The sequence below is a fragment of the Desulfobacterales bacterium genome (assembly GCA_034520365.1).
Taxonomy (GTDB): domain Bacteria; phylum Desulfobacterota; class Desulfobacteria; order Desulfobacterales; family Desulfosalsimonadaceae; genus M55B175.
Genome location: JAXHNP010000006.1, coordinates 1,091,221 through 1,148,891 on the forward strand (window position 1 = coordinate 1,091,221; position 57,671 = coordinate 1,148,891).

The following is a 57,671-nucleotide window of genomic DNA, read 5'->3' on the forward strand; positions in this document are numbered from 1 at the left end:
GCGTCGAATGCGTTGTTTAAGAGGTTCATCCAGACCTGTTTGAGTTTGTCCTTATCCCCGTCAATGTCCGGGATGTTGGGATCAAAATCGGTGAGGATCTGCACCCGGCTCAATCCGAAGGTGTGCTCGACAAGTGAGATGACCTCCTCTATTGACTCGTTAATGTTCACCTCCGTTTTGGTGGTCTGATTCTGCCGGGAAAAGCCCAAAAGATCCGAGACGATATTGCTGCAGATTTTGGTCTGTTTTTCGATAACCTGAATATCAGCCGCCATCTGGCTGTCGGGTTCCACATCTTCTAAGAGCATTTGCGCATACCCTAAAATAATACCTAAGGGCGTATTGATCTCATGGGCCACGCCCCCGGCCAGACGGCCCAGATCCTCCATTTTCTGGGACTGCACCAGCCGTTCCTGGTATTGCTTGATCACCGAGATGTCCCGGGCGGTCAAGAGCAGACCGGAAATCCGGCCCTCAGTATAAACCGGCACCTTCAGGATATGAAACCAGATCTCGGTATCGCCCTGGGAGACGCTGATTTCCTTGGACAGGGGCTTGCCGGTCATTAAAATCTGCATGTCCTCATGATAATTCTGATCCGCCTGGTATTCACTGAAAATATCGAAATCGGTTTTGCCGAGAATGTCCGCCTCGGTGAGTTGAAAGTAGGAGCAAAACGCCTTGTTAGCGGCCTGATAGACCAGACTTTCATCCTGAAGGGCCACCATGTCCGGAGTCACGTCAAGGGTGGTGCGCAGCACCTCCTTCTGCCGGGAAAGTTCTTTTTCCGCCTGCTGCGTCTGCTTAATCCGTTGGTCCAGGGTCATGGCCATATAGTCAAAGGCTTCGGCCAGCTCCTGGATCTCGTCGCCGGCATTTTCCTGATAGACTTTACAGTTCAGGCAGTTGAAATCACCCTCCTCATCCTGATTCAGATGGTAGAACGGGCAGAGCGTGCCGGTGATATACCAGCATCTGCGCCGGGTATCCCCGTAGGCCGGACAGGAAACGGCCTGACAGTTGTTGATTTCCCAGCAGTGGCGCTTTGGCTCGGGCGCCGAGTAGACGCTGAGGTTGCCCTTGACCATTTCATTGGCCGAGTCTGTCAGGGCTTTGATGCGGTTGGTAAAACGCGAGGAAAACCAGGAAGCCACGGCCAGCGCCAGAATGGTTGTGCCGGCCGTAAGCCCGAAAATCCAGAGGGAGAGCCATTTGATCATCTCCTCAAGGCGTTTTCGGTGCATGCCGATACGCACTGTGCCCAGCTGGTCGGCTTTTATCTGAACGGGCGCGGCAAAGTCATAGATCTTGCCCTGGTCGGTCAAAAGGAGCATGCTGGAAAACTGGTTGACGGAGGTTTGCCCTGTATAAACGTCCAGAAGCTGCACCGGAAAGCCCTGTTCAAAAGTGTGCACCAGCACCCGGCCGGCCGGATCGAGAATAAAGGCATACCTGAGATCCGGGTTGGCCTTTTGAACCTCGTCCACCAGATTTTTGAGGCGCAGGAAATCCATGGCCAGCAGCGGCTCCTCCGAGCGGTAGGCCAGGTTGGACGCCAGGACCTTGCCCCGTTCCTTGTTTTCCCGGATAAGCTCTGTGGCGGCGATGTGGGTACCGATGATGCCTAAGACCAGGCCAAGGCAGAGGATCACAGCGGACAGCGCCAGATGGAACTTGGTCTTGATTTTAAGCCGCTGTATGGAGAAGATCCGCTTATTCAACCGATTTTACCTCTACCTCGTCGGTGAGCCGGCGGATGGGATCAAAATCCGCGTCCTCTGCCGGAATAATGCTTTGAAAATGGGCCAACTCTAATATCCTGCGGTGGGCCGGCTGGTTCGGGTCCAGCTCCAGAAGGGCTTGTTTGATCCTTTCCACCACATCCGGATCCAGTTCTTTTCTGGCGGCGTACACCCAGCTCGGATATTGCCGGGTATTGGCCAGAACACGAATCGCATCCAGTTCCACCTGGTCCCGGACCAGATCAAGCGTTCCCTCCCGGATCGAGCCGATGTCTGCTTCCCCCAGATAAACGGCCTGGACCACCTTTTCCTGTTTGCCCCCCGGGCCGGGCGCAAAGGTGATGCCCCGGAAGTCATTTTTGGTAATTCCGTGCGCTAAAAAGTGGTCCAGGGCAAAGAGGTAGCCGGCCGCCGATGTCGGGGCCACAGCCATCCAGCGTTTGTTCCGGCAGTCCCGGAGGTTTTGGATTGCCTTATTGTCGGCCCGGCAGATGATCTGCCCCCGAAAGGTGGGGCTGCCGTTTTTTTCCACGATCCGGGCAAATGCCCGGGCCTGATAGGTGTCGGCAATCCGGGTATAGACCAAAGGGTTAGAGAAGGAGATATCGATTTTGCCTTCCCCCACCATTTTGGCATGCGCTTCAAAACTATCCGGAAATACCTGGCGGATGGGCAGTCCGGTCTTTTCAGCGAGGTATTCCACCAGCTGATGGTGCCTGGAAAAAGAAACCCGGTGGGAGTATTGGGGCAGACAGGCATAGGTCAGGGAGTCAAGCTCCCGCTGAGTTCGGATCTGTTTTCGTTCGCTGAGATCGACTCTGCGGGTGGGTTCGTCCTGGTTGCAGGCGGCAAGCAGGCAGGCGGCAGCCAGAAAGATGCAGAATAATATTTTAATGCGGAATAAAAAGAAGGCTTTCATTTTTAATGGGTATCAACCTGCCGGGTTAAAGTCAAGCGAATGGCCCGACTCGTCACGGCTAATTTGTTCTAACCGCAAAATCCATACCCCCGGTCCTGTTAACGCTAAGGTTGGGATTCGTTTTTTTCGCTATCGGGATCGAAATCGGGATCGAAATCGCTATCGGGATCGAAATCGATGCTGTAGACTTCCTGATCCTCTCGAACTTGGTATCCTCTTCCGCCGAGACGGCTGAGCATCGCGGCCATACGGTCGAGTTCATCCTTGCGGTTCCGGCTTTCCATCTTGTCCAGCGCCTTGCCGACAACCAGCACATCTTGAATCGCCGCGCACTCAAGCGCGGAGCCACGAGCGATTTCGAAATAACGCCTTCGGTCGGCTTCCGCGGTCTTGCCATTACCTTCGGCGATATTGAGCGGTATCGACTGGCTGGCCCGAAGCCATTGATTCCGGGCGGGCCGATGGACTCCGTTCAGGCTGTCGGCCTTCTCGTAAACCCATGCAACGTAGCCTATTGAAAGGCGATAGACGTCCAGTTTTTCACGTCCAAGGGTCATATTTTTTTCGATCCCGATCCCGATAGCGATTTCGATTTGGATACAGAACAAATTAGCCCTGCCCGACTCGTTTACTGTCGGTAATCTTCGGCAGAGATATTATAGCGCCGCATAATCTGCTGAAGGGCCTGCCGCTCCATCCCGCAGATTTTAGCCGCCTGGGTGACGTTTCCGGCCGTCTCTGTTAAAAGCGCCCCGATATAATCGGTATTAAATGTTTGCAGAACATTTTCTTTCGCAGTTTTATATGGGAGGGAGCGGATATCCGGGAGTTCGGCAGCCCCGGCAGCTCCGGCGCCGGCCGGGTTGTTTCCGGCCAGATCATCAGGTTTTACTATATCTGATGTTGAAAACAGGATGCTTTGGATAATCAGGTTTTCCAATTGCCGAACATTTCCCTCCCAGTAGCACGCCTGAAAAAAGCTGATCAGTTCAGGAGACATGGCTTTATCCGGTTTATTCAGCCGGTGGCAGTGCTTATTAAACAGGTGATCGGCAATCAGCGGGATATCTTCGGGCCGTTTGCGCAGCGGCGGCAGTTCAATGGGAAGCACATTTAACCGATAATAAAAATCTTCCCGGAACTGGCCCGCCCGGATTTTTCCCTTAAGATCCTGGTTGGTGGAGGCAATAATCCGGACATCCACCGTTACCGTCCGCGTATCGCCCAGGGGTTTTATCTCCTTTTCCTGCAGCACCCGCAGCAGTTTGGTCTGAATGGACGGGCTGATATCGCCGATTTCATCCAGAAAGATCGAACCGCCGTTGGCCTGCTGGAACAGCCCGATTTTATTCTGGGTGGCATGGGTGAAAGCGCCCTTTTTATAACCGAAGAGCTCGCTTTCCAGAATCTGCTCCGGCACGGTGGGGCAGTTGACCGCCAGAAATTCACTCTGGCCCCGATGGCTTAAGGCGTGCACCGCGCGGCCTGCCAGATCTTTGCCGGTACCGGATTCGCCTGTTATTAAAACGGTTAAATCCGTGGCCGCCACCATCTGGATGGTTTCAAACACCCGCTGCATGGCGGTGCTTTTGCCTACCATGCCGTGAAAGATATGCGGGCCGTTTTCATCCTGTGTTTGTTTAAGGCGGCGGTTTTCCGCAAGCAGCGTGCTCCGTTCAAGGGCTTTTTCCAGGCGGACAAGCAGGGTTTCATGGTCAAACGGCTTGGTGATGAAGTCATAGGCCCCCTGCTTCATGGCATAAACGGCGGTTTCAATGGTGCCGTAGGCGGTCATCATGACCACGGTTAAATCGGGCCATTTGCGCTTGATCAGTTCAAGCAGCTCCAGCCCGTCCATCTCCGGCATTTTGATATCAATCAGGGCCAGATCAAATGATTGCTCAGAGAGAAGCTGAAGTGCGGCTTTGGCCGATGCCGCGGTTGACAGCCGGCAGTTTAGGTCCGGTGCCAGGCTTCGCCTGAGAAGCTCCAGCATATCATGCTCATCATCCACAATCAGAATTCGGGGGGTTGTCATCATCTGGCTCGCTCAATTTAGGTAAAACCGTTTACCGGCAGAATGACCCGGAATTCCGTGCCGCTGCCGGGGGTGGAGTCCACCTCGATATCGCCGCCATGGCTTTTAATAATCCCGTAACTGACTGCCAGGCCAAGGCCCGTGCCTTCGCCGGTGGCCTTGGTGGTGAAAAAGGGATCAAAAATCCGCTTCAGGTCTTTGGGCTCAATCCCATAGCCGGAGTCTTTGACCCGGATTAATACCTGATGAACGTCCGGGTGGTATTCGGTACGGATTGCGATTTGACCCTTTTCTCCCACCGCGTGCTTGGCGTTCATGACCAGGTTGATCAGCACCTGTTTGATTTTTTTCTCATCAATTTGCAGACTGGGAATATCCGACTGAAATTGTTTATGAATTTCAACTTCCGGGGTTTTGGCGCGGTGCTCCAGAAAAATCAGCGCATCCTCGATCACCTCATGGATATCCACCACCGCAGCACTTGGCTTGGAACGTCGGGCGAAATTCAGGAGGTCCTCCACAATGGACTTGCAATTTTTTGCATGCTTTAGAATCGTGCTCAAATCTTCGTGGCGCTGGGTATCAGCGGGCTCACTGCGCAGCAGCAGCTGGGTATAGCCCTGGATAATTCCCAGCGGATTATTAATTTCATGGGCAATGCCGGCCGAGAGCTGCCCGATGGAGGCCAGCCGGTCCGCGTGGGCCATTTGTTTTTCATGCTGGAGCAGCGCATCGGTGCGCTCCTGAACCCGTTTTTCCAGGGTCTCATTAAGATCCAGGACTTTGGCGTGTGCGGTCTGCAGGGCCTGTTTGTCGGTGATAATCTGCTGATAGATCTGCCAGCTGCGGTTAAAAAACAGGGTAACCGCGGCGGCTACGGTCAAAAGCAGGGTGTTGAGGCTTCCGCTGTAGGGCTGGAGCGCCTGCCACATCTGCCCTTGATCCGCCATAAGGAAAAACTGTTTGAGGATGTGTCCCCCGGAGCGGGACAAGGCAAAAATCCCTAAGCAGACGCTAAGCCACAAAAGATAGGTCCATACGATGTTGTCCGGATGGCGCCTGCCCAACCCAAGGGCCTGTCTGATGCAGAGCAGGGAGAAAACGATCATCACCAGGGAGCCGGCCATATCCACCAGTCGGATGGGAGAAGCAAATACAGTCATGGCGTCTTTTTCCCCGGAACCTCTGTTTCCGTCTCCGGCGGGCTTAGCCGGCGAAGCCCCATATAAAGAAAGATTAATCCGGGCACGCACAGCAGATGATCCAGCTTCAGCAAATAGTAGAGGCCGCCCAGCCAGCCCATGCCAGCCGGCGTGTCCAGCTTTATCTGCCAGGGCCCAATCCGTGTGACCTGAACCAGGAGAAACTGTTCGTCAAGAAGATGCACGAGAAATGCATCCAGGGACCATAAAATAAAGAACAGGGCGGCATACTGGATATTGCGCCATCCGGTTTCGCGCACCAGTTTCCGGGATCGCAGCCAATAGATCAGAATGGCCATGGCAAAAATAAAAAACAGGTGGGAGAGCTGGTGGACGAATAACCCTTCTGGCGCGCCGTGCGCCTGTGTGGCCGCGGCCGGGCGGGCCAGGCAGAAGAGCAGCCCGAGGGATGTCGCTGTAAAGAAAACATTGCGTGTTTGTTTCATATATAGTTTCATATATATTGGACTATGGCGGTATGGGATAAAAAGTAATTTTTTAATTTGCAATAGACGTGCCATTTGCAATCAGGCTCATGGGTTTTAGGTATTATTGGGTGTTCGGTTTTAGGTGTTGGGTATTAGGTATTAAGCGTAAAGCTTAAGGTTTCAGTGTTCAGGTGTCAGCACGGGTTTATAGCATTTTTCCTGAAATCTGAAACCTGAGACCTGAAACCTATATCCCCCTTTATGGCAACAATAGCTGCTATAAAAATAATGCGCTTTATTAATTTTTTTCCAAAATTTAATTAAATTAATAAATTGAAAAATCGCATAAAAATTATGGCGGCGCAATAGTTTTATTTCGATTTTTGGGAATAGAATTACAGGTTCCCGGTTTCAGGGCGGGTGTTTTTTTTTAGCTCCAAAAATATTTAACAAAATATCAATCGCTTTTCGTTTCACCTGATTTTTATAACAGTACACCCTGATTCTGGAACAATTGTTGCATTAGATTTCCAGGCAATATGCAGCGGGCCTAATGCGTGGGATGCGCAAGCTTTTTTTTGCGCCACTTGAAAATGCGATTAAGTTAATTGTTATATCCAATGTTTGACACAGAGAATCATCAATTCTTTAGAGGAGGGAGTATGAAACGGATTAATCGGATAAAGCTTTTTCTGGCAGTTTTTTTGTTTTTGTTCTTGTGGCATGTGCCGGTGCTCGCAGCGCAGGGTGTGGATGCGAGAATCAGTCAGCAGACTTATAAAACCGGGGATCAAATCGTTGTGACCGGAAAAATTCCGGCCGGTGAAGACCTCTATCTTTCAATTGCCTCGGAACGTGAGTTCGCCCCTGAGGAGGCCGGGGGGGTCAATGAGCTGAAGACATTCAAAGACGCGGTCCGGGAAAACAGCTTTGAGATGGATACGTCGGTTCCGGTTTTTTATTACATGCTCACCAACCAGCCCGGTAAATTCGGTGACGTTGTGAAAAAACGTTTCGGCGGTCCCTCCTTTATAAAAGGCATCTACAGCACCACCATGTTTAAACTGGCGGAATGGGAGGCCCTGGATTCTCAAATCAAAAATTATTTGGGACCCCTGGACAGTAAAGAAGAGTGGGCCTTTTTCAAATATAACCACGAGACTGACTATGGAATAAACACCGTTACCAAGGAACGTACCCAGGTGGGCAAGGTCACCATTTTTGCCCGAAGCGTGCTGGCGGATGAGGAAAAGAGCGGCAACTACTGGAATGAGGGCACAAACATCAATCTGGACAAGACAACCGGCGAATTTACCGCATCTTTCAAATCATTCCGCCATACCCCGCCGGATACGGAGTTCAATGTATCGGTGAACGGGGCCGCGATCGGCTCATACCAACTGGAGGGTGATGGCTTCTGGCTCTCTCTGGGCGGTCGTTACATGAACCCCATCTGGATTATTATCGGTGCGATTCTGGTGGGCGCCTTTTTCTCTTTGATCGGCGCTGCCGGCGGCATGCTGATGGCTGCCTATCAGGTGATTGTGGTCAATACGATGGGGCCGGTGGGGTTGAATGCAGCTAACGTGTTAAGGCCGTCAAATGTGGCCCTGACGCTGTTTTCACCGCTGGGGTCTTTTTATCGCTACGCGATAAAGGAGCACCGGGTGGCCTGGCCGGTTGGCCTCTCATTTGGTGTCGGCATTCTTATTGGCTCCATCTGGCTGGGTAAATACGTGACCCAGTTTCTGCCGCTGGCCTCATACAAGGAGTGGCTGGCTGTCCTGGTGGTGCTGATGGGGGCCCGTACTGTTTATGAATTGACGCCCCGGGTAATGGAAAAACGAAAAAACATCAAGGCCATGACCCAGAAATTTAACGAAGAGGTGCAGCGGGCCAAGGAAGAGGGCCGGGCGGCAAAAATGGGCCGGATCGAGCCCATATCCAGCGGCGCCAGCATGCTTACCAACTACCGGTTCAAGTTCTGGGGCGAAGAGTTTAGGATCAATCCGCTGCTTTTCGGTGTTATAGGAGTTGGCGTGGGGATCGTCTCCCGGTGCTTCGGCATTGGCGGCGGCTTTCTTTTGACCCCGCTTATGACCATGATCGGGGCGCTTCCCATGTATGTGGCCGTTCCGGTTTCACTGGTGGGCACCTGTTTCTCCAGTATCGGATCATTTATCGGTTACCTGTTAAACGGCTATCTGCCCGATCTCTGGATCGCCCTGGCCATTATTATCGGCGGTTTTGTGGGCGGCTACATCGGCAGCCGGATGCAGAAGCTCTTTACCGAGGTTCAGCTGAAAATTATACTGGCCGTGGTCTTGTTCTTCCTGTTTTTCCGGTTTTTCAAGATCGAAATCTGGATTTAACCTTTAACCCTCCTACCCTGAAACGGCCGGGCCGGGAACTCGGCCCTGGCCCGGCCAACTCATTGGAGGATAGGAAATTTCAAAAATGGATGCTCTCTGGGCATATATCGTAAGCGGCATCAATCAACTACAGGCCGGGCTGTATCAATTGATCAGCCCCTTACACGTTTTAGGGCCGGCATTTACCATTGCCGTGCTGGCGGTTGTCACGGTTCTGATTGCCCGGTTTTTTACAAGACGGTTTAAAACCAGACGATACCGGGAGCTTGAACAGGAATTCAAATACTGGTTCGATATCAAGCAGGAGGCTTTGAAACTAAGGGAAGAAGAGCCGGAGAAGGCCAAGCAGCTGGGCGTTAATATCGATAAGGGCAAGCTTAATGAAGTATATTACAATTACTTTTTCGAAGGGCTGTTAAATAACCTGCTGACCATGTACATCCCGATTTTTTCCATGCTGGCCTTTGTCAATTACACCTATCAGCCGGAGGCGCTGAAAGCCCTTTTCGGTAAAAGCCAGCTGTTCAGCCTGTATTGGATAAACGGGCAAACATATTCCATCGGCGCGGTGTTTTGGTTTGTTTTCTGTGTTTTTGCCGCCTATCTCGCGTTCTTTGTCATCGGGCGGATTTATCGCAGGTATCGGCCGGACCGCAAAGGCCGGGATTCGCTGGCCGGCTGTGAGGCGTAATCTCAGGTAATATGCGTATGTTTTCAGGCGAGATGCTGATTCAATGGCTCGATGCCGCGGTCCCGGACTGGTTTGCCGTTATCTCCGGCGCCTTTACGGGCATTCTGGGGGTATTGGCGATTGGCCTGATGGTAACCCTTTTCGCACCGGCCGCCTTGGCGGAATGGATGCTTGGGATTGTGTTTTTCTGTGGGGCCAGCGCCGGGTATAAATTCCGGGAGAAGCGGAAATCGGAAAATCCCGCGATAAATAAAGTTTTTTGCCTGATGGCCGGCCTGTTGACCGCACTGGCGGCCGTATTGGTCCAGATCAGTGTGGACGGCCGCTATTTTAACACCCGGCCCTCAGTTGTTTTGCTCTTAGGTTTCGGGATTCTGGGGCTTGGGGGCGCGGCGCTCGGCGGCGGTTTGCGTCACCGATACGAAAAATTGCCGCATGCCGGTAAGTAATTCCTAAATTGAGCGATTTTCAAGTTTGCCGCAGATACAAGGAAGATGGAGGCGAGCTATAGTGAACTATGCGAGGCTGCATCTGACGCAGTAGATGCGGTAAAATTGGAAATCCCGGAGGGTTTCAGATCTTTAAATATAAATTGATAGAATCCTTTATGGAATCATGTTTTTAATAATCTGAAACGCTTAATTTAGGTAATTTATAATGACGCCAAGGCAAGGCCTGGCCGATGCCGGTCCGCTTTGGTCATAGGACGCAGGAGAAAGACACCATGCAGGAGCAGGTTTACAGCTTATGTTTCATGTGTTCGGTCCGCTGTCCCATCAAGGTGACAGTCGATAATGGACAGGTTCAGTTTATTCAGGGAAATTCCCATGTTCCGGGGATTGGCGACAGCATCTGTCCGCGGGGGGTTGCCGGCATTTCGCTTGTCAATGATACCCAGCGGGTTCAGTCGCCCATGATCCGCAGCGGGCCCCGGGGCTCCGGCCAGTGGCGCCAGGTCTCGTGGCATGAAGCCTATGATTATATTGCCGACAAGCTCAAACAGATTACGGATGCGTATGGCGGCCGAAGCGTTTTACTTGGCGAGCGCACCCAGTTGAGCACCCATGTCAGCAAAACCTTTCTGCGGGCGATTGGTTCGCCCAACCACTTTACCCATGACGCCCTCTGCAAGGGCTCGCTTAATACCGCCTGCCGGTCGCTTCTGGGGTATACGGACGGCCAGATCGGCATGGATTATGCCAACACTAAGCATTTGGTGCTGTATGGCCGGAATATTTTTGAATCCATCCAGGTAAAGCCGGTCCGGCAGTTCAGTGAGGCGATGGAAAAAGGCGCCCGGCTCACCTATATCGATCCCCGGGTGACTGTGACGGCAACCAAGGCGCACCGGTACTGGATGATCCGGCCGGGCACGGATCTGGCGTTAAATTATGCGCTCATGCATGTGATTATCAATGAATCTCTATATGACGGGGATTACGTAGATAAATGGGTGAGCGGCTTTGATGCCCTGTGCGGTTTTGTCAAGCCCTATACGCCGGACTGGGCGGAAGGCGAGACCGGTATTCCGGCGGCGGAGATTGTGGATTTCGCCCGGGAGCTTGCCAGCCAGAAACCCCATGTCATTTTTCACTGCGGCTATCGCTGCGCCAGCCATGAAAATGAGATTTACTTCCGCCGCTCCATTTTTATCCTGAATGCCCTGATGGGCAGCATTGAAACCCCGGGCGGGATGTTCTTTAAGAAGGGGCCGGCCGAAGCCGGAGGCAAGCCGGTGCGCAAACTAACGGACCAGGATCTGCCGAAGCCTTCGGATATCCGGTTTGATAAGGTGGGCACCCCGGATTTTCCCACCCCGGACCCCAATCACGGGGTGGCGCAAATGATGCCCCAGGCGATTTTGAACGAAGACCCTTATCCGTTAAAGGCGCTGTTTGCCTATCGGTTTGATCCGTTGAGTTCCATTCCGGACACCAACTATACCCGGCAGGCGCTGGATGCGCTTGATCTCATCGTCAGCATTGATATCAATTACAGTGAAATCGCCTGGTATTCGGATGTGATCCTGCCGGAATCCACCTACCTGGAGCGAATGGACAGTCCGCAGCAGGCCAATGGACCGAAGCCCCAGATTTTTCTGCGGCAGCAGGCGGTGAGTCCGCGCTATGACACCCGCCCCGGCCCGGTGATTCTCCAGCAGCTTGCCGAACGCATGGGGCTTGGAGAATATTTTCCATATACCACCATGGAGGAACTGGTGGACTGGCAGCTTGCCCCGACCGGCTTTGAAAGGGCGGATTTTAAGGAAAAAGGGTTTGTGGCGTATACGGATCAAAAGCTTTTATGGGACCGGAAAACGGGCATTAAATTCAAGACGCCGTCCGGAAAGATTGAACTGGTCTCCAGTTTGCTCGAAGAGGCCGGCTATCCGTCATTTCCTGCCTACCAGTCCATGAGCCGTCCGGAGAATGGAGCGGACTTCCGATTGGTGGTGGGGCGCTGCGCCCAGCATACCCATATCTCCACCCAGAATAATCTATATCTGAATGAACTGGTGCCGCATAATTCGCTTTGGATCAATGCAGCCAGGGCTGAAGAACTGGGGATCAAGGATAATGATACGGTGGAGGTCGCATCCGAGAACGCCAGCGGCCGGATTCAGGCCAGGGTGACCGAGATGATTCATCCGGATTGCGTGTTCATGCTCCACGGTTTCGGCCATGAGGTACCCAGGGCGGAGCGGTCGTATCAAAAGGGGGTGTCTGACAGTCTTCTGATGCGAAATGTCACCGATATGATTGGCGGCAGCCCGGCGCTTCATGAAACCATTGTTTCGGTGCGAAATGCCGGAGAAAAGCCTTAAACCTTAAACCTTAAACCTTAAACCTTATACCTTACACCTTATATCTGAAGTTTTTTTTGGGAAGCCGATGATGGAGTGAAAGACAATGAGTAAATTCTTCTTGTTTCAGGATCAGAAAAAATGCATTGGCTGCATGGCCTGTGTAGTGGCATGTAAAAGCCGCCAGGGGCTGCCCCGCGGTCCCCATCCATGCCTGGTGGTAACCGTTGGACCGCAATGGGTGGGTGAACAGCCGCGGACCGCTTTTACCTTTATGCCCTGTTTTCATTGCGAAAATCCCTGGTGTGTGGCCGCCTGTCCAACCGGCGCGATGCACCAGCGGAGCGAAGACGGCATCGTCACCGTGGATCCGGATTTATGCGTGGGCTGTAAGACCTGTATCTCCGCCTGCCCCTGGGGGGCGCCGCAGTGGAATCCGGAAACCGGGAAAGCCGTCAAATGCGACTTGTGCCATGATCGCATAGAAGCAGGGCTCAAGCCTGCCTGTGTCACCGTATGCCCAACCCAGTGCCTTTATTTCGGCACTCCGGATGAAATCCCGGAGGTTCGGCGTGAGCGCTATGCCAAGGCCAGGGCCCAGGAGAACTAGAAATTTTTGTTATGAGGCATATTAATGCGTGAGAAGAGCTGTAAAGTTAGAACCATCCATGACTGGCTCAAGGAGAAGCTCCAATCCAGAGAATTGGCCCATCCCCGCTGCCAGCAAATCGCCTCGGAAGTTTTTGATCTGATCTATGACATCTCCCAGGGCCGGGCCGGTGACGCCCATCTTGCCAGCATCTTTGAGCTGACCGATCATATGATATCTGAAAGTATGCCCCCGGCATGCGGGCGATTGGGAGAGGAGATACGCAGCCGGGTGCAGGCGGACCGCGAGGTGTTTGAAAGCCATATCCAGACCCACACCTGTCCCACCGGCGACTGCCCGATGCTGACACCGGCGCCCTGCCAGATGGCCTGTCCGGCCGGCATTGATATTCCAACCTACATTATGCTGATCGGCCAGGGCCGGTATGCGGAGGCCATCGAGGTGATCCGGAGGGATAACCCGTTCCCCTGGGTTTGCGGACTGGTTTGCACGCATCCCTGCGAATTCATGTGTGTGCGGGGCCGCATGGACAGCCCGATTGCGATTATGGATTTAAAGGGATTTACGGCGGAAAAAGCCATGTCTGCCAGGGAATATACCAATCCTTCGAAAATGCCGGATAACGGGCATAAGGTATGTATCATCGGCGCCGGCCCCGGCGGTTTGACAGCCTCGTATTATCTCGCCCTCAAAGGCTACCAGGTGACAGTGCTTGAGGCGCTGCCGGTGGTCGGCGGGATGATGATGGTGGGTATTCCCCGGTATCGCCTTCCCCGGGAAGTTATTGACCGGGAGGTCAATATGATCGAGGAACTGGGCGTAGAAATTCGGCTCAATACCCGGCTGGGAGAGGACGTTACACGTGAGGATCTGGAAGCCGAAGGGTTTGAGGCTTATCTGATCGCCGTGGGCGCGCACGGGTCCTATAGGCTGATGATTTCCGGGGAGGAGAATTATCCGGAAGTCATATCCGCAGTGGATTTTTTGCGCCGCGTCAGCCTGGGTGACCATCGGCGGCCGGGCAAACGGGTGGCGGTGGTCGGCGGCGGCAATGTAGCCATTGATGCGGCCCGGACCTCGCTTCGGCTTGGATGCGAGGAAGTGACCATCCTTTACCGCCGGACCCATGACCAAATGCCGGCCCATAGCGAAGAGGTGATCGAGGCCGAGGAAGAGGGCATTCAATTCTCCTATTTGACCATTCCCAAGGCGGTCCTCGGCGAGAACGGCCATGTCACCGGCATCCAATGCGTAAGGGCGGAGCTTAGCGAACCGGATGAGTCCGGCCGTCAGCGGCCGGTGCCGGTGGAGGGAAGCGAGCATGAGCTGCCGGTGGATGTTGTGATCCCGGCCATCGGTCAGGAGGTGGACAGCCTTGGTCTCGACGATTTCAATGAAGTGGATTGGACCCGCCGCAATACCCTGCGGGTAAATACCGTGAGTATGCAGACCCATCAGCCCGGCGTTTTTGCTGTGGGCGATGCGGTGACCGGCCCGGCTACAGTGGTGGAGGCGATTGCCGGCGGAAAGAAGGCGGCTTATGCCATTCACCGATATTTTGAAGGCATGCCGCAGCCGGAACTGCCGCCGGTTCCGGTACGCCGCGGCCGGAGCGAGTATTTCACCGTACCCGCCTCCCTTAAAATGGATTTAAAGCGGCCGGAGATGGCCTTGCTCGGAAATGAACGCCGGCGCATCACCTTTCAGCAGGTGCGTCTCGGCATGGCCGATGTTCAAGCCCATAATGAGGCCAAGCGGTGTCTGCGCTGCGATGTGTGCATCCGCTGCGGCCGATGCGTTGAAATCTGCCGGGATAAGATGGGGGTTGAAGCCCTGCAGCTTGGATATATGGATTTTGACAATCCCGGGCCCACGGATTTGAAAATTGCGGCCGAGCGCTGTATTGCATGCGGCGCATGCGCCACCAACTGCCCGACCGGCGCCATGCAGATGACGGACGAAAATAGTGAAAGGGTGCTTTCGCTTTGCGGCACGGTTTTGAACCGGTTGAAGCTGGAATACTGCGAGATATGCGGGGCGGTGCTGGGACCGGCCCGGTATCATGACTATATTATGCGTCGGGTCAAGGAGATCAGCCCCTCACTGGTGGGCAAACGGATCTGTCTGGACTGCGCCCGGCGGGACAGCGGCCAGGTGCATGCGGAGATTGTGCCGCCCAAGGAGCGGCGGTAACTCAGTTTGAAAATGAAAGGATTGATCTATGGTCTTTCGCCAGGGACAGAAAGTGGAGATCTATCAGCGTTCCGATGATGAGAGCTGGGAAGCCTATATGGACGAGTTTATCGGCATGCATGGCATTATTACGGATCCGGATACCAGCAAAAATGATCCGGATGCGCTGATCGAGGTCAGCCTGGATGAAAAAGGCACGCACCGGTTTCCGCAGGATTGTCTGCGGGTCATCGGTCAAAGCGGTTAGCCCGGCCGATCAAGTCATTGGGCCGCTGTTTCGGGCCAATTTTTAAAGGCGGGTGGGTGTATTTTACAGAAGGAGCACGGGGTTTATGCCAAATATCACGATTAACGGGACGCCGGTCGAGGCTCCGGCGGATACGAATGTTTTGGAAGCTATTCGATCGCTTGGAATTGAAGTCCCGGCGCTTTGCTACCATCCCGCGTTGAGTCCGGCCGGCGCCTGCAAGCTGTGCGTGGTTGAAGTGATCATGCCGGAGAAAAAGCCGCGGCTCATGTCTTCGTGTATTCTTAAGCCCAAAGATGGCATGGAGGTGCAAACCGAGACCGAACGGGTACAGAAATCCCGGACCCGGGCATTCAGAAAACTGGCCCGGTACGCGCCGGAATCCAAAAAGCTCCATCAGTTGGCGGAGAAGTTTAATGTGGATTTGGGCGAAGTGCCGGATGACTGTATTCGCTGCCATCTTTGCATTCGGGCCTGCAATGAGATCGTGGGCGTTGGGGCCCTGACCATGGATGAACTCGATGATGTCGTGCCCGTGCCCGGTGATAACTGCATCGGATGCGGTACCTGTGTCAATCTATGTCCCACCGGGGCGATCCGCATGGAGGACAAGGACGACAAGCGGACCATCTACATCCGGGATACGGTCATCGGGCAAAGCGATCTGGTTAAGTGCGAGGCCTGCGGCCGCATGTTTGCCACCCGGAAGTTCCTGTCCCGGGTGGAGGAACGGACAGAGGATCATCCGCATGTCAAGGAGCCGCATCAGTACTGTCCGACATGTGCCAAACTGATGTCCGACCGGATCAAAAGTTCCAGAAAAATCAAACGACTATAACTCGTCTACGGGGAGGTTCGCATGACCGAGATCGCCTGCCGTTCAATGCAGGACGTGGTGGCCTTTGCCATCGACCGCGAGGAAAAGGCCCGGGATTTTTACCGTCAGTGCGCGGAAAAAGCGCAAAAAAAAGGGATCAAGGAATTTTTTCAGGAAATGGCGGATGAAGAAGAGCGCCACCGCAGTCTTTTGGTGGAGCAGGATTTAAGCGGGGAGGGTGAATTTTCATCCCCAGCAGTCGAGGATCTCCGGCTGAGCGATTTTATGGTGGATGTAAAATTTACTCCGACTATCAACTACCAGGCGGCGCTGGCCATGGCCATGAAAAAAGAGGAAAAAGCCCACGCCTTTTACGTGGCCTGGCAGGACCGGTGCAGCAACGAGAAGACGGCCAGGGTATTTGAATTTCTGGCCGGGGAAGAGCTCCGGCACAAGCGGAAAATCGAAGAGATATACGATACGGATATTTTGCAGTGGGATTAAAAACTATTTTTAGGAGAGGCTTTACTCCACTTCATCCAGTCCGAACCAGCGGCTCAGGTTGAGGTTTCTGGTAAACCAGTTGGTCTGGGCCGGGGGGCTGAGGTTGGGTTTTGTGGCCTGGATAAAGGCCGGCAAAACCAGCAGGGCACCGAAAGTCGCGGCGATCATGGTGATGGCCAGAAGGATGCCCAGCAGGTTGATGGGGATGAACTGGGATCGCAGAAACACCAGGAAACCGAAAATCAGGGCAAGCGAGGTGAAAATAATCGCTTTTCCGGCCACCTGCAGTGTCAGTTCAATGGATTCCTCAATCGAATAGCCGCGGCTGCGGTTATGCCGGAATTTGTTCATAAAATGAATGGTATCGTCGATACCGATACCGATGGCCACCGCGGCGATCACCGACGTGGTCATGTCCAGCGCGATGCCTGCCCACCCCATAATGCCGAAATTGATCAGTACGGCTACACCCATGGGGATAAGGGCCAGCAGCCCGGCCGCCATGCGCTGAAACAACAGGATGGAGATCAGGTCGACCACTATCAGGGAAAGCACCAGGGTCTGAATCTGGCCCATGACCAGGTAGTGGGAGACCTGAACCTCTATCACCGGAAAACCGCTGATGTTAAAGCTCGCCCCTGGCGGGATGTGCGTCTCCAGATATCCCCGCATCTTTTCAACGATCCGGCCCACCTCCGTGGTGCCGATCAACTGGCCTTCTTTCCGGCAGAGCCGGGCCAGTAAATTCACCTGCTGGTAGTTAAAATCCACAAACGGCTCAAACGCATCATAGCGGCCGTCTGAATCACTGTCCTCGCCGGCATAGATTTCGATGTAGTCATAGATGTCCAGCTTGTTTTCCGGAATTTTGTAAGCCTCCGGATCATCGTTGTTCATGGCCATGTGCATGGTTTTGATAATATCAGTGAATGAGTCGGTGCGGCCGATATGCAGATCCGCATTTTCCCCGCTTTCCAGCCACTGCCGGAACTCTTCGATAAATTTCAGAAATTCCGGCGATTTCACTCCGTTGGGCTCGCCCGAGTCGATGATAATGTCAAACCCCCAGCCGCCGCCGAATTTTTCCCCGATTTCATCAACGCTTTTACGAACGTCGGAATCTTTCTTAAAATAGCTGACATGCGCGGTATCCACCTCAAGGTGCACGAACCCGCTGATGCAGATGATCAGAACAATCGCAGCGATAACCACGGTCAGCCGGTAATGATGGTTAACCCACCGGACCATCAGACGAATGAATCGATCCACCAGGGTTTTGTGTTGTTTGATCGCGGTGTACTTTCTTTTCATGTAGCGGGGCCGCTGGTGCGGCATGACCGCAAGGCTGGCCGGAATCAGGGCGCTTGCCGAAAATACGGCGAACATGGCGCCGATACCTGAAAATATGCCCCATTCACGGACAGCCGAAAGCTGGCTGGTGCTCAGCGTGGCAAACGCGATGAACGTAGTGATGCCGGTCAGCAGAACCGTCAGGGAAATATGGGTCATGGCGATGAAAAGCCCTTTTTGTTTCCCTTTCTGGCTGATGAAATCAAAATCGTTGTAATACTGATTCAGGATATGAATGGCATAGGAGCTGCCCACGGCAATCATCAGCGTCGGCAGCGACGAGGCCATAACCGTTATTTTAAACCCCAGATATCCCATCAGGCCGAGCACCCAGATCTCCGCCATGGCAAGAGAGAGCATGGGCAGGCAGACCCCGCGGATCGAGCGGAAGTTAAAATAAAAAACGGCCATGACCACCAGCATGACCATTGGCACCAGGGTGGCAAAATCCATGCGGATGAAATTATACGCCCAGACATGGATCACCGGCATGCCGGTGTAAGTGAGCGACAGATCCGAATAGCTATCAAAAATCGATATAAGCTCCCGGGTAGCCGCATCCCGGTGAGGATCCCGGTTTTTAAATTTTATGAGAACCCCGTAATCCGATATCTCGCCGGTCGCCGAATCCCGCGCATACAACATTTCTGCAAATGGCGGGTTCCGCATCAGGCGCTGTTTGAACCGGCGTATCTCCGCCGGCGTTTCCGGGATGATACGTCTGCCCGCCCGGTCGGTTTCAATGAGATTATATACCTCCAGGACATCCATCTCGCCCCGGATGTCCTGGGCGGTCAGCGGAGACATGATCTCATCAACCAGCTCCTGCCGCTTGATTTCATATACCTTTCGGAGTTCTTTTTTTAGGCGGTTTAAATTTCTTTTAGAGAGGGTCTCTTTTGAGCCGAATAAATCGTTTACCTTACGGCGAAGTGTGCGTTGGAATGCCGGATCATCGGCAAATTGGGAAAAAAGGTCACTGGTGCGGATGGATTCCCGGTCAAGCATGCCCATGAACCTGACTAAGCGCGCTTTTTCTTTATTCGGGTGAAAATCCTGAAACGCCTCGATGTCCGTGATCAGGCAATCGAAGCTTTCCAGTGTGGCATGGCTGAAAAGATCATCGGCTGAGACGGCCATGACGATAAACTGACCGTTATCCCCGTATATGTCTTTAATATGGTTGTAGTATTTATATTTGGGGTCATTTTGCGGCATGATCGTTTCGATTGAATTATCGATCTCCAGTCGAAGCAGGCCGGGGGCAAGCAGGAGGGTGAGGGCGGCAAGGATAGAGAAAACGGTAAAGGGCCGTCTGATGCAGAAACCGATGAAGTGATTCATTGGGCCAATGATCCTTGCCGGAATGCTTAATTTATTTGACGGCTTTGCAACAAGTCCAATATTTTTGTTGCGCTGCATCCCCCGGAATTTCACGTACGATTAAGTACGCTGCATTCCTCGGGATTTGCGCGCCGCGATCTTGAACTTTTTTCTTTGCCGTCCCAGAATCGACTTTTTACGAGTCTATCACTTTTGGTCGGACCGACTATGCCAAATTAGGAGAAATATATCAAAACTTTTTAAAATAGGGCTAACTTCCCCGCAATATATTACGGGAAACCCCTGCCCGGGGAAGAAGCATGTAGACAAGGACCGCCTGTATGGATAGGCCCACAAGCACCATGAAAAGCCCTGAGAGGTAGGCGGAGCGGTAGGCTGTGACCTGGTCCACGCCCAAATAGAGCATCAGGTCCACGATGGGCCCGGCCACACAGGTGCCGGCCACACCCCAGGAGAGAAACAGCGTGGCATTGAAAAAACCGAAAAGCCGGCCGCGCCGCTCGGGCGGGATCAAAATCGAGGCCATGGCATAGGAGGCGGCCAGGATGATCACATCCGCAGCGCCCCGGAAAAAGCTTGCCAGAAAAATCAGGGAAAGCCGGTTGGCCAGGGCAAACAGCACGAGGTATATAATCGCCGCCGCCGCACCGAGCAAGATGGCGCGGCCGTTTCCCACCCAGCGGCCGATGCGGCCGGCAAACAGCCCGAAAATAATCAGGGCGACGGTTTCAGTATTAAAAATGTAGGAGAGCATTTTGCTTGAAACCGCAAATCCGGTATCCAGAAAAAGGTATTGGGACTGGATGATCATTACCCCGTTTCTGCCGAAATTGATAAACACCATGGCGATCAGAAAGATCCAGAAAAGCCGGATTGATGCGGCCTGACATTGGGCATCGCAATCCCCTGCCGCGGCCTCCGGCTTCCGAATGCCCCCCTCCGGCAGCGAAAATACCGGAATCATAGAGATCAGCATCACCCCGGCGGCAATAAAAAAGAGGGTCCCCGAATGAAATCCCCAGCCGTCATACATTTTTTCAAGTCCGTCATAGAGCATGCCGCCAATCCAGATGCCGACCAGCCGCCCCAGTCCGCCGATACTGGTCAGATGGCCCAGTACCTGGTTTCGTTTCCGCTCCGGAAATAAATCCGAAATCAGGGCGCTCCAGCCGATGTTGCTCATGGACCAGAAGATTTCAACCACTGTGAGGCCGAGGATAATCACCAAACCGGAGAGCCGGGGTCCGGGGGTAAGAATATGGGCCACCCATACCAGAACCGTGCCCAGGGCGCCGGTGGCCTCTCCCCAGAGGATCAGTGTCCGCCGCAGCTGCCTCGCATCTGAGAACCGGCCCCAGATAAAGGTCTGCGAGAGGATGTTAAATATCATGGGAAGCGTGGCAAACAGGGTGGTGCCGGTGACCGAAAGCCCAAGAAAATAGCGCAGGTAGATGGACAAATAGGCGTAAAACAGGCCGCGCCGAAACATGGCCAGCGCCTGGAATGACCCAATCCCCCAGAGGACCCGGGTGGATGGCAGGGGCGTATGAATTTGGTTCATATCAGTATATCAATTCCTTTATTTTTTGAATCTGGCAGTTAAATTATTACCTGAATTGAGGTATTATAAAAAATAACCGCATTAATGGATTTATCAATTTTTATCGGGCTTGGGCATCTCTATCGTGCGCTGTGCGATTTGCGCTTATTAAAGCGTACTTAAAAATGTTCTTGAGCTCAAAAGGATTGTTATTTAGACTGCCGCCTCAATTTAGGTTTAGGTAGCAATATTTATTATCGGGTATCAACAGAGGATGTGATTGCATGATGCGGGTTAAAAAAATTATTTCAGGGGCGCAGACCGGCGCGGACCGGGCCGCCCTGGATTTTGCCATTGCATATGAAATCCCCTATGGGGGATGGGTGCCGGCCGGCCGGAAGGCAGAGGACGGGATACTGTCAGATCAGTATGCGGTCTGGGAAATGGCGGACGGCGGTTATCAGGAACGCACCGAGAAAAATGTCATGGATTCGGATGGCACACTGATATTTTCTCACGGGCAATTAAACGGCGGCTCCCGGTTGACGCGGGATTATGCGGAAAAGCATCAAAAACCATTCCTTCATATCGATTTCAGCCATATGCTGGCCTTTGATGCGGCCATCGATATCAATGACTGGATTGCCGAGCATGATATCCAGATTCTGAATGTCGCCGGGTCACGGGCGAGCAAGGACCCGGAGATTTATCAGTCGGTTTTTAAAATCCTTGAAACGGTTTTTTATGTAAGCGTTATCTCGGATGCCATGCCGGATTTTGCCAATCGCCCCCATGAGCTGGGCAGCGGGGAAGATAGGGGCCAGATTTTTCCCATCACCGTGAAAGAGGCGCTGGATGCCCTGATAGAACAGCTGTCGCCCAAAATTAAGGCGAAGATTGCCAGCATGCCGGATGACCAGCTATCCGAGGCAGGGATTTCTCTGGGTGGGGGCATACGGCAGCAGTTCGGGCTGAGCGCCGGCAATCAGAAGCTGATCGATGCCTGCCGAACCTATGCCGGTAAACCGAACCTGGATGCGGATGGCGCGGCCATGCTGATTGTGCGGGAATTGTGGCGGCGACTAAGAAAAATGGGGCATTTGCGGGTCATTAAATAGCCGCCGGCAGATAACAAATCTGCCGGCAGGGCGCGATACCCGGCCGGCAGAAAAATAATGCGTGTGTTCAAACAATTCGGGCGATAGAAGGGCGGCTATTTAATCCATTCCCAGTCGGTGATTTGATTATAAACCGATTTTTCCATGTCAACCCGGTCGATCAGTAACTTTTTTTCGCCCTTTTCAATATAGCCGCTCAGCTTGAAGGTTTTTAACTGAAATCCCTCTTCATCCACTGCCGCCACATCGATGAGCACGTTGCCGTCTTCACCCTTATTGGTGACAATGGCCCGAACGGTAATTGTATAATTGGTGCTCCCTTTTTCCACATAAACCGGTGTAATCTCTTCAACCGCGACGTCCGCCGCCGCAGGGGCGACCTGCAGGATGCCCAAGGCGGCAATAATCGCAAATAAAAAAATGGCCCGGCATAGCTTTCGGCTGTTTCTCATGATTCCCCCTTATCCGGCTGCAATCGATTGGCTAATCTATGGCAGCAATGTGAATATTTATGATTGGTTTAATCCATTTCTCTAACCAGATAAGAGGCATTTGTGTCAATAAAAATATGAGTCTCGAATTCGCCTTTTTCCTTAATATTATTAGTGATCCCGGCCAAATTCCGCTTTTCGCTTAAGGCCGGGTCCGGGGCCGGATTGATAAAAAAATGATTCTTTTATGGAAAAAAGGCGGTGGGATAGGCTACTATGAATCTGGCGGCCGTTTTTGGGCCAAAACATTGTTAAGCAGATAGCAGCAGGCAGGCAAACAATTGATTCAAACCAGGTGGAGAAGAGCGGATGGAAGAATTAGGCCCGCCTGAAAAAATAGCCGAGACCATCATCGACTATTCTTTGTTTTTCGGTAGGTGAGATAAATATTGCTGATAAAGATGAGCAGCGCGCCGATCCATCCCGCGGCGGTCAGCGGCGGATCCGCGGCCACCCAGGGGCCCAGTACGGCTGCCATGAGAATTCGCGAAGAAGAGATAATACCGCCTTCAAGGGCGGTGACATAGCGCAATCCCAGTGTAAGCAGATACTGCCCGCCCACGCCGAAAAGCGCGCAGATAAAAAGATACCGGGCCTGTTCGGCGTTTGGCACAAAAATACTGTCGTGAAAAAGCAGATACATGAACAGGGTGCCCAGGCCGAACATATAGAACAGCACGGTTTCCGAGTCATGGTGTTGGCGGCTCATGTTCAGGTAGATGATGGCCGCTGCCGCACAAATGCCCGAGGCCAGCCCCCAGAGGTTGTTGATGTCCGGGTTCAGCCGGGCCGGGGAGAGTATCAGCCAGACGCCGGCAAAGGCCAGCACCACCATAAATATTTCCGTGACATCGCGCTGAAACTTTAAAAACAGCCAGGACAGCACTGCCAGAAATATCGGGTAGGTCATGTTCAAAATGTTGCCTTCCGCCAGGGAGGTCAGGGCCACCGCCTGGTAGAAGCAGAAGACGGCCAGGCAGTTAAACAGGGTCCGGCCGATTAAAAGATCGTATCGCCGGGGTTTAAGCTTCTGCCTCCGGATAAGGAGCAGGCCGCAGATGATGAAAAATCCGAGCAAAAAGCGGGCAAACGCGAAAAATGACGGATCGATCACCACCGCATCCCGGGCCCATCGGATCACGGCCGTGGCCATATAGAAAAAAAATGCGGAGGCGAAAACGCACAGGCAGCCGATGATCTGCCAGGCGCGGCCGGCCTCGGTTTTTGACGGACTGGATTTGGATGTCACTGGATATCCAATGTGTTTCTAATCAAGTTATCTATCGGAGGTGCCCCATGAAACGAATACTTAAGCTTCTTGTGCCAATGCTTTTTTTATCATCCATTCCGGTTCAGGCAAACACTTTAGTTCAGTCGCAAATTTCCGCAGTAACGCTTTACCCGGATCAGGCCCTGGTTCAGCGTGAGGCGAAAATTGGTGTTGAATCCGGCGTCAATACCCTTGCGCTGCCCATTGAAGCCTTCTCCATTGACGCCCCATCTGCCACGGCCAAGGTGTTCGGTAAGGGAAAGATCATCTCCGTCCAGATTCAAACCGTTCCATTGCCTGAGCCGCCCCAGGAAAAAATCCGCGAACTCGAAAACAAAATTGAAAGCTTAAGCAAGGACAAGCAGGCGGTGCTGAATCGCAAAAATGCGGCCGCCCGCCAGGAAACCTTTCTTGATGCGGTGGCTGAATTCTCCCAGACCCAGGTGCCCCGGGAGCTGGAAACCCGGATGCTCGATCCGGAAGCCCTCATTGCGACATTTGAGTTGTTGGGGGATCGGTACCATGAGGTGTATCGGCGCATGTCCGAATTCGATCGGGAAATTGAAGGGATTGATAAGGATATCCGCCTGGTGCGGCGAAAGTTGAATGATCTGAGAAAGCCCGGGGAGGATAAGCAAAAAGTGATTGAAGTGGTTTTTGACTCGGCGGAAAAACAGCAGGTCCGGATTCTGGCCGATTATGTGGCCCATAATGCTTACTGGTCCCCGGTTTACCGGGTTTCCGTGCCCCAGGAGAAAGGCGATATTGACCTGACCATGAATGCCCGGATTGTTCAAAAGACCGGCGGGGACTGGTCAAATGTGGCCCTTTCCATCTCCAATGCGGTCCCGCTGAAAGGGGTGAGCCTGCCATCCCTGTCCACCTGGTGGATTGATCTGCCGCGGGCCAGGCAAGAGGCCCCCCGGGCAAGCGGCCGGCAAACGGTTGGCAAGCTGATGCGGGCGCAGCCCCAGGCTGAAATGGCCGAAAAGGCGGCACCATCAGCAGATGCCGCCGAATATGCCGCCGCCCGGAAAAAGGAGGCCGGCATTGCCTTTGAATATGAGCTCTCACGGCCGGTTTCTGTCCCTTCCCGGCAGAAGGAGACCCTGCTGCCGCTTTATACCAAGGCGCTTTCCGGAAAGTTTTATTACTATTGCGTACCCCGCATCAACGACCGGGCCTATCTGGTCTGCGAGGCCAAGCCGGATCAGGAAATGCTGGCCGGCCCCATGCATGTTTATTTTGGCGGTCATTATATGGGAAAGACCCGGTTCAATCCGGAGTCCCGGGAAAGCCGGTTCATGCTTGCCCTTGGGGCGGACCGGGCGGTTCAGGTGCGCCGGGAAAAAGTGGGCGACCATTTGGATGAGACTTTTCTCGGCAAATTTGAGCGCAGCATGGTGGTGCGCGAACTAAACTACCGGATCACCGTTGAAAATCGAAAGGACGAACCCATCCGGATGCATCTGCTGGATCAGGTGCCGGTGGCCAAGACAGATAAAATTAAAGTGGAAGACATGGCCTTTGATCCAGAGCCCGATAAAAAAGACTACCAGGATCAGTCCGGCGTCATGATGTGGCAGGTGACGGTTAAGCCCCGGGCTTCAGAAACCATTGATATGGGCTTTACCGTGGCCTATCCCAAGGATCAGCCGCCCATGGGGCTTTAATTAAACGGTTTTTTTCGGGAAATATTCGCTGAATACTGACTTACAGGTCAATGCCATTAACTTAAGAGCGAAAATCGGCTCGGTTGTCATTTCGAGCGGCAGCGAGAAATCTTGTCATTGCATGATTTTTTATAAGATTTCTCGTCACTGCCGTTCCTCGAAATGACAGGGGCGGAATGTTAAGGTTAATGAAATTGACTTACAAATCGTTCAGGTGCGTGAGATAATGTTCCGCCTGATCGAGAATCCGGTTTTTCCCGGTTTTGGTCATTTTATCAAGCAGCCGGTAGGCCATGCCGATTCTGGGGTTTTGGCCGAGTTTGTCCCGGTGGCGCTCATAGAAATGCCAATAGAGCGAATTAAACGGGCAGGCGCGCTCCCCGGTTTTTTCCTTGGCCGCATAATCGCAGTTTTTGCAGTAATTACTCATTTTATTGATATAGTTGGCGGAGCCGGCATAGGGCTTGGTCCCGACGATACCGCCGTCTGCAAACTGGCTCATGCCGCGCGTATTGGTAATTTCCACCCATTCGACGGCATCGATGTAGATGCCCAGATACCACTCATCCACCGCATCCGGGTGAACGCCGGCCAAAAGGGCGAAACTCCCGGTGACCATGAGCCGTTGAATATGATGGGCATAGGCGTTTGTTAAGGAATTGGTGATCGCATCCCGCATGCAGGCCATGCCGGTCTCACCGGTCCAGTAAAAATCCGGCAACGGCCGGTCGTGGCCGAAATAGTTCAGGGTTTTATAAGCCGGCATTCGGGCCCAGTAAACGCCGCGCATGTATTCGCGCCAGCCGATAATCTGGCGGATAAACCCTTCGATTTGGGGCAGGGTGATCGCCGCCGGGTGGTGCGCCCAGTAGGCGAGGCTTTGATTGACCACCTCTAACGGTGAGAGCATTTTGGTGTTTAACGCAAAGGACAGCCGGGAATGAAAAAGATAGGGATGCCGGGTATCCATGGCGTCCTGAAAGGTGCCGAAATAAGGCAGCCCGTTTTCAAGAAAATCATCCAGCATCTTAAGACTCTCGTCCCGGGTGGCCGGCCAGGGGAAATGCTTGGCATCCACCGCTCCGATGCTCGGGATGGCCTGGGATGTTAAAAGCTGATAAAGGCTGCTCACATCGCGGTCAAAGGTTTTGGCGGCAGGAACCGGCGTTTTCCCGTCATATTTCTTCCGGTTTTCCACGTCAAAGTTCCAGCGGCCGCCCACCGGCTTTTTATCGGTCTCCATGAGGATACCCAGCTTTTTTCGCATCTCCCGGTAAAGCGATTCCATCCGGTAGGTTTTTCTGCCGGCAAAAAAGTTCCCCACAAACAGGCGCGGGGTGAGGAAGTGCTCGGTATCAGCAATTGCCGCGGGTACGGACAGTTTCCGGCAAAGTGCGCGCAGGGCCTCGTCCAGCCGGTATTCATCCGGCTGCATATATTCGAAGCGCTCGAATTGTTGGGCAGCAATTAGGTGCTCGATATTTTGGCAGATATTCTGCCGATTCTCCGGGTCATCAAGGGGGTAATAGATGACCCGATGCCCCTTGTTTTCCAGTTCGTCCCGAAAGGCCCGCATGGCGCTGAAGAAGGCAAGGATTTTCTGTACATGATGCGTGGCATAGGTGGCTTCTTCGCGAACCTCCATCAGGCAGAAGGTGATGGCGGGATCCGGATGCCGGAACCAGGAGTGCTGATAGTTTAGCTGATCGCCCAGGATCAGCCGCAGGATTTTGGACATGTCGCTTAGTTTTTCATCACTCCCGGCTTTTTCCCAGGTCTGCTATGGATTGTTTAATGATGGCGGCCGAGTTGTGGAGCGCCTCTTTTTCGCTATCCGGCAGTTTGCTGTCAATAATGCGCTCGACCCCGTTCTGGGCGACGATCGCGGGCACGCTCAGGCAGACGTCGTGGAGGCCATATTCGCCCTCCAGATAGGTGGAAACCGTATGCACGCTTTTCTGGTTCCGCATGATAGACTCTACAATTCTGACCAATGCCAGGCCCACGGCAAAGTAGGTGGCGCCTTTATAGTCGATAATATGATAGGCGGAATCCCGGACGGTTTGTTCGATATGGGTGCGCCCGCCCATCCAGTCCTGGCATTTTCGGCAGATCGGGCAGTACTCGTCTATCTGGATGCCGCCGATATGGGTCATGGACCACGCGGCGAATTCGCTGTCCCCGTGTTCGCCCAGCATATAGGCATGCACGTTATGGGTGCTGATGTCGCAGTGCCGGCTTAACAGATAACGCAGCCGGGAGCTGTCAAGCACCGTACCGGAACCGATCACCCGGCCGCGGGCCAGGCCGGAGCGCTTTAAAGCGATCTGGGTCAGCACATCCACCGGGTTGCTGACCATTATCAGAACGGCATGTGAATGGCGGCTGGTAATATCGTCAACAATGGACTCAATAATGCCCGCATTCTTCTGGACCAGGCTCAGCCGGTTTTCGCCGGGCTCCTGCTTGGCCCCGGCGGTAATGACGATCACCCGGGCATCGGCATAGTCCTCTTCTGTACCTCTCCGGATATTAACGATGGGAAAATAGGGCTGCCCATGGGCCAGATCCAGGGCCTGGCCGTCCGCCAGATCCTGATTCTGATCGACCAGCACAATTTCGCCGGCAATGCCGTTTTGGGCCAGTGCATAGGCGAAGGTCGCCCCCACGGCCCCGGCGCCGACAATAACAACTTTACGTTCAATCTGTTTCGCCTGATGGCTCATGACCGCCTCCTCACCAATATGACAGACCTAAATTGAGCGTTCCAAATTTTTAAATTAAAAATAGCCGGGCTGCCTATATCTGTCAAATTTTCGGGTGCCGGAGAAAGCCCGGCTAAGCCGCAGGCAGCCGCCCGCAGCCAATATTTCGCCCAAATGCGGGGGTGCTGTCTGCACGGCTAATTTGTTCTAACCGCAAAACCCATAACCACGGTCCTGTTAACGGACAATTAGTCGGCACGGTGGCCGACTCTACGACGCATGTGGCCGTAGGGCAGGCCACCGTGCCTGCCTAAGAAAAGACAGAACAAATTTGCCCGGGTGCTGTTTGGCGCCTGTTTGACTTTTCCTGTAGGTTCAATATAATCTATAAAAAAGTTATTGGGCTTAAATGGCTTATTCCAGAGATGAGGCATTTTCCATGAACTCCCATTCATATCCTTACCTATTGGCTCGCCGACCGTTTTTTCTGGCGGCCGCGGCCCTGGTTCTCTTGACAATCATTGGCGGGTGCGCCCATCACCGCGACTTTAATGCCGATTATGCCGGGCCGACGCCGCTTCCGGAATCGATTCGGAAAACCTATGCATATACCCCGTATGCCGGGCCCTATGAGACGCAATCCATTAAAGCCAATCCCCGCTATGAAATCCAAAAGATTTCGTTTGAAACCGCGCAGGGCCCGTTCAATCAGCCGCACCGGATCACAATGGAGTACTATAAGCCCAATCACGGCGAAAAAACGCCGGTGATTGTGGTGCTTCCTATTTTGGGGGGCAGATACAGCATTACCCGGACGTTTGCCGTCCATTTTGCGGAAGCAGGCTATGGCACCCTGCTGGTGTACCGGCAGAAATCGTATAAAAAAAATCTGGGTATTAAAAATGTGGACCAGACGCTAAAGCAGATCGTGATTGATCATAAGCTGGTGCTTGATTGGGTGGAGAAACAGCCTGAACTGGATGCGGAGCGCATCGGGCTCTTTGGCGTCAGCATGGGCTCGATCAAGGCGTCGCTATTAACCGCCTTAGATGAGCGGGTGGGTGCGGCTGTGCTTGGCCTGGTGGCCGGGGATATCCCCTATATTCTCACCTATTCCAGCGAGCCGGGCGTTAAGCGGAAGCGAAACGCCTACATGAAAGAACACCAAATCACCCGGGAGGAACTCTACCAGGAGCTGAAGGCCCGGGTGGAATGCGACCCCATGATTTACGCGGAGTTCATGGATGCGGCAAATATTATGATGATCCTCGGCCGGTTTGATACGGCCATGCCCTACCAAAAGGGCCGTCTGTTATGGCAAAAGATCGGGAAGCCGGAGCTCATTACCATCCTGTCCGGCCATATCACCGCCTACCCCATGATCCCCTATATCAAGGAGATGGCCACCGCATTTTATGAAAAGCGGTTTGGCGGAATCAATCAAGGGCGCTGCCGAAATTAAAATAAAACCATTTCTGGTTGCAGGCCCGGCCTTCCTTGCCCTTTTGACTGGCGGCCGCATAAGACACCCAGGTTTCAAGGGTCTGGGGCTTAAAGATCACGTTCTGCATATTGCCCTTAAGCGCGGCCGGCTTGGCTATATCCTTTAGCCGATCGACATCGATACGGCCGTAATGGGCGGTCAGCTGGTCATACAGGACTTCAGGCTTGGCGCCCCCATAGACCACATCATCAATGGCCGGATAGATGTCCTCTGGGTTGCGTTCGTCCACCAGGCGCATATTTTCCTTAAATATTAAAACCCGGGAGGGGTCAGTGACAAAAAGGCTCGCCTTGCCCGCACCGGTCGTGGCCTTGGCATCGCTTATCATATACACATAGGAGCAGGTGCGCCGGGCGGATTGGATCATATCCGTGGCTTCAGCCAGGGTGTCTGCCTCGCGCATCAGTTTGCGAAAAAGAAACACAAACGGGATTCCGTCCAGCCGCTCGTTTTCAGGATCACCATAGCCCATCTCGCCAAAGGCCATATGCTTTTCATTGATTCCGGAGACACAGCCGATAAAACCGGCAAAAGAAAACGTGGCCGAGGCATTGCCCTGATCCGGCTGATGCACCAGGATAACCGGATGCTTGTGGGCACCGAGCTGCCGGATCCAGTCCAGCACGCGCATCTGGTAAAGTTCGCCGTCTGCGGTGGCCTTACCGAATGCGGCGATATTGCTGCAGAAGGTGGATTCAAACTTTTTGGACAAACGCTCCTTGGGGCCGAATTCAGATACCTCCGGAATGCAGTGCAGCCAGTGAATCACGCGCAGGGGCAGGTTTGCGCCATGGGCCAGGCCCCGCATCTCTTCCTTTTCTTCGAGCGGAATATAGGGGGATATCAAATCATAGACTTCGTCCATAATGTCTTCCTGCGCATAGTACTTCGCCAGGCCGACGATGTGTTTGACATTGGCGCGCACCCCCGCATAGTTCAAGCGGCCGTGCTGAAAGCCCATTTCATAGGGGGTGCCGGACAGGTAAAGCACTTTGATGTGATTAAGCGCCGGATCATCGCTCTCAACCATCCGGGCCTTGGAAAGAATCCGGTCGGCATCTGCCGGCGAGTCAATCACCATGGAGCGCTGGTCAAGGGGCAGGGTGTTGTCAGGCACGTGCATGCAGGCGGCTGTGAGACTTAAAGCAAGTAAAAGTACCGGCAAAAAAGACAGGGTTCGTTTCATCGGCGGAGCCCTCATATTTATGTTTGCGCCATACTGAGCTTGCGCTTTTTCTGCCATCAACAATATTTTATGGAACTGTTAAAATTTAGCACGGCGCGCGTCGCGTTTGCAAAATAAATAAAGACGGCTTCGCAAAAAGTCCAATATCTTTGTTGCGCTGCATCCCTCGGAATTTCACGTACGAGTCAGTACGCTGCATTCCTCGGGATTTGCGCGCCGCGATCTTGAACTTTTTTCTTTGCCGTCCCAGAATCGACTTTTTACGAGTCCATCAAATAAAGGCTCAAACTGCGGCATATGTTTTAAACACATGTCCTATCAATTCTGCCAGTCTTCGGGTATGCCGGCTGATGTCATCGGCATTGCGCCCGGGATAGCGGGCATAGGTGATCATGATGCCGTTTAAGGCGGAAAATAGGGCATGGGCGATCATCCGGGAATCGGACCTGTGGTCTGCGGCCTTCACAGCGGCTTCAATGCGGTCCATCAGGGCCCGCATCTTTTGGTTTAATTTTTCGGTGCCCGTTTCGGACAGATTACCCCCTAGCATGAAGTGTCCCATCATCTGGTAGAAGGCCATGTTCTCCTGCAAAAAATCAATATACAGGCGGCACAAGTCATTTAAAGGGTGCCCGGCGCCGGCCGCCGGCCGATCAATCCGGGCCAGCAGGTCGTCTGCGCTTTTTAAAAACACATCCAGAAACAGCTCGGTCAAATTTTCATAGTAATTGTAGATCGTACCGATGCTGATTTCGGCGGCCCGGGCGATTTCGCGCACCGTGACGCTTCTGAAGTCCTTTTCGGCAAAAAGTTCCCGGGCCGCATCCAGAATCAGGCGCCGTCTGGCATCCCGTTCCTGCTGCTTTAATGCGGCAAGTTTGTTCTCCGTCAATACCAGATCCCTTCAAATCAGTGTCAGGATGAGCGATAACTCTCAAACACGGCCTGCATGTCCTCATCCGTGTAGCAGCGTTCGGATTCATCCGGCTTTCCGGCGTCCTGCTCCATCAGTCGGCGGTCATAAACATCATTTAAGATTTCATTATAGTATTCATGCTGGATCAACAGGTTCATGATCTCGCTCGTTCCGGTCCAGATCATGGCCAGGCGGATGTCTCTCAAGGCCCGTTCAATGGGATAGACATCCGTGTAGCCGATACCGCCCATAATCTGCATGGCGGCATTGACGATATCCCAGGCGTTTTCCGTGGCGCACCGCTTGGCCTCGCTCACAAGCCGGCGGGCGTTGGGCGCGTTTTCATCCACCGCCCGCGCAGCCATATAGGTCAAGGCCCGCGCCGCATCGAGCTGGGTGATGGAATCCGCCACTTTGAAGCTGACCCCCTGGTATTTTCGGATCTCTTTGCCAAACGCCCGGCGTTTGTTGGAATACCGGACCGCCAGATCAAGCGCCCCCCAGGCGCCTAAGGAAGCGCCAGCCGAGGTCAGGCGCTCCGGAATCATCATTTGATTAAAGCACAGGGCGCCGCCGTGGAGCTCACCCACCAGATTTTCTTTGGGCACCTTGACATCCCGGAAAACCAGCCGGCCGGTGCCGCCGCCCCGGCAGCCGAGCAGACCGTACATGTATTCGGTTTCAACGCCCGGCCCCCGTTCAACCAGAAGCAGGCTCAATCGGTGATACTTATGGGCATTGGGATCAAAATTGGTGCGGCAGTATACCAGGAAGAAGTCCGCCCCCTCGGCCCCCACCACAAAGCGCTTCATGCCGTTTAAGATGAAGTGGTCGCCTTTCAGCTCCGCCTTGGTCATGGCACCGAAAAAGTCCGATCCGCCGCGGGGTTCGGTCAGGGCTTCGGCGGATACGAGTTTTCCTTCCAGGTAGGGTTTTAAGAATTTTTCCTTTTGTTCTTCGGTGCCGAACATGTTCAACGCTTCGCCCACAATGGACGGCATGACAAACGCACAGCCCAGAGCCATGCCCAGGCAGCCGATTTCTTCCGCGGCCGCCATTTCAGCCACCCAGCTCATGCCCCGGCCGCCGTATTTTTCCGGAAACCGAATGCCGAAAAGTTTTCGGGCCGCCAGTTTTTCGACGAATTCGCGGGGGTAGGTGATTTCATCCTTATCCATTTTCCGGAGGAAATCGCTGGTGATTTCCTCCCGGACGAACTCCCGGGTTTCCTTTTTTACCGCCTGCTGCTCAGGCGTTAACATGAAATCATACATAGGGCCCTCCGATTGCTTGAATTAAATTGTTTATGAGTATTGATCATTTTATTGAACATTGATCAAGCATGCAAGTAAAAAAATGCACGGTAAATTTATTCTATCTATTTTTCAGGCGGGCACGGTGGCCCGCACTATCGCGACAATGCCGACATTTTGTAGGGTCGGCCACCGTGCCGACCTTACATGCGAGAAACCCCATGGTTATGGGATTTCTCGCCAGAACAAATTCACCGTGAAAAAGAATGCGGGGTGGATTTATTTGTTGCTGTCTTTGAGAAAAATTGGGGAAAAGTGTGGGATTGAGAGTTTGGTATAATCCTTTACAAAATCACGTTTTAAAAGTTGGAAACGCTCAATTTAGGTGTCAAAGTCATGGTATTTGCCCCTGATGCCCGTCAGCATCCGGAGCAGCCGGCACATGCAGCCCCGTTGTCAAGGCTTGATGAAACAGTAAACCCGGGGGTTACCGGATTATCCGAGTAATCAACAAAAATAGGCTTTGCCTGCTCGTATACTGCTTTATCAATGATGAAATCAATGTTGTCATGGTCAAGCCGAACATCGGCATCTGTGGCTTTATCAAAAAACAGGTCAATGGACGTCCCCGCACAGCCGCCGGAAACCGGCATCAGGCGAATAGCACCTTCCGGCTGTCGGTCATTTAATATCTGATCTATCTTTTTTTTGGCTTTTGGGCTTATTTCGAACATAGAATCACCTCCTTTAGCTGCCACAAAGTGATAGTATAAGATAAATCACTGAGTCCCATTGTCAATAGTCTGCGTCTATCCATTACACAGCTATCTGCCCGGTTTTCATGGCGCTTTAATTGAGTTTGCCGGCGGTATCCTGAAATTTTCCTGACCAGGGCTAATTTGTTCTGTATCCAAATCGAAATCGCTATCGGGATCGGGATCGAAAAAAATATGACCCTTGGACGTGAAAAACTGGACGTCTATCGCCTTTCAATAGGCTACGTTGCATGGGTTTACGAGAAGGCCGACAGCCTGAACGGAGTCCATCGACCCGCCCGGGATCAATGGCTTCGGGCCAGCCAGTCGATACCGCTCAATATCGCCGAAGGTAATGGCAAGACCGCGGAAGCCGACCGAAGGCGTTATTTCGAAATCGCTCGTGGCTCCGCGCTTGAGTGCGCGGCGATTCAAGATGTGCTGGTTGTCGGCAAGGCGCTGGACAAGATGGAAAGCCGGAACCGCAAGGATGAACTCGACCGTATGGCCGCGATGCTCAGCCGTCTCGGCGGAAGAGGATACCAAGTTCGGGAGGATCAGGAAGTCTACAGCATCGATTTCGATCCCGATAGCGATTTCGATCCCGATTTCGATCCCGATAGCGAAGAAAACGAATCCCAACCTTAGCGTTAACAGGACCGGGGGTATGGATTTTGCGGTTAGAACAAATTAGCCGTGTTTTCCTGACGGCAACCGGTTGCATCTTTTGGCTGACTGTCGTATGCAGGAAGGGAGATATCTGCTGCTTTGTTCAATCGATCAGTGTGGAGGATTTTTTTATGCCCGGTGGAAAACCTCGTAAGGAGAAGCCGGCCAATCGCGCCAGAGAGCCCGAAACTGGACTGAAGCCCGGTGATAGCGATACCAGGCCGGCACCCAATGACCATCCCGCGCCTGCCTGCGCTGCGGATGCGCCGCCGGTTCATGAATTTTCGTCCGAACATATTAAATCGACCATTTTAGACGGCATCGCAGACATCGTCGCCTTCTATTCGTCGCCTGACATGACGCCGGCATGGATGAACCAGGCGCTTATCAGCGCATCCGGCTATGACAGAGCCGAACTCCTCTCAATGACCTGTCATGAATGCTGGTTTCAAAGGCAGACCCCCTGTCCGGACTGTCCGGTTCTGAAAACCTTTGAAACCCTAACCCCCCATGAAATGCATCAGGAAGCCCCTGACGGACGATGCTGGTACCTCCGGAGTTTTCCAATGCTCAGTGAATCCGGCGGATTGCAGGGCGTGATTGAGGTGGTCCGGGAGATCACCGACCGGAAGCTGGCGGAAAAGGCGCTTCAGGAGAGCGAAGCCAAGTATCGGGGCATTCTGGCCAATATCGAGGACGGCTATTATGAAGTGGATCTCTACGGCAACCTGACATTTTTCAATGATTCCCTGTGTGACATTCTGGGCTACCCCCGTTCCGAACTCATGGGCATGAACTACCGTACTTTTATGCTGGAAGAAGATGCGGACCGCGTGTTTAAAACCTTCAATCAGGTATTTGCCACAGGCAATGGGGCCAAAGGGTTCGAATGGCGGGTAAAACGCAAAGACGGCAAGAATATCTATCTTGATACATCCGTATCTATAATTTGCGATGTTGAAGGCAATATTATAAACTTCGGAGGGATTACCCGGGATGTCACCGAGCGCCGATATGCCGAGGATGCCCTGCGCGAAAGCGAGGCGAAATATCGCTCCCTTTTTGAAAGTCTGCCGATCGGCCTGTTTCAGACCACCATGGACGGCCGGATTATCGATGCCAACCCGGCCTGCTTGGTAATTTTCCGGTGTCCCAGCCGGGAAGACCTAATGGCCCAGGACGCCCGGAAGGCGTATTTAAAGCCGGCCGATGGAGAAAATTTTCGGCGCCAGCTGATGCGAAACGGCTATGTGCGGGATTACGAATCCCGGCTCTGGTGCTGGGACGGCGCGATCGTCTGGGTAAACATTACCGCCCATGTCATATATGATGATTGGGGCAATTTTTCCCATATCGAGGGGTCACTGCAGGATATTACGGAGCGTAAAAAAGCCGAGGCCGCCCTTCAGAAATCCCATGAGGAGCTGCGGAATTTTTCAAAGCATCTGGAAGCCGCCCGGGAGCAGGAGCGCACTATCATTGCAAGGGAGGTCCATGATGACCTGGGCCAGTTATTAACAGCCATCAAGTTCGATCTGGCCTGGATGAAACGCCATGCCCCGGAAGGGGATACGGACACGCTGCTGGAAAAAGTGGATATGACCATCGGGCTGGTCAATGAATCCCTTCAGTCTGTGAAACATATTTCCGCCCGGCTGCGGCCGGATGTGCTGAATGACCTGGGCCTTGAGGCGGCAATGGATTGGTATCTTTCGGAGTTTCGCGATCGAACCGGCATTAAATGCGATTCCCGCATCCAGCAGCAGACCTTTTCCGGAGACGGCATCTGCGATGAATTGTGCACCTCCATGTTCCGGATTTTTCAGGAGGCTTTGACCAATATCGCCCGTCACGCCAAGGCCACGGAAGTATTTGTAAAGCTTGACCAGTCAGATGGCTGGATCGATTTTCAAATTATTGATAACGGCGTCGGTGTAGATACGGAGGCGCTTAATGACAGTGGGTCCTATGGGCTTTTGGGGATCCGGGAGCGGGTCAATGCCTTTGGCGGCCATATGGAGCTGGCCGCAGGAGCCGAAAAAGGGACTGCCTTAAAGATTAAACTGCCGGTTGTCAAAAAAGATGAGACGGCAACGCAAGGGAATCGGGCGTGAGTGGATACAGCGGTAAATGCGGCTCCCTGAATTAAGTTTATGGGTCGGTGTCGGTAAAAGGATGACAAGTATAAAAGAATGGGGATGACATAAATTTCAGACGCAGCAGGATAGTCTCCAGCTTGTATATAAGGTATAGAAAATATAGTCCATGTCTGTCCGTTTTCCATGATTTCAGGGATAACCCCAAAATCCGGGGTGAACAGGCAGGCTGCTAATTGAACATTTATACGCAGGAATGTTGTTATGGTTAAAATCTTTATCGCCGATGATCATGCGGTGGTACGTCAGGGGTTAAAGCAGATTATTTCAGAAGTCTCTGATATGCAGGTCCTCGGAGAGTCAGATAACGGATTCGAGGTGATCGACCATCTAAAGGCCGGCAATTATGATATGGTGATACTCGACATCACCATGCCGGGCCCAAATATCATTGATCTGGTGAAACAAATCCGCCAGATTAAACCCCAGATGCCCATTCTGGTGTTAAGTATTCATCCCGAAGAGCAGTATGCCGTGCGGGTGCTGCGGTGCGGGGCATCCGGTTACCTGACCAAGGAAAGCGCGCCGGAGGAGCTGGTCAACGCGATCCGAAAATTATCCAAGGGCGGCAAATATGTCAGCGCAACCCTGGCGGAAAAACTGCTTTTCACCCTGGGCACGGACCAGGAAAAACTGCCGCATGATAATTTATCAGACCGTGAGTATCAGTCCCTCTGCATGATTGCCGCCGGCAAAACGGTTAAGGATATCGCCCGGGATTTGAATCTGAGTGAAAAAACCATCAGTACCTACCGCTCCCGGGTGCTCCAGAAAATGGGCATGAAAAACAATGCCGAGATCACGCATTATGCGTTTAAATACGGGCTGGTGAATTAAAACGCTTTCTTTCATTTTTTTTCATTTTTTTCCTCCACTGGGCGATCCTTACGGGGTCGCCCAAACTTTTTTATGGCGTTGCAAAAATGCGTCTGTAATGGCGCCATTCATTTCCAAAATGCCATCCTATCAACTAAACCTTTACTTTAAAAATATATATTCAAATTACCGTAATAATATAATTTTAATTATATTATGGCATGATCCGCATGATTTCAATGGCATTGCGATAAATTACGATTATGATATCTATTAAGAACGGAAAGCAGTCTGGATTGCAGGTTTAAAAACCGCCTTTTCCGAATATGAATGATTGTATGTGCAGAGTCAATGCCATTAACGTAAGAGCAGAAATAGGCTCGGTGGTCATTTCGAGCGGCAGCGAGAAATCTTATAATTGCATGATTTTTTTAGATTTCTCGTCACTGTCGTTCCTCGAAATGACAGAGGCGGAATGCTAAAGTTAATGACATTGTGTGCAGAGTCTCATACGGAGGCAGATGATGCAGATTGGTGAAGGCGATATGGTGGTTTGTCATTTCAAGGATAAAGGGCCCAAGCTGATCCGGGTTAAGGAAGACGGCGAGATGAATACAAAGCACGGGAAACTCTCCTATTCCAGAATGATCGGCCGGCCTTACGGCGCCGCCATTACGACCAGTACCGGCCATCCCGTGTATCTTCTGAAGCCAACTGCAGAGGATTTGGCCATGGGGGTGCGCCGGATTTCAAATATTAACTATCCAAAGGATATTTCCCGGATCCTGTATCGAATCGGCATCAAGCCCGGGGCGCGGGTAATTGAAATCGGGGCGGGTTCCGGTGCCATGGCCATCAGCCTGGCTTATGCGGTGGGCCCTGAGGGCTGTATCTATACTTACGATATCCGGGAGGATATGCTGAAATGCACCGGCAAGAATCTGCACCGGGTGGGACTGGCCGATCGGGTGGCGCTTAAACTGAGGGATAAAAAAGAGCCGCTGTCTGAAACAGGCGTGGATGCACTTTTAATGGATATCCCAACGCCCTGGGAGGAACTTGACGCCGCATGGGCGGCGCTTTGTTCCGGCGGGTATCTGGCCTGCACGGTGCCGACCTATGATCAGCTGGGTGAACTTGCCATATGCCTCTCTAAAAATGGCTTTCTGCCCCTGGAAGCCATGGAAATCATGTGCCGGCCGCTTCGGGCGGAAAGAGGGCGGACCCGGCCGGAGTTTAAAATGATTACCCATACCCAGATGATTCAGTTTGCCGTCAAAATTCTGCCGACAGAAGCAGGCGTATCGGCAGCGGCAGATGATGCGGATATGGGTATAAATGAAGATGAAAATGACGGATTTTATTAAAGAGGATAACTATGAACCAGCTCGTTCTTTTACGACACGGGGAAAGCGTCTGGAACAAGGAAAACCGGTTTACCGGATGGACGGATGTGGATTTGACTGATGCCGGCATTGAAGAGGCCAGGTCTGCCGGCCGGATTTTAAGAGAAAAGGGGTTTGTTTTTGACGTTGCGTTTACCTCGGTTTTAAAGCGCGCCATCCGGACCCTGTGGATTGTGATGGATGAAATGGATCGGATGTGGATTCCGGTGCACAACTCCTGGCGGCTCAATGAACGGATGTACGGGTTCCTTCAGGGGCTGAACAAGGCGGAAACAGCCGAACAATACGGAGAGGAGCAGGTCCAAATCTGGCGCCGGAGCTATGATATTGCGCCCGGGGCGATTGAAAAGGGCGATCCCCGTGATCCGGCACTGGATCCCAGGTATGCGGATCTTGACGACAAACAGATCCCCCGCACCGAGAGTTTAAAGGACACCATCGAGCGGTTTCTGCCCTATTGGCATAACAGCATTGCCCCGGCCATAAAATCGGGCCGCCGGGTAATCATTGCCGCGCACGGCAATAGCCTGAGAGGCCTGGTCATGCATCTGGACAATATCTCGGAGGAGGAAATCGTTAAGCTGAATATCCCCACCGGCATTCCGCTGGTCTATGAGCTGGATGAGTCCTTAAATGCCACGAATCATTATTACCTGGGCGATCCGGAGGCAGTGGCCCGGGCCGAGGCCGTGGTAGCCGGTCAGGGGAAAAGTAAAGCGTGATGGCTTCGCAAAAAGCCCAATATTTTTGTTGCGCTGCAACCCCCGGAATTTCACGTACGATTAAGTAACCTGCATTCCTCGGGATTTGCGCGCCGCGATTTTGAACATTTTGCTTTCCCATTTCAAAATTGACTTTTTGCGAGCTGTCAAATTTAACAGGGAGTTTTGCCATGAAAGCCACCTATCAGGTCCTCTCACCCGGCGATGTCCGCGCCTGCAGCGAAAATGACGAATTCGCATCCGACCTGCTTTACGGATTGTCCCAGCCGGTTAAAAGCGTCCCCAGCAAATACCTCTATGATGAAACCGGCAGCCGGCTTTTCTGCCGGATTATGGAGCTGCCGGAATATTATCCCACGCGCTGCGAAACCGAAATCCTGCTGCGATACAGCCCGGCGATTATCCAGGCGGTTTCCGCCGCGCGGCTGAATCTGGTCGAGCTGGGCGCGGGCGACGGCAGTAAAACCCGCATCCTGATCAATGAGCTGCGCAGTCAAAAAATCGATTTCCGCTATGTACCGATTGATATATCCGAAAGTGCGGTCAGCGGGCTTTGTTCGAATCTCTCCCGGGAGTGTCCGGAGATTTCCGTAAACGGCCTGGTATCTGATTATTTTGTGGGCGTGGACTGGCTCTCCCATCAGAATGCGGCCAGGAATCTCATTCTGTTTCTGGGCTCAAACATCGGTAACTTTTCGCCATCTTATCAGATCCAGTTTCTCTCAAGCCTCTGGAACGCACTGAATCATGGTGATTATGTGCTGATCGGGATGGACCTGAAAAAGGATGCGGCCATTATTAACCAAGCGTATAATGATGCGCAAGGGGTGACCGCCGCCTTTAACCTGAACTTGTTAAGCCGGATCAATCGGGAGCTCGGTGGAGATTTTGGTGCGGATCAGTTTACCTATTACAGTGCATGGGATGCATTTGACGGAGCGGTCAAAAGCTGCCTGCTGAGCAAAAAATCCCAATCCATATACATTGATGCGTTATGCCGCAATTTTTCCTTTGACGCCTGGGAACCTTTTCATACGGAATCCTCCTATAAATTCACCCTTCCAGATATGCAGGCAAAGGCCCGGCACGTCGGTTTTGAGGTTATTGAAAACTACTCGGATGCGCGGCACTATTTTGTGGACTCGCTTTGGCGGGTGATCAAGCAGTAACGTCAACATTTATATTTTATGCCATTTTGGGAACTTGTCGGATTCCTGTTGGATTGCGGGCGGTTTTTTGGTATTTATTTCAATAGGCGTTTCCTGAAAGCGAATCGCCTTTTATTTAGATCTCGCCTGGATAGGAAACCCATCAAAAAAGGAACGAATTAGCCGTGTACCCCTATATCATATCGGTTTTTATATTGATTAAGCGGATTTTCAGACTTACTGACTTGACCTAACCCGCTAATTGCCAGGCAAGCCTTTTCAGGCTGGAGAGCGCACCGTTATGAAACTGAGTCATTTCCTGGACCAAGACCTGGTTTTCACCGGTTTGAAGGCCGATGACAAATCCGGGCTACTGGCGTTACTTGCCGACCGAGTGGCGGAGCGCTACCCGGACGTCAACCCGAAGGAATTGCAGCGGAAATTGACGGAGCGCGAAGAGGCCGGCAGCACGGGTATCGGCTTTGGCGTGGCGGTGCCCCATGCCACTGTTGACGGCCTGCCGAATACCGTCTGCCTGCTTGCCCTCACGGCCAAAGGCATTGATTTTGAAGCCATTGATCATCGCCCGGTCCGCATGGTTTTTCTGCTGGTCAGCCCGCCCGGGGAAACCGGCCTGCATATCAAGCTGCTGGCTCGCATCGCCCGCCTGATTAAAAGCGGGGAAATTCTAAAGGCAGCCTCCCAATCCATGGGCTCCAAGGAGATTTACGACCTTATCGCGCGAGAGGATGCCCGGCATGTCGAATAGCCCTGAAGAAAAAATGCAGCTGCTGGTGATCGTGGTCAAGGATCACCACCAGGTGGAGGATATCCTCACCGGTTTTCTGGAACTCGGTTTGAGAGGGGCCACTGTGGTTGACGTACGGGGCATGGGACAGATTATATCCTCTGAAATTCCCATATTTACGGGATTTAAATCGCTTTTTCCCGGCTGGGGGGCGGATACGTATATGATCATGTCCGTGGTGGACTCAGATTCTCGTGAAAAAGCCTTTCATCTGGCCCGCGAAGTGTGCGACAATTTTGAATCCCCGGGCTCCGGGATCATGTTTACTTTACCGGTATTTCACGTGGAAGGTTTGGCAGAGGAGATACGATAGGTGACCAAGACCATTATCGGTTTAGTGATTCTGGTCTCTATCGCCCTGGTGGGGTATCGCAAAACCTTTGTCCGCCTGCCGCTGCCCTCAGGCGCCAGATTCTTTTTTCTCACCGGCACGGAATTTATTTTCATCGGACTGGCCCTTGGGGACCAATTCATGGGCCTCCTGGATCATGCCACCATTGCTCGGCTGGGCCCTTTGTTCAGTTTGGGCCTGGGGTATTTCGGCCTGGTTTTTGGGCTTCAGTTTGAAAAGGAGAAGGTAAGCCGCTTTCCGCGCGCGTTTTTCTCTGCTGCCTTGATACAGGCGACAGTTACGTTTTTACTGGTATTTGTCCCGTTTATTTGGCTTCTGCATCAAATGCGTTTCGATATGCCGGCTGTTGCCCTGGCGATGGCGATAGGCGCAGTGGCCTGCTGCACCTCCCCCACCATAATTGCCCTGATCGTAAATGAAGGCGGACACCGTACCAATTCGAATGTGGATTTGATCCGTTATATTGCCGGATTTGATCCGCTCCTCGGATTTACTTTTTTTGGTTTGGCCGCATGCGCCCTGTACGCCGCGCCCTCGCCCCTTGGTATTGATTTTTTGCCGTTTCTGCAATGGATCGGGGTATCGATTGTTTTCGGCATCAGTATGGGATTTCTCCTGCATCTGCTGATCCAGGTCCATTGCGCGGAAGATGAACTCTGGGTATTTATTATCGGCATTATTACCTTTACCGGCGGGGTGGCCATCTTTTTCAGCCTTTCCCCCCTGTTTGTAAACATGATTGCGGGCGTGACCGCGGCCAATCTGCCGGGTTCGAAAGACCGGGTGTTTATGGCCGTCGCCCGTCAGGAAAAGCCTTTTTATATCGTATTTCTCATCCTGGCGGGCGCCGTCTGGCAGCCGGCAGCAGGTATAAGCATCGCCCTGGCGGCCGCCTATCTGTTTTTCCGCACCTGCGGCAAAATACTGGGCGGATATGCGGCGGCCCGCTTCATTGCAAAGGATGTCAAGGCCCCGCCATGGTTCGGGCTGGTTTTTTTGTCGCAAAGCGGGGTTGCTATTGCCATGGCCATGGACCTCTATCTGGCGGGCAGCAGCCCCCTTATGAATCAGGTTGTGGGCATGCTCGTCATTGCTGTGATCATCAATGAGCTGATCAGTCCGGAAATCACCCGAAAGCTGTTGACGCGAACCTGGGGGGAGGTGGGGTGAGGCGGCTTGCCGGATTGTTGCTTATTGTTATTTTCATGGCGCTTGTCATTACCGGCGCCGGAGCCTGGGATCGGCCGGAAGGCGCGCGTCTTTCCCTTTCCTTCGGTTTTTTACTGCTTGCGGCCTATCTGCTGGGTGATATCCTGTCCCGGTTGAATCTGCCGAAAATTACCGGATATATCATTGCCGGCGTGCTTGCCGGGCCGTATGTGGCCAATTTTATTCCCTCGGATACGGTGACTGAATTAAAGCTTCTGGATAATCTGGCCCTGGCGGTGATCGCCCTTTCAGCCGGTGGAGAGCTGGATCTGGCTGAATTGAAAAAGCGGCGCCGCAGCATCTGTTTGGGTGTGCTGTTTCAGGTGGCCGGCGTTTTTGCCGGGATTTTCGGCTTGATTCTTTTGGGCCGAAAACTGATTCCGTTTCTCACCGACGCCCCCCTGCCGGTTCTTTTCTCAGCGGCTGCCGTGATCAGTGTCCTGTCAATCGCCCGCTCGCCATCTTCGGCAATGGCCATTATCAGTGAATGCAGGGCAAAAGGGCCGTTCACGGAAAGCATCCTAGGCGTTACCCTGATTATTGATGTGCTGGTGATAGCGCTGTTTGCGGCAACGGTTTCTATAGCTGTGGCCGTGGTCCAGGCGGATGCCAGCCTGGATATGATTTTTTTATTAACCGTGGGGATGGCGGTGGCAGGCTCCGTTTTGGCCGGCCTGGTGATGGGCTGGATGATTGATTTTTTTATGCGGCGGGTGGGTGCTGAAATTCCGGTATTTATTCTGGCTGTCGCATTCCTGGTGACTTTTTTTTCTGATCAATTTGTCCAGCTGCTGGATCGGTTCTATAAGATCCATTTCCACCTGGAACCCATGCTGATTTGCATGACCGCGGGATTTTTTATTCGCAATTTTACCCAGAACGGCTTTTTTTTTATCCAACGGCTCGATCGGCTCTCCCTTCCGGTCTATATTCTGTTTTTTTCCCTGATCGGTGCCGGCTTGAACCTGTCCATACTCCGACAGACCTGGATGCTGGCGGTACTCCTGGCGATGGGGCGGGGGTTTTTTATATGGACAAGCGCCTGGTTGTCCGGCCGGCTGAGCGGTGATCCGCCGGTATTTGCAAAAATGGCCGGATTGTCCTATATTGCCCAGGCTGGCGTAAGCCTTGGGCTTTGCGGTATTCTGGCCAGAAATTTTCCGGGCTGGGGGGCCGCCGCCGCGGCAACGGTTGTGGCCGCGATTTCAATCAACCAGGTCTTCGGACCGATCACTTTTAAATATGCGCTGGACCGGGTCGGGGAATCCAGGCGCCCACGGTCCTAAATATTTTTGAATGAATATCAGATAATGCAGCGGGTGGACTGATGAATATTCTTTTGGGGACAGGCATGATATTTCGAAAGATTCGACGAAATCCAATAATCTTTTTGTTTCTGATGGTTTTTATAGTGAGCGGCTGCGGAGAAGCGATATCTCCCCAGCCCTATGAGGCCCCGCCGGATGCGGTTTCAGGGTCCGGCCGGCCCGTCGTATTTTTAACAGCCTCCCAGATCGCCGAGGCCATCCGCACCGGCCGCCTGACAGCCGTTGAGGTGGTGGAGGCCCATTTGAAGCATATCCATCAGTTTAATCCCGAAATTAACGCGATCGTCACCATTGATGAGCACGCGGTCCGCCGCCGGGCCCGACAAGCGGATGCCGCCTTAAAACAGGGCGAATACTGGGGCCCGCTGCATGGCGTGCCTGTAACGGTGAAAGACCATTTTGCCGTAAAAGATTTGCGAAACACGAACGGGATGATTTCCACAGCCGAATATCTGCCGGATTTCGATGCCACCGTGGTATCCCGATTAAAAGATGCTGGCGCCATTATCCTGGGAAAAACCAATATGCCGCCCATGGCAATGGATATGCAGACCAGTAACGATATATTCGGCCGGACGAATAATCCCTGGGATCTAAACCGGACGCCCGGGGGCAGTACCGGCGGCGGGGCGGCCGCAGTTGCCGCCGGGATGTCGCCGCTTAATATCGGCAGTGATCTCGGCGGCTCCATCCGTCAGCCCTCCCACTTCTGCGGCATCTACGGGTTTAAGCCCACGGAAAATACCGTGTCCAATCACGGAAGCTTTGTGCCGCTTATGGAGCCGGATTTTAAAAGCGTTCGACATATGGCCTCCAATGGCCCGCTGGCCCGATCCATTGCGGATTTGAAACTGGCCTATCAATTGATTGCAGGTCCGGACGGAAAGGACGGGATGGTTGTTCAGCCGGATGAAAGCCCGGTAATCAAAGAATCGCTGGCAGACCTGCGTATCGCCTGGACCGATCAGTTTGGGGATGTGCAGGTCTCAAAGGATACCGCGCAGGTGCTTCAGCAATTTGTCGACAAATTGTCCGGCAAAGCGGGTGAAATCCGGCATCTCAGACTCTCCGGCATTGATTTCAACTCGGTCTGGGCGACCTGGGGCAAAATGGTCGATCTTGAAGTCGGGGTGCTTCAACCGGCCATGACAAGATTTCTGGTTTTTCTGGCCGGCGGGACGTACCGGGCCAAAACCCCACTGCTCCAGATGGAATATCCGGCGGGTTATGATGATTATATAGAAACCCTGAGCGCAAGAGACGAGGTGGTTGCAAAGTTCGACAGGGTGCTGCTGGACTGGGACGTGCTGGTCTGCCCGGTGGCCCCGATTCCGGCATTTTCCCATCATTTGCCGGATGATCAGAAATTCGGATACAATATTTATAATAAACCGCTTCTGGTTGACGGCCGGGCCATTAATTACTGGATGGGGTGTGCCGCCTATACCGCCCCATTTAATCTGACCGGCCATCCGGTGGTGGTAATCCCCGCGGGATTCTCCTCGGATGGCATTCCCATCGGACTGCAGCTGGTGGGTGCCCGGGGAAAGGACAGGGCACTGCTTGAAATGGCGGAAATGATCAATCAGGCGGCCGGCGCCTATCGACCGCCTGAGTTGTAGCGAGGGGACGCCCTTTATATTTTTACATTTAATAAGCGCGGCAGGTCCAGGCTAACGGCCCCCCTTTATTGACTTTTAAGCAAAAAGTATTTAATAATACATATCGCCATAAATAAAGACAGGAAGAGGGCCATGAAGAAAGCCAATATCGTTGAATTGAAAAACAATTTCAGCAAAATACTGATGTATGTCGAAAAGGGGGAAAGGATTCAGGTTTGCAAGCGCAATATCCCCATCGCCTATATCGTTCCCTTTGAGGAGAAAAAGCACGAAAACAGGACCCAACTGGGCATCGGAAAAGGGACCGCCAAAATTATAGACGATCCCACGGAACCGATGATTCCAGAGGAAAACTGGGATATGCTGAAAGAATGATAGAAAGTTTTCACCGAGACCCCGCCGACAGAATCATCACAGCAACTGCACGCCTCAAAAATTGCATATTGTTGACCGCCGACCGCAAAATCCTGGATTATCCGCATGTCAACGCCCTATGGTAAACTAGACGCCGGAATTGCCGCGGAAAATAATGCGATTTTTGATAAAAGTCGGTAGATTGAACTGACTTTTGACGGTTTGTTACGCCATCTAAGCCACATAAAAAGTTATGTTGAATCCGCAGCAGACCCTTTTGGGAAATACCTTTCATTATATCGACTTCAGCAAAGCGGAAAGAGAAATGGGCTATTCCCATAACCGGCGCGATCTTGAAAATGCGATTGATAAGACGATAGAAGGATTGATTTTTAGTTGACTTCAAAAAGCATTATATTTATTATGTTATAAAACATAATGATGGAAAACATAATGTTTTATAACAGAGAAAATGAACTCGCTCTGCTGGAGCGGGAGCACGCCCGCAAACGTGCCTCTTTCACGGTGATTTACGGCCGCCGCCGGGTCGGCAAGACATCGCTGTTGAATCATTTCATGCGGAATAAATCCGCCATATACTATTATGCCACGGAAACCACAGCCAGGCAGCAAATCGAGTCTTTTTCCCGCCAAATCGGAGAATATTTCAACAAGGAATATCTTCGGCATACGAGTTTTTCCGGATTGGAAGATCTATTGGCATTTACGGCCGATCATCTGCCTGAAAAAGCCCCGAAACTTATTCTTGCCATAGATGAATACCCGGTATTGTCAACGGCAGTTCCGGGATGCTCCTCAATATGGCAGAAAATCTGGGATCTCCACTTGAGCCGTAAAAACATCCATCTCATTCTCTGCGGCTCCTCCATGTCCATGATGCATTCGGAAATATTGGATTACACCGCCCCCTTATATGGCCGTCGGACGGCCAATATCCATCTCCAACCCATGCGGTTTCGGGATATTTCTTATTTTTTTCCCCATATGTCGGCAATGGAGCAGATGAACGTCTATGCGGCACTCGGGACGGTGCCCAAATATCTTGAAATGTATGATGCGGAAACGGACTTCTGGAAAAATATCCGGGATAATGTACTTCACAAGGATGCCTATCTTTATCATGAAGCGCGGTTTTTGTTGAAAGATGAGCTTGCCGAGCCCGCCACATTTTTTTCGATACTTCAGGCGGTGGCCGGCGGCCATACCCGGATTGGTGATCTGGGATCGCGCCTTGGGGTTTCCCCGTCCCATCTTTCGCGGTATATGAAAAAGCTTTGTGAACTCGATATTATTGCCAGAGAGGTGCCGGTCACTGAAAAGAATCCATTGAAATCCAAACTCGGCCGGTACCGGTTTCGCGACCGGTATCTGCGATTCTGGTTCGAGTATGTTTTCAGAAACAGCTCACTGCTGGAAACCGGCCACATGGATACGGTGCTGCAGGAAATTAAGAAAAGCTTTACAGAACGCTTCGTTGCCCATGCTTTTGAGGATTATGTTTTGGAGCGGATTCAAGAGGCGCCGGAGCGGTTTCTGGGGTTTGTGCCCACAAAGATCGGCAGGTGGTGGACCAATAAACAGGAAATTGACCTGGTGGCCATTGGAGACAAGAAGGTGGCCTGTATTGAATGTAAATGGCGGGAGCAGCCGGTGGGGTATGATGTTTATGCGGATCTCAAGGCCAAATCCGCTGATGTGGGGTATGCGGCGGAACCCCTATATGTGCTTTTTTCCAAAAACGGCTTCCGGCAGAGCCTTCAAGAGGCTGATGACGCGCGCTGTTTTACTTTTGAGGAAACTTTGCCCTGAAAAGGGTGACGCAAAAAATACACACCTGCGGAAATATAATTATTTTTCAGGGGTAAAGTGATGAAATTTAGAATCGGTGATTGGGTCAGGGTCAAGGATGGAATAGAAGATCCGGATTTCGGTAATGATATTTCGGGATGGCAGGGACAGATATTTGATATAGCGGATGATACGGTTTGTATCGAATGGGATGGAGAAACGCTTTTGCAGTGTCCGGAAGAAGTAATCGTCAAAAGTGAGCAGGAGGGACTTGACTGGACGCGGATGGATCTTGAAGCCAGTGAAGTGATACCGGCTGCGCCGCGGAATAAAGTCCAGGATAAAAATTTGATTATACAAGAAATCACCAATAGACATCGTTGGGATTATTTGGGCGAATCAGCTGAAATTATCAGGAATGTTTTGCAAAACGTTGATGCCGATGATGAAAATAAAGCCTTCGATGCCTGGGCAAAATATTGCCGTAAACATTTAGTTTCGTTCAAAAGTGTTGGCATGACTTTTCGGTAAAGGATTTATTGGGTCATTCAAGATATCAAATAAAGGATCATTGGCACAGCTAGAGCAGGGTGCGCCATGTGCGAGAATGGGCCCGCCAAGTAGCTCGTCGGAGCACATGGGGCACCCTGCGGCGCCTTGACAAGCGACTTGCTTGTTTGAAAAAGCTTTAAAAAAATCACGGTCTCCTTCATATAGGTTTATATTCCCCAATAAAAACCTAATCGAAGAGAGACCGTGATGAGACAACAAATTCATATTACACTTTCTTTTCAGCTTTCAACAGGAAAAGTGAATTTAAACGAAATTGTTTATCAGTTGCAGAAACTTCAAAACCCTTTAATGCTGCGTATTTTGAAACAGATTTTAACCAGCTACGATGATCTGATTTCAGATCGGTTAACTCACCATGGCGGGATATTTCCGCCAAGCAAAGCCCGCAAGGGCCTGGGACGCCATGTTCGAAAAAATGATCCCAAGGATCGTTTTTGTCACGGCCGTAAAATACGAAGGCGCGGATACCGGAATCGACCCAAAGAAATTGCCACGGTCTTTGGCAAGCTGGAGCTGCCGGTCCGGGTAGCCGAGTGCCGCACCTGCGGTGCCCGATATTCACCATTGTTAAGTGCCCTGAAGATGACACCTTATAAACGCAAAGAGGCCAATTTTGAACACGAGGTCATTGAAGCCGTGATCGATACCAACTATCGGCGATTAATAGAGGGTAGATCGATCGATATTTCCCTTGGCGGCATTCATAATCTCGTCGTCGGCAGTGATATTGATCAGATGACTGACGTCCCTGTGGATATGGATGATCTCTCAGCCATCATGGCCGACGGTACCGGCTATAAACAGCAAAAAGGCAAAAAAGGCGAACTTCGGGCTGTCATCGGCGTGATGACCACCGGCAAGGTCGAGCCATTGGGGACTTTTGCCAATACCCCGTGGGCTGATATCGAAGGCATTATCAAAGAACGATTCAAGGAGACCCAATCCTCAGGAGTCCCGTTTATCTATGATGGCGAACCGGGCCTGGATGATTTCTTATCCGAGGTGGCCGAGCCGCAACGGTGTACCTGGCATGGTCCCCGCGGCCTGTATCACTCTCTATGGCAAGATGGACTTGGAAAGAAAGCCAGTCAACCCCATACTGACAATCTCAAACACCTCATCGGCATTGAACTGCCAGAAACCGATTATGAGGTGCTCGATGAGGGCGACAAGCAACAGGTTGAAGAAAAATATCAATCCAGCAAAGCCGAGATTATGGCCTTGATCGCCACCCTGAGAGAAAAAGGCTATCACCACGGAGTTTCGTATTTAGAAAATCTTTCCCATAGAATTTTTACCAACATCGAATTATGGTTGAAGACCGGCGTCATCGCGCCCAAAACCACTTCCCTGCTGGAGCGTATTTTTCGTGAAATTGGCCGTCGCATCAAACGCATCGCTTGGGGATGGTCTGATGAAACGGTTTCCAAGCTATCAAAAATGATCGTCTTGAAAAAATACTCCAAAGAAAAATGGGAACAATACTGGAAACAAAAATTAGGCATTGAGGGTAACTTCACCATCGAGATTGATCACATTGAAAGTTGCCCGTGCCAACACTTTTGAACGTTACCAAACATTTATCCTTCCCTTTTGAGGCTGAGGTGGAGCCCCTATCCAAAGGTCCATTCAATGCTGGCGATAGGATCCGAGTGCATGCAGTAGAGGGCGCTTACGATTTGTACGGGGTGATTGTGAAAGTCAGATTGGGTCGAAAGGTTTTCCATCTACCATTGGGTGAAGTCAGGGTGATGGATAAACAATCGGATAATTATAAAATTGTTGACAGTTATCGAGATTGGTTTGCGAATCATTGATAACCGGATTGAAGGAATGTTAAATGCGTATCCAAACCCATCTGAAACTGCCTGAAAAAGAGTTTGACCCGGCATACCGCGCCGTGATCGATGCATATAATGCCTTCCCCCTGCTGCATCAAACCATCGTGCAGATACTTGCGATCATCTACGAAGGGGTGGTCAGAACCCATGTGGTAAAGGCAGGCCACCGTGCCTGCCTAAAAAAAGACAGAACAAATTTACCGCGCAGCAGCCCAAACGATTGTTTACTTTGCAATGGAGCGTGGTATAAATGTGCCGCGAACACTGAATAGAAGAAAGTCCGCTTCATCGAGCAAGACTTTCACCGGCTGATGTTTGAGGAGGTTGCATCATGAACCGAAACAGCACACCCGTGAACCAGAACCACCGTTATCCCGGCGCCCGCTGGTGGTGCTTTGACTTTCATACCCATACGCCGGTTTCTTCGGACACGCCGTGGGCGAAACAAGGGCTTGACCTGACGCCCGAGCAGTGGCTGCAAAAGTTCATGGCCGCCGGGATCGACTGTGTCGCAGTCACGGACCACAATAGTGGCGCCTGGATTGATCGATTAAAAGAGGCTTACGACCGGATGCAGGCCGATCAACCGGAAGGCTTTCGTGAGCTTTACCTGTTTCCCGGGGTTGAGCTGTCTGTGAACGGCGGTTTTCACCTGCTGGCCATCTTCGATCCAAGCGCTACAACCGGCGACATCGACACCTTTTTGGGACAAGTCGATTACCAGGGAACAAAAGGCGATAGCGATGGTGTCACCCGGAAATCTCCTGTTGAAGTAATTGAGGCAGTTAAGGCGGCGGGCGGTCTGATGATCCCCGCCCATGTGGATCATCAACAAAAGGGGCTTCTCCGTCTTGACAATAGTGCGGACAGTGGGGCTGCACGAGCTGTACTTGACGTCAATACCCTGCGGCAAATCTTCAATTGTGATCATGTGTACGCCATGGAGGTGGTTGATCCTTCGGTGCCCAGGCCGGGGATTTATAACGAGTACCGCCTGTCCTGGACGGAAGTGGTCGGATCGGATTGCCACAGTTTCCAGGGCCAGGCATTACCAGGATCGCGTTACACCTGGATTAAAATGGCGGAACCGTCGCTGGAAGGTCTTAGACTTGCGCTCATGGATGGCGAAAGATTTTCCGTCAGGCGCAGCGATGATTCCGAGCCTTTCGATCCGAACGCGCTGCCGGAAAACTATCTCGAATCTGTTGAAATCCATGAGGCCCGCTACATGGGTCAAGGTCATCCGGAAGCTCTTTACTTCAGCCCCTGGTTTAACGCTCTGGTCGGCGGCCGGGGGACAGGCAAGTCAACGGTCGTGCATGCCCTGCGCCTGGCGCTGAGACGCGAAAATGAGCTCAAGGCCCTGGAAGAAGGCAGCGAGCCGCGCCGTACCTTTGAACGATTTATCCGCGAGGCGCGCTCCCGTGATGACGACGGCGCGCTCACACAGCGTACCCATATCGCGCTGACTTTTGTGCGTGATGGCGCACGCTATCGGATTCACTGGCCACAGGAAGGTTCCGGCGCCGTTGTAGAGGAGGCGGAAAATGATGACTGGCGCGAGTCGGAAAATCAGGCGGTGATTCCGGAGCGCTTTGCCGTGCGGCTGTTTAGCCAGGGCCAGATTGCGGCGCTGGCCGGCGGCAGCCAGCAGGCCTTACTCGATTTGATTGACGAGGCAGCCGGGATCGACGACGAAAAAAAAGCGTTTCAAGAGGCCCGGCAGACGTATTTGTCGCTTTACGCCCGGGCGCGTGAGCTGGCAGGCCGGCTGCAAGGACGCGATGCATTAAAGGTCCGCCTGGAAGATGTGCAACGCAAGCTGAAGAAATTTGAAGAAGCGCATCACGCTGATGTGCTCAAGGCATATCAGCACTGTTCCCGGCAGGAACGGGAAATCGCCCGTCAGTTTGATTCGGTTGACACGATGGTGAGTCGGATTCGCGAATTGTCAGAGGACCTGACACCGGAGGATGTCCCTGATCAGCTTTTTGATGCGGAAACCGAAACCGATGCAGAGGCCCTGGCCGTCCTGTCCCGCCTGCACCAGGCGATTGAATCGGCCGCGCAGGCATTGAAGGGTGCTGCGGGAGACCTGGCAAATTCCGCCAACCGGGAACGCCGGGACCTGCCGAATACCGACTGGCAACAGGCAGTGCGCAAGGCACGCACCGATTACGAAAAACTGGTCCAGGAGCTGAAAGACCAGGGTGTCGGGGATCCCAGTGAATATGGTCAACTGGTTCAGGAGCGGCAACGGCTGGAAAAACAGTGGAAGGAACTTGATTCGCTGGAGGCGCAGCGCCGCCAGGTCCTGGAGCAGGCGCAAACGCAGCACCAAACCGTGCTGGAGGCCCGACGTGTGATAAGCGAAAGACGGGAAGCCTTCCTTGACGAAACGCTGGCCGGAAACGAGTACGTTCAAATCCGCCTGAACCCCTATCGCCAGGATGGCCATGCTTTGGAACAAGATATTCGGGAATTTCTGGGCGCGGAGCATCCCAAATTCGAGAACGATATCCTGGTTGAAAAAGACGGGCGGCCGACCGGGGGCGTTGTCGCTGAATTGCTCAAACCGTTGCCTGCCGATAGCGTGCAGGCCAGCCGGCAAATGGAACAAAGAGTGGCAGACATCAAACAGCGCCTGGCAGCGGGCTGTCAGGGCCAGGGTGATTTCGGCGGGCACTTTAACAATTTTCTTGAGCGGCAAACGGGGAATCATCCGGAGTTTATGGACCATTTGATGATATGGTTTCCGGACGATGGCCTGGAAGTGAAATACAGCCGGAAGGGAGACGGACGGGATTTCAAAGCCATTGAGCAGGCTTCCGCCGGCCAGCGGGCGGCCGCCATGCTGGCTTTCCTCCTGGCCCACGGTTCGGATCCGATTGTGCTTGATCAACCCGAGGATGACCTGGACAACCATCTGATCTACAATCTTGTGGTTCGCCAGCTGCGCGAAAACAAATTGCGCCGTCAGATTATCACCGTGACCCATAACCCCAACATTGTGGTCAATGGAGACGCTGAAATGCTTCACGCCCTGGATTTCAGCGGGGGGCAATGCCGTGTGACCGTAAAAGGTTCGCTGCAGGACAAAGCCATGCGTGATGAAGTCTGCCATGTAATGGAAGGCGGCCGGGATGCATTTGACCGGCGCTATCGTCGGCTGGGACAGGAGGTATAACAGATGTTCGACAGCATAGCCAAACTCATGGAAAAAATTCACCTGGGCGAAGATTCCTTTCTTGAACTGAAAGAAGTCCGTATTTCAGGAAAACGGGTTGCCGCTCCGCACCGCGATTCGCTGGCTGACGAGCTGGCGGCGTTTGCCAACGCCAAAGGCGGGGTCTGTGTGCTGGGGGTAGACGATACCAGCCGCGAGATCCTGGGTATTGCCCTGGATAAGCTGGATCTGGTGACGGATTTTGTACGGCAGACCTGCCTGGACTCGGTAACGCCGCCGTTGAATCCCGTTATCGAAAGGCTGTCACTGCCCGCGGTAACCGGCGATGAGCTGGCTGTACTGAAGGTGGAGGTCGGTCGTAGCCTCTGGGTGCATCGCAGCCCCGGGGGCTATATGCATCGGGTGGGGGATGAGAAGCGTGAAATGACGCCGGATTTTCTCGCACGATTGTTTCAGCAACGCAGCCAGGCAAGAATCATCCGTTTTGACGAGCAGCCTGTACCCGATGCTGCACTCGATGATTTAGAGACTTCCCTTTGGCAACGGTTTGCAACACCGCGTACCCGTGATGACCGGGACGGTCTGCTGCGAAAACTGGGGATAGCAGCCCTGGATGGCGATAACCTGCGCCCGTCAGTGGCGGGTGTGCTTATGGCCGGCAAAGACCCTCGCCGATGGCTGCCAAACGCCTATATCCAAGCGGTTGCGTATCGCGGCACAGGGATTCGGCCTGCCGGAGACCAGCCCTATCAACTCGATGCCGCCGATATTACCGGCCCGCTGGATCAGCAGGTAATGGCCGCTTGCAGTTTTGTCAAAAGGAACATGAGAACTGCCGCACGCAAACAAGCCGGGAGGGAGGATGTTCCCCAGTTTGATTTGACGGCGGTGTTCGAAGCAATGGTCAACGCGGTCGCCCACCGGGACTATTCCATGCAGGATGCAAAAATACGGCTTCGATTGTTCGAGGATCGGCTGGAGATATATTCGCCCGGGACTATTCCCAACACCATGACCGTGGACAGCTTGGCCTACCGGCAGGCTGCCCGCAACGAGACGATTACAAGTCTGCTGGCAAAGTGCGGCGTCCCGGATGAAGAAGGCTTGCAGACCGGACGGTTGGCCATGATGGATAAACGCGGGGAGGGCGTTTCGATCATCCTTGAGAACAGTGAGTCCCTTTCCGGCCGTATCCCCGAGTATCGCCTGATCGATGACAGCGAGCTGTTGCTGATTATTTATGCCGCGCCGGTTGCCGCCGATAAAGAGTCGGAGGCGTAACCATGGCGGCAAAGAAAAAATACAAAAAGCCCCAGGAGCCGTTACATTGCTTTTCTGGACCTGAATGCGCTCTACTTTGAATTGCAGCGCTATAAGGCTGAACGCGCCTGGCATAACCTGGATCTTCAACGTGGGAAATTCGCCGAACTGTTGGCGGATCAAAGCTGGTACCGGCTGCTGATCCCGGAGGCTGAACTGACGTTCGATTCTTTTGAAAAGGTTCACCTTTAAATGCGTATCCAAACCCATCTGAAACTGCCTGAAAAAGAATTTGACCCGGCATACCGCGCCGTGACCGATGCATATAATGCCCTCCCCCTGCTGCATCAAACCATCGTGCAGATACTTGCAGTCATTTACGAAGGGGTGGCCAGAACCCATGTGGTAAACGCCCTGAAGAAACTGGACATAAAAGATATCGATACCGATGATTTTACGGTCAAAAGCGTAACCCCCATATTTGACGAACTGGTGGACGCCGGCCTGATCCGGAAAGAGTATAGCAAATATCAATGCAGTGCTTTTCTGGCGGAACCGCTGTGCCGGCAAATGGTCGATGCGAGCGGGCCAGGCGGGTTTTTTGATGAAATCGCCGGGGCGGTGCAAAAGGTTCTGTCCGTGAAAAGGCAGGGGGAACACTATGCGTTTTCGAGTCCAGGGCAAATGATCCGGGAATTCCGGATCGGTCTGTATACGGGCAGTGAGGAAAAAGTCTATGACATTCTGGCGGGTTTTCAGCAAAGCCGTTTTTCCTATTATCGATATCCGCATCCGGTCCGGGTGATTTTCAAAAACTCTTCGGACCTGGACTGGTTTTCCGGCAAACTCCCCCATGGGCTGCAAGCCGATATCGCCGGAATGCTTGTGAATGACCGATTGTATAATAAAGATTTTATCGATTCCCATCTGTTTTCATTTTTAAAAGATAGCTTGCCCTCAGTTGACGGAAAGACGGCAGCCAAAGCGGGGCAAGACGATCAAATCGATGTGGGGCGGATTCTACTGGTCGAACAACTGATCCTGCGGGGACAGCTCCAGGAGGCAAAGAATCGGATTGATGGTATCGACACGGCGGAAGTGGTCGCCTTCCGGGGGGCTTTGGCGTTTTTGAGCGGGCGGAATGCGGCGGCGCTTTCCCATTATGAAGAAGCGTTTATGCGTTTGAAAAAAAGCACCCGGAAACGCAAGATTTATTTCGAAACGCTCTCCGGGATTTTTTATGTTCTGGCCTTGTTGAAAAGCGGCACCCCCCAGCACATGATGCAGGGACAGAACTATACCGCCATTGCCGCGGATCGATCAACCTACCGGTTTGCCCCCGCCTATCATAAACTCAATCAGCTCATTGCGGCGCGGGATGGGAATACGGATGCCCTGGAAGCCATCAAGGAATGGGAATGGGTTCCCAAAGAAGAAGCGGTAACCCGTTTCCTTCAGGTGCTTGTGGTCTACTGGACGGATCGGAAACGGGCGGGAAAATTTAAAAAGCGGCTCCTGGAACTGCAGCGGGAGACGGAGCAGTATGGATACGACTGGCTTGCCGCGGAATTGGCGGTCCTTGTCTCCCATTTGACAAAAACCGATAAAAAATACCTTCAAAAACCGGAATCATTTTTCGATAGCAGCGGCATCAATTGCATCGTCAATTTGTTCCAGCCGGAAGATCCATGGAAAAGGGCGCTGAATGCATTGATGCAGCTGCAGAAAAAAGCCTCTGATGGGGTGGAAGCCGGAAAATCCTCACGCCTGGCTTGGTTTTTTAATTACAGCGAAAAGGGCAAATGGTGGACCCTTACCCCGAAAGAGCAGGTAAAGCAGGCCAAAGGGGGGTGGAGCAAAGGGCGTAAGATCGCCCTGAAGCGTTTGTATTGCGAAATCAACAGCTTTGATTTCCTGACGGCGCAGGACAAACGGATCTGCGGTCAAATCCAGGAATCCCGGCACCTGGTTCGGGGATATCCGGAGGTCCACTATTCTATTGGAGCCGGCGCCCTGCAGGCCCTGGTCGGCCACCCCTTGGTATTTTCGGAAGACGCCCCCGACGTCCGGGTGGAATTCGTTGAGGGCAAACCGGAATTGACGGTGCGTCAACAGTCCAATGGAAAATTTTTGATCGCCTTTACCCATGATATAAGCGGTGGTAATGACGTTCAAGTCATCCGGGAGACGCCCAACCGGTTCCAAGTGATTCCCGTCAACGAAGATATCGGCCGGATCGCAAAAATTATCGGAAAAGGGGTGGAAGTGCCCCCTGCCGGGAAAAAGGAACTGCTCAAAGCAATTGATCATGTGGCTCCTGTTGTGACCGTGCATTCCGAGATCGAAGGCGTCGGACGGAAAGCCGAAGAAACCCCCGCGGACCCCACCCCGAACATTTATCTGCGCCCCTTTGGCCCCGGGCTTAAACTGGAGATGCGGGTGCAGCCGTTTAAAGCGGACGGCCCTTGTTTTCGGCCCGGAGAAAGCGGCGAAACAGTAATTGCGGAGATCGGAGATAAAACGCTTCGCACCAAACGGGATCTGAAGCAGGAGATCGCACTTGCCGATGACGCCATGGCCGCCTGCCCCGATCTGCCCTCTCGCGGGGAATCCGAGGATGGCCGCTGGGACTGGGTGTTAAAGCAATCCGAAGATTGCCTGGAAGTACTGCTGGCTGTAAAGACCATCGAATCTTCGGTTATCGTAAAATGGCCCGAAGGGGAACGGTTTCGCATCCGTC

General features: G+C 52.7%; 47 protein-coding genes (2 of these 47 only partly in view). 31 read left to right on the plus strand and 16 right to left on the minus strand.

Annotation, left to right across the window (positions count from 1 at the left end; translation table 11 throughout):
• The 6 genes from U5L07_12850 to U5L07_12875 form a co-directional block, all read right to left on the minus strand.
• On the minus strand, window positions 1–1,721 hold the 5' portion of the coding sequence (locus tag U5L07_12850) for an ATP-binding protein (GenBank protein MDZ7832635.1). It extends 376 nt beyond the left edge of the window; only the first 1,721 of its 2,097 coding nucleotides appear in the window; the start codon lies at window positions 1,719–1,721; the stop codon falls past the left edge of the window.
• On the minus strand, window positions 1,714–2,661 hold the full coding sequence (locus U5L07_12855) for a phosphate/phosphite/phosphonate ABC transporter substrate-binding protein (protein ID MDZ7832636.1): 948 nt from the start codon (window positions 2,659–2,661) through the stop codon (window positions 1,714–1,716). Before U5L07_12855 ends, U5L07_12850 begins: the two co-directional genes overlap by 8 nt.
• 104 nt (window positions 2,662–2,765) lie before the next feature.
• Window positions 2,766–3,269, minus strand: a complete 504-nt coding sequence (locus U5L07_12860; protein MDZ7832637.1) for a four helix bundle protein — start codon at window positions 3,267–3,269, stop codon at window positions 2,766–2,768.
• Between the two features lie 20 nt (window positions 3,270–3,289).
• Window positions 3,290–4,699, minus strand: a complete 1,410-nt coding sequence (locus U5L07_12865) for a sigma-54 dependent transcriptional regulator (protein ID MDZ7832638.1) — start codon at window positions 4,697–4,699, stop codon at window positions 3,290–3,292.
• Between the two features lie 17 nt (window positions 4,700–4,716).
• The gene (locus tag U5L07_12870; GenBank protein MDZ7832639.1) at window positions 4,717–5,862 is read right to left on the minus strand and encodes an ATP-binding protein; all 1,146 of its coding nucleotides are present in this window, start codon (window positions 5,860–5,862) and stop codon (window positions 4,717–4,719) included.
• Entirely contained in the window at window positions 5,859–6,347 is a 489-nt protein-coding gene (locus tag U5L07_12875) for a hypothetical protein (protein MDZ7832640.1), read from the minus strand. The genes U5L07_12870 and U5L07_12875 overlap by 4 nt, the downstream gene beginning before the upstream one ends.
• Before the next feature lie 644 nt (window positions 6,348–6,991).
• On the opposite strand from U5L07_12875, the gene U5L07_12880 reads away from it, so the two are divergent.
• The 9 genes from U5L07_12880 to U5L07_12920 all read left to right on the plus strand — a co-directional run bounded on the left by U5L07_12880 (window position 6,992) and on the right by U5L07_12920 (window position 16,566).
• Window positions 6,992–8,701 (plus strand): sulfite exporter TauE/SafE family protein, encoded by a 1,710-nt coding sequence (locus tag U5L07_12880; protein ID MDZ7832641.1) that lies wholly within the window; start codon window positions 6,992–6,994, stop codon window positions 8,699–8,701.
• Between the two features lie 85 nt (window positions 8,702–8,786).
• On the plus strand, window positions 8,787–9,392 hold the full coding sequence (locus U5L07_12885; GenBank protein MDZ7832642.1) for a hypothetical protein: 606 nt from the start codon (window positions 8,787–8,789) through the stop codon (window positions 9,390–9,392).
• An 11-nt stretch (window positions 9,393–9,403) separates the two neighbouring features.
• Complete coding sequence (locus U5L07_12890; GenBank protein ID MDZ7832643.1) at window positions 9,404–9,841, plus strand: hypothetical protein; 438 nt, start codon at window positions 9,404–9,406, stop codon at window positions 9,839–9,841.
• Window positions 9,842–10,116: 275 nt separating this feature from the next.
• Entirely contained in the window at window positions 10,117–12,216 is a 2,100-nt protein-coding gene (locus U5L07_12895; GenBank protein MDZ7832644.1) for a molybdopterin-dependent oxidoreductase, read from the plus strand.
• Window positions 12,217–12,301: 85 nt separating this feature from the next.
• Window positions 12,302–12,805, plus strand: a complete 504-nt coding sequence (locus U5L07_12900; protein MDZ7832645.1) for a 4Fe-4S dicluster domain-containing protein — start codon at window positions 12,302–12,304, stop codon at window positions 12,803–12,805.
• 24 nt (window positions 12,806–12,829) lie between these two features.
• Window positions 12,830–14,998, plus strand: coding sequence for an NAD(P)-binding protein (locus U5L07_12905; GenBank protein ID MDZ7832646.1), 2,169 nt, complete (start codon window positions 12,830–12,832; stop codon window positions 14,996–14,998).
• A 28-nt stretch (window positions 14,999–15,026) separates the two neighbouring features.
• Entirely contained in the window at window positions 15,027–15,245 is a 219-nt protein-coding gene (locus U5L07_12910) for a hypothetical protein (protein MDZ7832647.1), read from the plus strand.
• An 85-nt stretch (window positions 15,246–15,330) separates the two neighbouring features.
• Window positions 15,331–16,083 carry a 2Fe-2S iron-sulfur cluster-binding protein gene (locus U5L07_12915; protein MDZ7832648.1) on the plus strand — a complete coding sequence of 251 codons (753 nt, stop codon included), beginning with the start codon at window positions 15,331–15,333 and terminating at the stop codon, window positions 16,081–16,083.
• Window positions 16,084–16,104: 21 nt separating this feature from the next.
• On the plus strand, window positions 16,105–16,566 hold the full coding sequence (locus U5L07_12920) for a ferritin family protein (protein MDZ7832649.1): 462 nt from the start codon (window positions 16,105–16,107) through the stop codon (window positions 16,564–16,566).
• Window positions 16,567–16,587: 21 nt separating this feature from the next.
• Here the strand turns inward: U5L07_12920 and U5L07_12925 are convergent, their stop codons facing one another.
• Together U5L07_12925 and U5L07_12930 are read right to left on the minus strand one after the other, a co-directional pair.
• The gene (locus U5L07_12925) at window positions 16,588–19,260 is read right to left on the minus strand and encodes an MMPL family transporter (GenBank protein ID MDZ7832650.1); all 2,673 of its coding nucleotides are present in this window, start codon (window positions 19,258–19,260) and stop codon (window positions 16,588–16,590) included.
• 250 nt (window positions 19,261–19,510) lie between these two features.
• On the minus strand, window positions 19,511–20,821 hold the full coding sequence (locus U5L07_12930) for an MFS transporter (GenBank protein ID MDZ7832651.1): 1,311 nt from the start codon (window positions 20,819–20,821) through the stop codon (window positions 19,511–19,513).
• A 263-nt stretch (window positions 20,822–21,084) separates the two neighbouring features.
• On the opposite strand from U5L07_12930, the gene U5L07_12935 reads away from it, so the two are divergent.
• The gene (locus tag U5L07_12935; protein ID MDZ7832652.1) at window positions 21,085–21,918 is read left to right on the plus strand and encodes a putative molybdenum carrier protein; all 834 of its coding nucleotides are present in this window, start codon (window positions 21,085–21,087) and stop codon (window positions 21,916–21,918) included.
• 95 nt (window positions 21,919–22,013) lie between these two features.
• On the opposite strand, the gene U5L07_12940 is transcribed toward U5L07_12935, so the two are convergent.
• Window positions 22,014–22,370, minus strand: coding sequence for a hypothetical protein (locus tag U5L07_12940; protein MDZ7832653.1), 357 nt, complete (start codon window positions 22,368–22,370; stop codon window positions 22,014–22,016).
• 388 nt (window positions 22,371–22,758) lie between these two features.
• Complete coding sequence (locus U5L07_12945; protein MDZ7832654.1) at window positions 22,759–23,658, minus strand: DMT family transporter; 900 nt, start codon at window positions 23,656–23,658, stop codon at window positions 22,759–22,761.
• 47 nt (window positions 23,659–23,705) lie between these two features.
• Here U5L07_12945 and U5L07_12950 point away from each other — a divergent pair, with 47 nt between their 5' ends.
• Entirely contained in the window at window positions 23,706–25,352 is a 1,647-nt protein-coding gene (locus U5L07_12950) for a DUF4139 domain-containing protein (protein MDZ7832655.1), read from the plus strand.
• 199 nt (window positions 25,353–25,551) lie between these two features.
• On the opposite strand, the gene U5L07_12955 is transcribed toward U5L07_12950, so the two are convergent.
• Complete coding sequence (locus tag U5L07_12955) at window positions 25,552–27,090, minus strand: cryptochrome/photolyase family protein (GenBank protein MDZ7832656.1); 1,539 nt, start codon at window positions 27,088–27,090, stop codon at window positions 25,552–25,554.
• A gap of 16 nt (window positions 27,091–27,106) precedes the next feature.
• A complete protein-coding gene (locus U5L07_12960; GenBank protein ID MDZ7832657.1) occupies window positions 27,107–28,078 on the minus strand; it encodes an L-lactate dehydrogenase in 972 nt (323 codons plus the stop codon).
• 418 nt (window positions 28,079–28,496) lie between these two features.
• On the opposite strand from U5L07_12960, the gene U5L07_12965 reads away from it, so the two are divergent.
• Window positions 28,497–29,519 carry a dienelactone hydrolase family protein gene (locus U5L07_12965; GenBank protein ID MDZ7832658.1) on the plus strand — a complete coding sequence of 341 codons (1,023 nt, stop codon included), beginning with the start codon at window positions 28,497–28,499 and terminating at the stop codon, window positions 29,517–29,519.
• Here U5L07_12965 and U5L07_12970 read toward each other — a convergent pair.
• The 4 genes from U5L07_12970 to U5L07_12985 form a co-directional block, all read right to left on the minus strand.
• Window positions 29,494–30,747: a C45 family peptidase gene (locus U5L07_12970; protein ID MDZ7832659.1), complete on the minus strand. Its 1,254-nt coding sequence runs from the start codon at window positions 30,745–30,747 to the stop codon at window positions 29,494–29,496. The genes U5L07_12965 and U5L07_12970 overlap by 26 nt on opposite strands.
• A gap of 283 nt (window positions 30,748–31,030) precedes the next feature.
• The gene (locus U5L07_12975) at window positions 31,031–31,639 is read right to left on the minus strand and encodes a TetR/AcrR family transcriptional regulator (protein MDZ7832660.1); all 609 of its coding nucleotides are present in this window, start codon (window positions 31,637–31,639) and stop codon (window positions 31,031–31,033) included.
• 23 nt (window positions 31,640–31,662) lie between these two features.
• Window positions 31,663–32,937 carry an acyl-CoA dehydrogenase family protein gene (locus tag U5L07_12980; GenBank protein MDZ7832661.1) on the minus strand — a complete coding sequence of 425 codons (1,275 nt, stop codon included), beginning with the start codon at window positions 32,935–32,937 and terminating at the stop codon, window positions 31,663–31,665.
• A 398-nt stretch (window positions 32,938–33,335) separates the two neighbouring features.
• Window positions 33,336–33,650 carry a hypothetical protein gene (locus U5L07_12985; protein MDZ7832662.1) on the minus strand — a complete coding sequence of 105 codons (315 nt, stop codon included), beginning with the start codon at window positions 33,648–33,650 and terminating at the stop codon, window positions 33,336–33,338.
• A gap of 165 nt (window positions 33,651–33,815) precedes the next feature.
• Between U5L07_12985 and U5L07_12990 the strand changes: the two genes are divergently transcribed.
• The 19 genes from U5L07_12990 to U5L07_13080 all read left to right on the plus strand — a co-directional run.
• The gene (locus U5L07_12990) at window positions 33,816–34,319 is read left to right on the plus strand and encodes a four helix bundle protein (GenBank protein MDZ7832663.1); all 504 of its coding nucleotides are present in this window, start codon (window positions 33,816–33,818) and stop codon (window positions 34,317–34,319) included.
• A gap of 152 nt (window positions 34,320–34,471) precedes the next feature.
• Window positions 34,472–36,454, plus strand: coding sequence for a PAS domain S-box protein (locus U5L07_12995; protein MDZ7832664.1), 1,983 nt, complete (start codon window positions 34,472–34,474; stop codon window positions 36,452–36,454).
• Window positions 36,455–36,700: 246 nt separating this feature from the next.
• Complete coding sequence (locus tag U5L07_13000) at window positions 36,701–37,333, plus strand: response regulator transcription factor (protein MDZ7832665.1); 633 nt, start codon at window positions 36,701–36,703, stop codon at window positions 37,331–37,333.
• A gap of 503 nt (window positions 37,334–37,836) precedes the next feature.
• Entirely contained in the window at window positions 37,837–38,679 is an 843-nt protein-coding gene (locus U5L07_13005; GenBank protein ID MDZ7832666.1) for a tRNA (adenine-N1)-methyltransferase, read from the plus strand.
• 11 nt (window positions 38,680–38,690) lie between these two features.
• Window positions 38,691–39,440, plus strand: a complete 750-nt coding sequence (gene gpmA, locus U5L07_13010) for a 2,3-diphosphoglycerate-dependent phosphoglycerate mutase (GenBank protein ID MDZ7832667.1) — start codon at window positions 38,691–38,693, stop codon at window positions 39,438–39,440.
• A 170-nt stretch (window positions 39,441–39,610) separates the two neighbouring features.
• Window positions 39,611–40,609 (plus strand): L-histidine N(alpha)-methyltransferase, encoded by a 999-nt coding sequence (gene egtD, locus U5L07_13015; GenBank protein MDZ7832668.1) that lies wholly within the window; start codon window positions 39,611–39,613, stop codon window positions 40,607–40,609.
• 280 nt (window positions 40,610–40,889) lie between these two features.
• A complete protein-coding gene (locus U5L07_13020; GenBank protein ID MDZ7832669.1) occupies window positions 40,890–41,357 on the plus strand; it encodes a PTS sugar transporter subunit IIA in 468 nt (155 codons plus the stop codon).
• On the plus strand, window positions 41,347–41,709 hold the full coding sequence (locus tag U5L07_13025) for a hypothetical protein (protein MDZ7832670.1): 363 nt from the start codon (window positions 41,347–41,349) through the stop codon (window positions 41,707–41,709). Before U5L07_13020 ends, U5L07_13025 begins: the two co-directional genes overlap by 11 nt.
• On the plus strand, window positions 41,710–42,918 hold the full coding sequence (locus U5L07_13030) for a hypothetical protein (GenBank protein ID MDZ7832671.1): 1,209 nt from the start codon (window positions 41,710–41,712) through the stop codon (window positions 42,916–42,918).
• A gap of 14 nt (window positions 42,919–42,932) precedes the next feature.
• Window positions 42,933–44,243 (plus strand): cation:proton antiporter, encoded by a 1,311-nt coding sequence (locus U5L07_13035; protein MDZ7832672.1) that lies wholly within the window; start codon window positions 42,933–42,935, stop codon window positions 44,241–44,243.
• A gap of 65 nt (window positions 44,244–44,308) precedes the next feature.
• Window positions 44,309–45,907, plus strand: a complete 1,599-nt coding sequence (locus U5L07_13040; GenBank protein MDZ7832673.1) for an amidase — start codon at window positions 44,309–44,311, stop codon at window positions 45,905–45,907.
• Between the two features lie 132 nt (window positions 45,908–46,039).
• On the plus strand, window positions 46,040–46,282 hold the full coding sequence (locus tag U5L07_13045; GenBank protein MDZ7832674.1) for a type II toxin-antitoxin system prevent-host-death family antitoxin: 243 nt from the start codon (window positions 46,040–46,042) through the stop codon (window positions 46,280–46,282).
• A 432-nt stretch (window positions 46,283–46,714) separates the two neighbouring features.
• A complete protein-coding gene (locus U5L07_13050; protein ID MDZ7832675.1) occupies window positions 46,715–48,091 on the plus strand; it encodes an ATP-binding protein in 1,377 nt (458 codons plus the stop codon).
• A 60-nt stretch (window positions 48,092–48,151) separates the two neighbouring features.
• The gene (locus U5L07_13055) at window positions 48,152–48,601 is read left to right on the plus strand and encodes a hypothetical protein (GenBank protein MDZ7832676.1); all 450 of its coding nucleotides are present in this window, start codon (window positions 48,152–48,154) and stop codon (window positions 48,599–48,601) included.
• Window positions 48,602–48,829: 228 nt separating this feature from the next.
• The gene (locus U5L07_13060; GenBank protein ID MDZ7832677.1) at window positions 48,830–50,209 is read left to right on the plus strand and encodes a hypothetical protein; all 1,380 of its coding nucleotides are present in this window, start codon (window positions 48,830–48,832) and stop codon (window positions 50,207–50,209) included.
• 274 nt (window positions 50,210–50,483) lie between these two features.
• Window positions 50,484–50,756 carry a hypothetical protein gene (locus tag U5L07_13065; GenBank protein MDZ7832678.1) on the plus strand — a complete coding sequence of 91 codons (273 nt, stop codon included), beginning with the start codon at window positions 50,484–50,486 and terminating at the stop codon, window positions 50,754–50,756.
• 59 nt (window positions 50,757–50,815) lie between these two features.
• Complete coding sequence (locus U5L07_13070) at window positions 50,816–53,671, plus strand: hypothetical protein (GenBank protein MDZ7832679.1); 2,856 nt, start codon at window positions 50,816–50,818, stop codon at window positions 53,669–53,671.
• 3 nt (window positions 53,672–53,674) lie between these two features.
• Entirely contained in the window at window positions 53,675–54,952 is a 1,278-nt protein-coding gene (locus tag U5L07_13075; protein ID MDZ7832680.1) for an ATP-binding protein, read from the plus strand.
• A 231-nt stretch (window positions 54,953–55,183) separates the two neighbouring features.
• A protein-coding gene (locus tag U5L07_13080; protein MDZ7832681.1) for a DEAD/DEAH box helicase crosses the window boundary here: on the plus strand, window positions 55,184–57,671 show its 5' portion. Its footprint extends 1,778 nt past the window's final position; the window shows 2,488 of its 4,266 coding nt (coding positions 1–2,488); it begins with the start codon at window positions 55,184–55,186; its stop codon lies off the right edge, out of view.

Coding starts and splice junctions, on each gene's coding strand:
- U5L07_13025 (MDZ7832670.1), top strand. CDS start 41,347: ATGTCGAATAGCCCTGAAGAAAAAATGCAGCTGCTGGTGATCGTGGTC.
- U5L07_12880 (MDZ7832641.1), top strand. CDS start 6,992: ATGAAACGGATTAATCGGATAAAGCTTTTTCTGGCAGTTTTTTTGTTT.
- U5L07_12865 (MDZ7832638.1), bottom strand. CDS start 4,699: ATGACAACCCCCCGAATTCTGATTGTGGATGATGAGCATGATATGCTG.
- U5L07_12925 (MDZ7832650.1), bottom strand. CDS start 19,260: ATGAATCACTTCATCGGTTTCTGCATCAGACGGCCCTTTACCGTTTTC.
- U5L07_12955 (MDZ7832656.1), bottom strand. CDS start 27,090: ATGTCCAAAATCCTGCGGCTGATCCTGGGCGATCAGCTAAACTATCAG.
- U5L07_12870 (MDZ7832639.1), bottom strand. CDS start 5,862: ATGACTGTATTTGCTTCTCCCATCCGACTGGTGGATATGGCCGGCTCC.
- U5L07_12920 (MDZ7832649.1), top strand. CDS start 16,105: ATGACCGAGATCGCCTGCCGTTCAATGCAGGACGTGGTGGCCTTTGCC.
- U5L07_13045 (MDZ7832674.1), top strand. CDS start 46,040: ATGAAGAAAGCCAATATCGTTGAATTGAAAAACAATTTCAGCAAAATA.
- U5L07_12910 (MDZ7832647.1), top strand. CDS start 15,027: ATGGTCTTTCGCCAGGGACAGAAAGTGGAGATCTATCAGCGTTCCGAT.
- U5L07_12940 (MDZ7832653.1), bottom strand. CDS start 22,370: ATGAGAAACAGCCGAAAGCTATGCCGGGCCATTTTTTTATTTGCGATT.
- U5L07_12935 (MDZ7832652.1), top strand. CDS start 21,085: ATGATGCGGGTTAAAAAAATTATTTCAGGGGCGCAGACCGGCGCGGAC.
- U5L07_13040 (MDZ7832673.1), top strand. CDS start 44,309: ATGATATTTCGAAAGATTCGACGAAATCCAATAATCTTTTTGTTTCTG.
- gpmA (MDZ7832667.1), top strand. CDS start 38,691: ATGAACCAGCTCGTTCTTTTACGACACGGGGAAAGCGTCTGGAACAAG.
- U5L07_13020 (MDZ7832669.1), top strand. CDS start 40,890: ATGAAACTGAGTCATTTCCTGGACCAAGACCTGGTTTTCACCGGTTTG.
- U5L07_12965 (MDZ7832658.1), top strand. CDS start 28,497: ATGAACTCCCATTCATATCCTTACCTATTGGCTCGCCGACCGTTTTTT.
- U5L07_13060 (MDZ7832677.1), top strand. CDS start 48,830: ATGAGACAACAAATTCATATTACACTTTCTTTTCAGCTTTCAACAGGA.
- U5L07_12875 (MDZ7832640.1), bottom strand. CDS start 6,347: ATGAAACAAACACGCAATGTTTTCTTTACAGCGACATCCCTCGGGCTG.
- U5L07_12885 (MDZ7832642.1), top strand. CDS start 8,787: ATGGATGCTCTCTGGGCATATATCGTAAGCGGCATCAATCAACTACAG.
- U5L07_13065 (MDZ7832678.1), top strand. CDS start 50,484: ATGCGTATCCAAACCCATCTGAAACTGCCTGAAAAAGAGTTTGACCCG.
- U5L07_12855 (MDZ7832636.1), bottom strand. CDS start 2,661: ATGAAAGCCTTCTTTTTATTCCGCATTAAAATATTATTCTGCATCTTT.
- U5L07_12970 (MDZ7832659.1), bottom strand. CDS start 30,747: ATGAAACGAACCCTGTCTTTTTTGCCGGTACTTTTACTTGCTTTAAGT.
- U5L07_12985 (MDZ7832662.1), bottom strand. CDS start 33,650: ATGTTCGAAATAAGCCCAAAAGCCAAAAAAAAGATAGATCAGATATTA.
- U5L07_12960 (MDZ7832657.1), bottom strand. CDS start 28,078: ATGAGCCATCAGGCGAAACAGATTGAACGTAAAGTTGTTATTGTCGGC.
- U5L07_13005 (MDZ7832666.1), top strand. CDS start 37,837: ATGCAGATTGGTGAAGGCGATATGGTGGTTTGTCATTTCAAGGATAAA.
- egtD (MDZ7832668.1), top strand. CDS start 39,611: ATGAAAGCCACCTATCAGGTCCTCTCACCCGGCGATGTCCGCGCCTGC.
- U5L07_12930 (MDZ7832651.1), bottom strand. CDS start 20,821: ATGAACCAAATTCATACGCCCCTGCCATCCACCCGGGTCCTCTGGGGG.
- U5L07_12890 (MDZ7832643.1), top strand. CDS start 9,404: ATGCGTATGTTTTCAGGCGAGATGCTGATTCAATGGCTCGATGCCGCG.
- U5L07_13055 (MDZ7832676.1), top strand. CDS start 48,152: ATGAAATTTAGAATCGGTGATTGGGTCAGGGTCAAGGATGGAATAGAA.
- U5L07_12905 (MDZ7832646.1), top strand. CDS start 12,830: ATGCGTGAGAAGAGCTGTAAAGTTAGAACCATCCATGACTGGCTCAAG.
- U5L07_12915 (MDZ7832648.1), top strand. CDS start 15,331: ATGCCAAATATCACGATTAACGGGACGCCGGTCGAGGCTCCGGCGGAT.
- U5L07_12950 (MDZ7832655.1), top strand. CDS start 23,706: ATGAAACGAATACTTAAGCTTCTTGTGCCAATGCTTTTTTTATCATCC.
- U5L07_12995 (MDZ7832664.1), top strand. CDS start 34,472: ATGCCCGGTGGAAAACCTCGTAAGGAGAAGCCGGCCAATCGCGCCAGA.
- U5L07_13050 (MDZ7832675.1), top strand. CDS start 46,715: ATGTTTTATAACAGAGAAAATGAACTCGCTCTGCTGGAGCGGGAGCAC.
- U5L07_12900 (MDZ7832645.1), top strand. CDS start 12,302: ATGAGTAAATTCTTCTTGTTTCAGGATCAGAAAAAATGCATTGGCTGC.
- U5L07_13000 (MDZ7832665.1), top strand. CDS start 36,701: ATGGTTAAAATCTTTATCGCCGATGATCATGCGGTGGTACGTCAGGGG.
- U5L07_13075 (MDZ7832680.1), top strand. CDS start 53,675: ATGTTCGACAGCATAGCCAAACTCATGGAAAAAATTCACCTGGGCGAA.
- U5L07_12980 (MDZ7832661.1), bottom strand. CDS start 32,937: ATGTATGATTTCATGTTAACGCCTGAGCAGCAGGCGGTAAAAAAGGAA.
- U5L07_13070 (MDZ7832679.1), top strand. CDS start 50,816: ATGAACCGAAACAGCACACCCGTGAACCAGAACCACCGTTATCCCGGC.
- U5L07_12895 (MDZ7832644.1), top strand. CDS start 10,117: ATGCAGGAGCAGGTTTACAGCTTATGTTTCATGTGTTCGGTCCGCTGT.